Source organism: Bifidobacterium thermacidophilum subsp. thermacidophilum DSM 15837 (assembly GCF_000426425.1).
GTDB classification, from domain to species: domain Bacteria; phylum Actinomycetota; class Actinomycetes; order Actinomycetales; family Bifidobacteriaceae; genus Bifidobacterium; species Bifidobacterium thermacidophilum.
Genome location: NZ_AUFI01000013.1, coordinates 57672 through 110559, shown reverse-complemented (window position 1 = coordinate 110559; position 52888 = coordinate 57672). Strand labels below are relative to the sequence as shown.

General features: G+C 60.9%; 43 protein-coding genes and 4 tRNA genes. 8 read left to right on the top strand and 39 right to left on the bottom strand.

Translation table 11 applies throughout. The features are described 5' to 3' along the window. Positions 1 to 661: 661 nt before the first annotated feature. Positions 662 to 1672, top strand: a complete 1011-nt coding sequence (locus K315_RS0108680; protein ID WP_029577097.1) for a hypothetical protein — start codon at positions 662 to 664, stop codon at positions 1670 to 1672. A gap of 355 nt (positions 1673 to 2027) precedes the next feature. Here the strand turns inward: K315_RS0108680 and K315_RS0108675 are convergent, their stop codons facing one another. The 18 genes from K315_RS0108675 to K315_RS0108580 form a co-directional block, all read right to left on the bottom strand. Then, entirely contained in the window at positions 2028 to 2225 is a 198-nt protein-coding gene (locus tag K315_RS0108675) for a hypothetical protein (RefSeq protein ID WP_029577096.1), read from the bottom strand. Further along, complete coding sequence (locus K315_RS0108670; RefSeq protein ID WP_029577095.1) at positions 2215 to 2415, bottom strand: hypothetical protein; 201 nt, start codon at positions 2413 to 2415, stop codon at positions 2215 to 2217. The genes K315_RS0108675 and K315_RS0108670 overlap by 11 nt, the downstream gene beginning before the upstream one ends. Positions 2416 to 2634: 219 nt before the next feature. Continuing rightward, positions 2635 to 3717 (bottom strand): hypothetical protein, encoded by a 1083-nt coding sequence (locus tag K315_RS0108665; protein WP_162142823.1) that lies wholly within the window; start codon positions 3715 to 3717, stop codon positions 2635 to 2637. Further along, on the bottom strand, positions 3704 to 4270 hold the full coding sequence (locus tag K315_RS0108660; RefSeq protein WP_029577093.1) for a hypothetical protein: 567 nt from the start codon (positions 4268 to 4270) through the stop codon (positions 3704 to 3706). Before K315_RS0108660 ends, K315_RS0108665 begins: the two co-directional genes overlap by 14 nt. A gap of 64 nt (positions 4271 to 4334) precedes the next feature. Continuing rightward, positions 4335 to 4955, bottom strand: coding sequence for an SWIM zinc finger family protein (locus tag K315_RS0108655; RefSeq protein WP_152571463.1), 621 nt, complete (start codon positions 4953 to 4955; stop codon positions 4335 to 4337). 1084 nt (positions 4956 to 6039) lie between these two features. Then, positions 6040 to 6112, bottom strand: a tRNA-Asn gene (locus K315_RS0108640). A gap of 521 nt (positions 6113 to 6633) precedes the next feature. Next, positions 6634 to 7677 (bottom strand): tRNA (adenosine(37)-N6)-threonylcarbamoyltransferase complex transferase subunit TsaD, encoded by a 1044-nt coding sequence (gene tsaD, locus K315_RS0108635; protein ID WP_029577090.1) that lies wholly within the window; start codon positions 7675 to 7677, stop codon positions 6634 to 6636. A gap of 94 nt (positions 7678 to 7771) precedes the next feature. Then, positions 7772 to 8326, bottom strand: coding sequence for a ribosomal protein S18-alanine N-acetyltransferase (gene rimI / locus K315_RS0108630; RefSeq protein WP_029577089.1), 555 nt, complete (start codon positions 8324 to 8326; stop codon positions 7772 to 7774). A 43-nt stretch (positions 8327 to 8369) separates the two neighbouring features. Further along, positions 8370 to 9251, bottom strand: a complete 882-nt coding sequence (tsaB, locus tag K315_RS0108625) for a tRNA (adenosine(37)-N6)-threonylcarbamoyltransferase complex dimerization subunit type 1 TsaB (protein ID WP_029577088.1) — start codon at positions 9249 to 9251, stop codon at positions 8370 to 8372. A 105-nt stretch (positions 9252 to 9356) separates the two neighbouring features. Beyond that, on the bottom strand, positions 9357 to 9908 hold the full coding sequence (gene tsaE, locus K315_RS0108620) for a tRNA (adenosine(37)-N6)-threonylcarbamoyltransferase complex ATPase subunit type 1 TsaE (RefSeq protein ID WP_044085668.1): 552 nt from the start codon (positions 9906 to 9908) through the stop codon (positions 9357 to 9359). Positions 9909 to 10078: 170 nt separating this feature from the next. Further along, positions 10079 to 11062 carry a DNA polymerase III subunit delta gene (gene holA, locus K315_RS0108615; RefSeq protein ID WP_029577086.1) on the bottom strand — a complete coding sequence of 328 codons (984 nt, stop codon included), beginning with the start codon at positions 11060 to 11062 and terminating at the stop codon, positions 10079 to 10081. Positions 11063 to 11124: 62 nt separating this feature from the next. Further along, entirely contained in the window at positions 11125 to 13011 is a 1887-nt protein-coding gene (locus K315_RS09795; protein ID WP_029577085.1) for a ComEC/Rec2 family competence protein, read from the bottom strand. Further along, positions 13008 to 13661, bottom strand: coding sequence for a ComEA family DNA-binding protein (locus K315_RS0108605; protein WP_029577084.1), 654 nt, complete (start codon positions 13659 to 13661; stop codon positions 13008 to 13010). Before K315_RS0108605 ends, K315_RS09795 begins: the two co-directional genes overlap by 4 nt. A gap of 224 nt (positions 13662 to 13885) precedes the next feature. Continuing rightward, positions 13886 to 16840 (bottom strand): leucine--tRNA ligase, encoded by a 2955-nt coding sequence (gene leuS, locus K315_RS0108600; protein ID WP_029577083.1) that lies wholly within the window; start codon positions 16838 to 16840, stop codon positions 13886 to 13888. Positions 16841 to 16882: 42 nt separating this feature from the next. Beyond that, complete coding sequence (locus tag K315_RS0108595) at positions 16883 to 17731, bottom strand: transporter substrate-binding domain-containing protein (RefSeq protein ID WP_029577082.1); 849 nt, start codon at positions 17729 to 17731, stop codon at positions 16883 to 16885. 205 nt (positions 17732 to 17936) lie between these two features. Then, positions 17937 to 18887, bottom strand: coding sequence for a magnesium transporter CorA family protein (locus tag K315_RS0108590; protein WP_029577081.1), 951 nt, complete (start codon positions 18885 to 18887; stop codon positions 17937 to 17939). A gap of 731 nt (positions 18888 to 19618) precedes the next feature. Next, a tRNA-Arg gene (locus tag K315_RS0108585) sits at positions 19619 to 19692 on the bottom strand. A gap of 718 nt (positions 19693 to 20410) precedes the next feature. Beyond that, positions 20411 to 20483: transfer RNA gene (locus tag K315_RS0108580), tRNA-Ala, on the bottom strand. 362 nt (positions 20484 to 20845) lie between these two features. Between K315_RS0108580 and K315_RS0108575 the strand changes: the two genes are divergently transcribed. Next, a complete protein-coding gene (locus K315_RS0108575; RefSeq protein ID WP_029577080.1) occupies positions 20846 to 21433 on the top strand; it encodes a cadmium resistance transporter in 588 nt (195 codons plus the stop codon). 177 nt (positions 21434 to 21610) lie between these two features. On the opposite strand, the gene K315_RS0108570 is transcribed toward K315_RS0108575, so the two are convergent. Further along, positions 21611 to 22729, bottom strand: a complete 1119-nt coding sequence (locus K315_RS0108570) for a hypothetical protein (RefSeq protein WP_029577079.1) — start codon at positions 22727 to 22729, stop codon at positions 21611 to 21613. Between the two features lie 230 nt (positions 22730 to 22959). Here K315_RS0108570 and K315_RS0108565 point away from each other — a divergent pair, with 230 nt between their 5' ends. After that, complete coding sequence (locus K315_RS0108565; RefSeq protein WP_211219736.1) at positions 22960 to 23676, top strand: HAD family hydrolase; 717 nt, start codon at positions 22960 to 22962, stop codon at positions 23674 to 23676. A gap of 327 nt (positions 23677 to 24003) precedes the next feature. Here the strand turns inward: K315_RS0108565 and K315_RS09790 are convergent, their stop codons facing one another. Continuing rightward, entirely contained in the window at positions 24004 to 24924 is a 921-nt protein-coding gene (locus K315_RS09790; RefSeq protein ID WP_081666471.1) for a DMT family transporter, read from the bottom strand. Between the two features lie 445 nt (positions 24925 to 25369). Between K315_RS09790 and K315_RS0108555 the strand changes: the two genes are divergently transcribed. After that, a complete protein-coding gene (locus K315_RS0108555) occupies positions 25370 to 25774 on the top strand; it encodes a pyridoxamine 5'-phosphate oxidase family protein (RefSeq protein ID WP_029577077.1) in 405 nt (134 codons plus the stop codon). Positions 25775 to 25867: 93 nt separating this feature from the next. On the opposite strand, the gene amrS is transcribed toward K315_RS0108555, so the two are convergent. The 10 genes from amrS to K315_RS0108505 form a co-directional block, all read right to left on the bottom strand. Further along, the gene (gene amrS, locus K315_RS0108550) at positions 25868 to 27142 is read right to left on the bottom strand and encodes an AmmeMemoRadiSam system radical SAM enzyme (protein WP_029577076.1); all 1275 of its coding nucleotides are present in this window, start codon (positions 27140 to 27142) and stop codon (positions 25868 to 25870) included. Further along, positions 27135 to 28943: an AmmeMemoRadiSam system protein B gene (gene amrB / locus K315_RS10550; RefSeq protein ID WP_052316577.1), complete on the bottom strand. Its 1809-nt coding sequence runs from the start codon at positions 28941 to 28943 to the stop codon at positions 27135 to 27137. Before amrB ends, amrS begins: the two co-directional genes overlap by 8 nt. 429 nt (positions 28944 to 29372) lie before the next feature. Then, positions 29373 to 30119, bottom strand: a complete 747-nt coding sequence (locus tag K315_RS0108540) for a histidine phosphatase family protein (RefSeq protein ID WP_029577074.1) — start codon at positions 30117 to 30119, stop codon at positions 29373 to 29375. Between the two features lie 23 nt (positions 30120 to 30142). Then, positions 30143 to 30565 (bottom strand): ribosome silencing factor, encoded by a 423-nt coding sequence (gene rsfS / locus K315_RS0108535; protein WP_015451250.1) that lies wholly within the window; start codon positions 30563 to 30565, stop codon positions 30143 to 30145. A gap of 1 nt (position 30566) precedes the next feature. Beyond that, positions 30567 to 31949, bottom strand: coding sequence for a bifunctional UDP-N-acetylglucosamine diphosphorylase/glucosamine-1-phosphate N-acetyltransferase GlmU (gene glmU / locus K315_RS0108530; protein ID WP_029577073.1), 1383 nt, complete (start codon positions 31947 to 31949; stop codon positions 30567 to 30569). A 422-nt stretch (positions 31950 to 32371) separates the two neighbouring features. Further along, positions 32372 to 32442: transfer RNA gene (locus tag K315_RS0108525), tRNA-Gln, on the bottom strand. 101 nt (positions 32443 to 32543) lie between these two features. Continuing rightward, on the bottom strand, positions 32544 to 33563 hold the full coding sequence (locus tag K315_RS0108520; RefSeq protein WP_015451252.1) for a ribose-phosphate diphosphokinase: 1020 nt from the start codon (positions 33561 to 33563) through the stop codon (positions 32544 to 32546). Between the two features lie 63 nt (positions 33564 to 33626). Beyond that, positions 33627 to 34394 (bottom strand): nicotinate-nucleotide adenylyltransferase, encoded by a 768-nt coding sequence (gene nadD, locus K315_RS0108515; protein ID WP_029577072.1) that lies wholly within the window; start codon positions 34392 to 34394, stop codon positions 33627 to 33629. Then, a complete protein-coding gene (locus K315_RS0108510; protein ID WP_029577071.1) occupies positions 34391 to 35035 on the bottom strand; it encodes a hypothetical protein in 645 nt (214 codons plus the stop codon). The genes nadD and K315_RS0108510 overlap by 4 nt, the downstream gene beginning before the upstream one ends. Before the next feature lie 98 nt (positions 35036 to 35133). Next, on the bottom strand, positions 35134 to 36453 hold the full coding sequence (locus tag K315_RS0108505; RefSeq protein WP_029577070.1) for a glutamate-5-semialdehyde dehydrogenase: 1320 nt from the start codon (positions 36451 to 36453) through the stop codon (positions 35134 to 35136). A gap of 210 nt (positions 36454 to 36663) precedes the next feature. Here K315_RS0108505 and thrC point away from each other — a divergent pair, with 210 nt between their 5' ends. Beyond that, positions 36664 to 38148 carry a threonine synthase gene (gene thrC, locus K315_RS0108495; RefSeq protein ID WP_029577069.1) on the top strand — a complete coding sequence of 495 codons (1485 nt, stop codon included), beginning with the start codon at positions 36664 to 36666 and terminating at the stop codon, positions 38146 to 38148. Between the two features lie 190 nt (positions 38149 to 38338). Here thrC and K315_RS0108490 read toward each other — a convergent pair whose 3' ends face one another. The 4 genes from K315_RS0108490 to K315_RS0108475 form a co-directional block, all read right to left on the bottom strand. Beyond that, positions 38339 to 38731, bottom strand: coding sequence for a GntR family transcriptional regulator (locus tag K315_RS0108490; RefSeq protein ID WP_029577068.1), 393 nt, complete (start codon positions 38729 to 38731; stop codon positions 38339 to 38341). A gap of 165 nt (positions 38732 to 38896) precedes the next feature. Further along, on the bottom strand, positions 38897 to 39556 hold the full coding sequence (locus K315_RS0108485; RefSeq protein ID WP_029577067.1) for an HAD family hydrolase: 660 nt from the start codon (positions 39554 to 39556) through the stop codon (positions 38897 to 38899). A 56-nt stretch (positions 39557 to 39612) separates the two neighbouring features. Next, positions 39613 to 41397: a DNA repair protein RecN gene (recN, locus tag K315_RS0108480; RefSeq protein WP_029577066.1), complete on the bottom strand. Its 1785-nt coding sequence runs from the start codon at positions 41395 to 41397 to the stop codon at positions 39613 to 39615. Then, positions 41397 to 42332 (bottom strand): NAD kinase, encoded by a 936-nt coding sequence (locus K315_RS0108475; protein ID WP_029577065.1) that lies wholly within the window; start codon positions 42330 to 42332, stop codon positions 41397 to 41399. The genes recN and K315_RS0108475 overlap by 1 nt, the downstream gene beginning before the upstream one ends. Before the next feature lie 131 nt (positions 42333 to 42463). Between K315_RS0108475 and K315_RS0108470 the strand changes: the two genes are divergently transcribed. The 3 genes from K315_RS0108470 (at position 42464) to K315_RS0108460 (ending at position 45688) form a co-directional block, all read left to right on the top strand. Continuing rightward, the gene (locus K315_RS0108470; protein ID WP_029577064.1) at positions 42464 to 43927 is read left to right on the top strand and encodes a TrkH family potassium uptake protein; all 1464 of its coding nucleotides are present in this window, start codon (positions 42464 to 42466) and stop codon (positions 43925 to 43927) included. A gap of 133 nt (positions 43928 to 44060) precedes the next feature. Beyond that, positions 44061 to 44714 carry a potassium channel family protein gene (locus tag K315_RS0108465; RefSeq protein ID WP_029577063.1) on the top strand — a complete coding sequence of 218 codons (654 nt, stop codon included), beginning with the start codon at positions 44061 to 44063 and terminating at the stop codon, positions 44712 to 44714. Positions 44715 to 44884: 170 nt separating this feature from the next. Beyond that, positions 44885 to 45688, top strand: coding sequence for a hypothetical protein (locus K315_RS0108460; protein ID WP_029577062.1), 804 nt, complete (start codon positions 44885 to 44887; stop codon positions 45686 to 45688). Here K315_RS0108460 and K315_RS0108455 read toward each other — a convergent pair. The 5 genes from K315_RS0108455 to K315_RS0108430 form a co-directional block, all read right to left on the bottom strand. Then, positions 45652 to 46425, bottom strand: coding sequence for a TlyA family RNA methyltransferase (locus K315_RS0108455; RefSeq protein ID WP_029577061.1), 774 nt, complete (start codon positions 46423 to 46425; stop codon positions 45652 to 45654). The genes K315_RS0108460 and K315_RS0108455 overlap by 37 nt on opposite strands. Positions 46426 to 46702: 277 nt before the next feature. Continuing rightward, on the bottom strand, positions 46703 to 47737 hold the full coding sequence (locus K315_RS0108445) for an HAD-IIA family hydrolase (RefSeq protein WP_029577059.1): 1035 nt from the start codon (positions 47735 to 47737) through the stop codon (positions 46703 to 46705). Continuing rightward, on the bottom strand, positions 47734 to 49833 hold the full coding sequence (locus K315_RS0108440) for a tetratricopeptide repeat protein (RefSeq protein ID WP_029577058.1): 2100 nt from the start codon (positions 49831 to 49833) through the stop codon (positions 47734 to 47736). The genes K315_RS0108445 and K315_RS0108440 overlap by 4 nt, the downstream gene beginning before the upstream one ends. Positions 49834 to 49985: 152 nt before the next feature. Next, positions 49986 to 51311, bottom strand: a complete 1326-nt coding sequence (tyrS, locus tag K315_RS0108435) for a tyrosine--tRNA ligase (protein ID WP_029577057.1) — start codon at positions 51309 to 51311, stop codon at positions 49986 to 49988. Positions 51312 to 51452: 141 nt separating this feature from the next. Continuing rightward, a complete protein-coding gene (locus K315_RS0108430) occupies positions 51453 to 52820 on the bottom strand; it encodes an atrophin-1 family protein (protein ID WP_029577056.1) in 1368 nt (455 codons plus the stop codon). Positions 52821 to 52888 lie beyond the last annotated feature (68 nt).

Sequence of the window (52888 nt, the reverse complement as noted above, 5' to 3'; positions counted from 1 at the left end):
ACCGCCCTCGCGGACTCCCACGCAGGACAATCAAACACCCCGCACGGAAGCGGGGACCGGACTGGCAATCATTGACTATAAAAAAGTAGTACAGACACGCTCTTGAGTTCTCAAACCACCACCACACACCCGACAAAACCAACCCCCCAAAGGAAGCCGGCCCGCGAGCGGCAGCAAGAGAACAACCTACACCACCAACCCCACCCACGCAAACCAACCACCCAACCACCACCCCACAAACCCTACAAAACACACCCAAACACCGGCGTGTCGAAAACACCACACACAACCAACCAAAACAACAACCAAAACCTCTCATCCTCCCGACACGCCGATATCTTCGAGTATTCTATTCGCATTTATCGCACTGTGCCAGATCTGTTCCTCCCATGGGTCCCTGATTTTGGATAAGCTGTTCTTCATCGTCGGACGGATATCCGCCCGCGACCATATGGAATGATCCATACATGATAATGGCCAGGGGGAATATATGCTTTGCAACACATGTAAGTTCTCAATTGATCATCCAACATCGTCCTGCCCGCGATGCGGTTCGCCGACAACCATCGGTGATGTTGGGCAGCAGCAATCCATACCCGGACGTTTATCAGCACTACTCACCACGACTCGGTCACGGTTGCACCAACTGTTCAGGAACAAGATGGTGATTATCATGGTTGTTCTCGCAGTAGTAGCTGCTGCTGGTTACGGATGCTACACAGTATTGTCTCGCACGATTTTCAGCCCAAACACCCTTGTCAATGAATACCTGGCAGCGATTGCCTCTGGTAACTATCAGCGTGCTACACAACTCGCAGAGCCCAGGCTTCAAGCGAACAAGCGAGCGATGCTCGCCGACAAGGTTGGGCGGGCTGAATCCTCGAGAATCTCCGAGCCTCGCGTCGTTTCGATTCGTCCACGTTCCGACGAGACATTGGCTGTAGATATCTCATATGAATTGAACGGGGAAACCTGCAGTGACGAAATTATACTTGCCCCGGATGGTTCACGATATGTGGTCTTCGACAATTGGAAAATCATCAGGCCGCTACTCAAGCAGGTCTCTTTTAGTGCGCCCAAAGGACAGGACGACTATCTTGTCAACGACGTGAAGCTTAACGCGGAACAAGCTGAAACCACAGGGCATGTCGTTGATGACAGGACGCTGACTTTTACCGCCTATCCGGGAACGTATGTCGTCAAAGCCGATGTCGGGCGGTATTTCAATACGAGTACGGTGACCATTCGTACGAACGAGAACACCCTGTTGTTTGACAGGGAGATTGACGTGGAACCCAATGCGGATTTGGAAGTCGCAATCTCAAAGGAGATGCGAAGCGCATTGAATGAATGCGCGACCATGAAGACGCTGAGGAGCGAAGCATGTCCTTTCGGTTTCACACCGATCTATTGGTCAGGTGAAGATCCCGCCATCAGCAACATCAGCTGGTCGATGGATTTCTATCCGACAATCGACAATGTCGGCATAGATGGGACTTACAGCACCAGATACGACGGAAGGGTGAAACGCACGTTCGAGGCACCGGATGACTTCAACAAGGAAATACGCAGAATGTGGACAGGGTACGAGACTTTCTCGGTCGAGGGGAAATACGCAGTTGATGGGGACAGAGTAGTGGTCGAGATGAACACCTATGGATCATACTTCTGAAAAACCGTAACATGGCATAATACATTTCGGTGTTGAAGCAGGGGGCAATGCAATACAGTCCGTATGAAGTTCAGCGGTTTGACCGGCTTGAAAGCCATCATGGTGTTCGTAAGGTGTTCGTATATTCGGACAGCCCGAAAGCCGGTCACGACCGAACCTGCTTGCCGTGGCAATATAGGTTCGCTGGTTTCACCCAAGCGGGGCTCATGATCATGGCGTCCATCATTGACAAGCGACAACAACCGCAGAGGAGTTTGCCACAAGGTTTGTCGACATCGCACAGTTCCACTAGCACAAACATGCGAAGAGCAAGAGTCACTGATGTGCTTCAACCCACACACCGGTGATTGTAAACTCAGTCGCCGTGCCGTTGCCCCCTGCCGGCGACAACGATAATCACCAGTGCAGAGACACCAAGCGGGATGCCAGGGGTCATACCCTTGACGAACGCACCGAAGTTGCCGCCAATCAGAAGGCCGATATAACAGACGACCCCGAAGACGATGCCGATGACACCGATGATGAGCAGTGCCCTGCGCAGGTTAGTATTCATGATGAATATCCTTCCCCGTGCAGGCATCATCGGACTCTCTTTCAGCGAGCACAATGGCTTTGGCGCTGCCCGTCACAGAAAACGGCACAACACGATGGCCTTGCGCGGCAAGTTCATTCGCAGCGTGCTCGATCGCTGCAGCCATATCGCCGGCTTTCGGATGATACCCAATTTCAACAGTCTGATACATGAGATGCAGTCCTCCTGCTGGCAGGCTAAGGCATGAAAACCTACCCGTCGCGAACAGGAGATGGCAACAAGTTGAACGTCGAGGAATCACTACGAGAGAGGGGAAGCTGGCTAACTGTGCGGGCGGAATACCAGTTGAGGCAACAAGCAGGACTGCCTGTCAGCAAGCAGCATACTGTATTATTGTATTACATTACAGCAATACAGCAATGCGGGCTTGTCACTTGCTGTCCCGCTCCCATGAAACGTCGTCATCATGCTCCTCGAGCACATCATCCAGCATCATTTGCAGTTGCGGGCGGCGTGGGTACATCATCCGCAACCGCTCTCGCTCCCGTACCGCGCGGTCACGAGCACCAAAACATATGCACTGCCTGAAGATACGCTGAATCTTCGCCCGATTCTTCTCGGTATCTTCATGGAGCAGATTGCCATCGGCGTCCTGCAACGGATGCATCAGCATCGAGATCACTGCATCGCGCTGAGATAGCGACACAACCGGCGCAAGCGTATTGAACAGAGAATCCCAGTTCTTGGCACTATCACTCATGAAAATCGGCTCGCATCCACCGACGGGAGGCTTCCGCCGACGAAGATAATTCCACGCGGCATCACCCAGCTGCTCCTGCACAAGCAGCTGTTCGTATGCGACATTGCGATCGTCATACCCGATGAATACCTTGTTGTCGAATTCTTCGAACAGTTCGACAATGCGATCGCGAATTTGCGGCCATTCATCGCCGGCGAGGTCCTTCGCCATGGCAAGGTAGCGGTGCGCAGGAACGATATCGGACACAATCGCGTACACTGCGATTCTCAGCAAGCCCTGGTTGTCGTCGAAATGCTCATACGCAGCCTCCAAGACGTCAAACACTCCTCCGGGCAGGCCGCGCCTGGCAATCTCATCCGGACTTGGAGGGACAGTATTTTCCGCGGTATTGCCATCCTTGTCATTCCCGGCAACGCCGCCACCGGTACCCTCGCGATGATCATTCCCGCCAGCGCGAAGCATCGAGTCCAGATCCTGCCGAGAACTCGCACTCACATGAACGCCTGGATTTCGCTGCAGCCCATCATGTGCGCGCTCAGCTGCGTAGCGCAACGCGGTGGTGACATCCTTCATCCCGAAGTAGCGTTCAAGAATATCTCTGACCGTTTCCCACTGGGGATCGGTTAGCGGATCCTGCTGGAGAAAACGGTACCCGAACCGATAGCTCATCGTCGCAGCAAGCAACGATTCCATAGTTCTGTGTGGCCGCTCCTCGATGAAGTTCTCATCATGGAAGTCATTATTCCTGCTCATTGCTTTCCTCATTCTCGCCGTCAGCGTCATCGGCATCTTCAACTGTTGTTTCCGGCTCTTGCCTGCTCTCCGTGATGCCGCAGTACGGCAGCAACCGCGTATGCAACCATTCGCGCTGCGGAAACATACAAACAATCTGAGTAGCCAATTCATGGGCCATCTCCTCGCCGAACACCGTTTCAATCCTGCTGACCCACGCCACCACATAACGCACCGAGGCATCGTCATTCACTCGGTAGAACTCCGAATCAGGTTGCAGCAGCATCGTGCGCACCCGGTCCTTCCACCGTTCCGGATCGGTTGGCGCCACCAGATCAAACAGATTCAGCAACACTCGGGGATTCGCATTGTGCCGGCAATACGTTGCGGCAGCCTGCGCCAAGTGCTCTTCCCGCAGCAATCGTTCATACGCCGGGTTCCTGCCACCATAGGAAATCTCCAGCGAATGCCGGGACGCGAAGTCGACGATGGCGTCTCGGTCCTCCTGCCAATGCTCCCCCGAGACCTGGCGCAGCCGTTGCACATACACCGCCTCAGGCAGGGTGCGGGCCATGAGGATGTACCTGCGGTACACGTGCCGCAGTCCCTCACGATCGCCAAGACGCTCATATGCGGCTTCAAGGAAAGTGAACCAACCGTGAGGCAGCTGTGCAACGTCTGTGGGGGTGGAACAGCGGAACCAGCAACCGCATGTTGGCATTCGTCTGATTGCCCCGCTGGGCAGAAGTCGATGACCGCTTGGTGTATGAATCGTTCGCGCGAATCAACGACACCAAGTGCAACTGTGAATCAGGCAATCCCAAAGCGTTTTCCAGCACGCGGCGAACCGCTTTCCAATCTTGCTCGTCCAGCACGTCCACGGCTTTCCAACCATTCGCGCCCGGAAACTGATCATTCCAATACCAACGAACGGCCTCTGAAGCATCGTTCGGAAGAGCGGCATCGGTCTGCCGCTCATCTTGCCGGTCCGCAATCGTCAAAAGCACCGCACCCACATGCTTGCAATACGAGTGTTTCTGGCCATAGGGGCAGGTGCACGCGGCCGACATGACCGCACTACCGTGAATGCGGATATCGACATCATAGAATCCGAGCGAGCCTGCCACCTGTGCATGCCACAAATCGGTGTCATCCGTGGATTGTCTGATATCGGTGACCATACCGGCATCACGGTACCCATACGCACGGTCGAGAATCCGCTGGTCAAACAGCGACGAAAAATCCTGAAGTTTGCACATATGCTGGCAGTTCCCCATCTCCGCCTCCATCGATGACGCTGACGTTGCGGATAGTGGTGCAACTGCTGGATACCGTCGTCGTCCATGGTCCCCTCCGATAAGAAAAATGCCACCCTAGTGTGCTTCAGTGAGAGGCATTGGTGGCTTTTAACGTAAATAAGATTAACAGGTCAAACACCATTGCGTCAAAGAAACAAACTCCGTACATGTAGTAGTCTCGACGCCATTTCACCACTAGATACATGCGTCGCCATCAGGGTCACCCATGGTACAGGCGGTGGCCATGCGCAGCCCTGCCCGCGCGGATCGACTGCATGTTCGGTTGAGGCGCACCATGCCGGATGATATGACGGGTTCTACAGGAGCCTGTCGGACGAACGGCTCGCGAGCATTAGGATGGCGGCCGGGGACGGGGTCCGCTAGATCACGGATTGCGTCGACGGATCCACGCAGGGGTGTGAGCGTTGCGTCTGCCCGTTCCATGTCATCGAATGGGTGATGGACGCGCTCGACGAGGCGCGCAGGGACCGTTTGCGCGCCGCTCGCGAACAGGCCGGGAGGATCGCCGGGGCGCGCGGTTGAAACGCAGAAGACCCGAAACCGTACCGGGAGTACCGGTTGAAGGGATTTCTGCGTTCAAGGAACCGTACGTCAAAATCAAACGCCACAAGGAGCACATCCCGGACACGATCCGCCGGGACGTGGACAACGCGAGGGTCGAGGCGAGAAACAACAAGATCAAACTGATCATCTGCGGGGTATAAGGCTACCGGAACATCGGAAACATGATGGACGTAATCCACCCGGTATGCTCCGACATCCGCATCCAGCTTCCCAACCGAATACCACGGCACCCCCGACTGACCCGCCACCAGACACACATTTTGGCCTATAATCCCATTTTGGCCTATAACTCGGGGCCCACCGAGCACGATGCGTCGATGACGCCACCCCGACACGCCGGACCAAAACATACATTTTGTCATTAACTAGGCCCTGCTGGATGACACGCTGATGGAGCAGTCGCGCAAGGTTCATGGGGGTGAAACAGAAACAGCCCCCGGTGACCCGGGGGCTGATGGAGCTCCTGCGGCTGGGCTTGAACCAGCGACCGTCCGATTAACAGTCGGATGCTCTGCCAACTGAGCTACGCAGGAATATCTGCTTTCGCTTTGTCCGTGGGATTAACTCCCGCGCACAATTGATATATTTTACACGTGGCGAGCAGATACGCAAATCGAGCGAGCATTCGGCGTGTCGCCTGTGGTTTCAACGAAAATCGTCCTCAGTACGCCGATTACAAAGGCGCAACATCATGAAATAAACCCGCCTGCGGTGTGACATCCAATCGCACCGCAGGCGGGTTTATCTGCAAACCAATCGGACGAATTCAATGCCTGTCCTTGTGAGGCCCCACTCACACAACGGCCCATCCGACGGCCGTAATCACCCATTTGGCCAATCCATGCACCACCATGTGAGGACTCGCTCACACAACAGCGGATATTTCAATCAGAATCAGCCTCATGACCGGTCAAGGCACAATCCATGCGAGGATGGCTCACACAGAGCCCAGCGGCACAAGCAGAACAAGCCGAACAAGCCGAACGAGTCAGTCTCCCAAGCCAATCCCCTGAGCCAAGCCACACACACAATTGTGAGAGTTGCGAGAATCCGTTCACACACTAATCGTCGTCAGCGGCATGGCCGAGTCGATCGGGAAATCCGGGTCGGACGGCTTGACTCCAGCCTCGACCAGATTTACACCAAGCATCGCGACCATCGCCCCGTTGTCTGTGCACAGCTTGATCTGCGGGATACGAACCTCCACCCCGCAACGCTCTCCTTCTTCAAGCAGCTTGGCTCGCAGCTGGGAGTTTGCTGAAAAACCACCTCCGACAATCAGTGTCTTCGACCCGTATTGTTCGCACCCGTGCATCGCCTTGCGGGCCAACACGCTCGCCACGGAATCCGCCAACGACGCGCACACGTCATCCACCGGGATGGCACGTCCTTCGGCCTGCTGCTCCTCGATCCACCGGGCGACAGCGGTTTTCACGCCGGAGAAGCTGAAATCGTACGAATGCTCCCGCCCGGCCTTACCCTGCGTCAACCCTTGAGGCACGCGGATGGCATGTGGATTGCCCTGCTGCGCGTGCCGGTCGATATGCGGGCCACCCGGATACGGGAATCCCAGCAGGCGCGCAACCTTGTCGAAGCACTCCCCCGCCGCATCATCGAGCGTGGTGCCAACGACATCAATATGCCGCGCGACATCCTCGACATGCAGCAGTGACGTATGCCCGCCGGAAACAATCAGCGCGAGCGTGTCCGGCGGAAATGCGCCGAATTGCAGCTGCGTGACCGCAATATGCCCAATAACATGATTGATACCGTAAATTGGCTTGTGCGCAGCCCATGCAAGCGCTTTGGCTCCGGAAACCCCGACGGCGAGGCATCCGGCGAGGCCTGGGCCTGCGGACACGGCGATCGCATCGACGTCAGAAAGTTCAAGCCCGGCATCCGCGAGCGCCTGCTGGACGCACGGGACGAAGGCTTCGGCATGAGCGCGTGAGGCGATTTCGGGGATGACTCCGCCGTAGCGTGCATGCTCGTTCATGGATGAGGAGACGACGTTGGAAAGCAGAGCGTTGCCTCGAACGATGGCTGCGGCGGTTTCGTCGCAGGTGGATTCAATGCCGAGAATGGTTGGCTGGTTCATGGTTGATTCCTTTGGATGCTGATCATATGCGTTGCACTGCATGCCGTTCACGCTTGCTGTTTTTTCGTGCTGTTCGTACGTTTCTCAAGGCGTCTCACGGGTCATGTCGCATGCCGCCCGTCGCGTCATCACTGGGAAGCGCAAATCCGGCGATATGCGGCGTCAAATCGAGCGCCATGGTGTAGGCGTCGACGTTGTCCGGCTGATAGTAGTGTTTGCGCCTGCCGAGCGTGGTAAACCCTTGATGCCGGTACAGCGCCAGTGCGGGTTCATTGTCGACGCGCACTTCGAGCAGGATGCGACGGGCGCCCTGCGTTCGCGCGCGGCCGATCAGCCCGCCCAGCAGCCGTGTGGCGATGCCCTGGCCTTGGTATGGGCGGGCGACGCCTATGGTCATGATCTCAGCGTCGTCACCGTCGTACCAGTAGCCGGCATATCCGCGGATAGGCAGGGTTCCGGGCTGTGCCGCCATCGAATGGTCGATGTCGGGATCAGAAACGATATCAATCAGATACGTGCGCGCGGGTGCGTCGAGTTCTTGGCGAATCATGGTGCTTGTCCACGATCCACGCCCGAACAGGTCGCGTTCGAGCCCGGCGAGGGTAGCGATCAGCGGTTCGCGTTCGAGTGTGGTGTAGTCGACGATCATGGCTGTCGGTCCGTATGTCTTGTGTCCCGGTTCAGCTACGTGGTCAACGGCTGTCGGCTGCGGTTGCGGCGCCGTGATTGAGCACGTGTTTGAGCGGATTGGGGATGGACACATCGGGCCGGCGCAGATACAGGGGTTCTGCGCTTGCCGGGGTCGCTCCCGCGTTGAGCTGGGTCAGGGCCAGTTCAGCGAGGGCCCGCAACCCTGGTTCGCCTTGTTCCGGCAGGGATGCATCGAGGACGGTGCCTAGGTGTTCGAGCTGGTTCCAAGCTTGGCTGTAGCGTTGGGCACCATGTCCGATGACGTCGACGATGATGTCAATCTGTCTGCCGGGCCCGTCGGTCTCCCGCAGCTGTTGGACGACGGCGTTCACCCGTTGCACGATATTGTCCGGGTAGTCAATATCCATGCCGATCAACGTGGCGATACGGCCGCGTTCTTCCACAGGTTGCGAGGTGCGCAACGCGTTAAGGTAGGCTTCCGAGTCGACGAGCTGGAAGTACAGTTGGCGGCGCCTGGCATCGTTGACGGCAAGAATGAGCCTGTGCGGCCCGTCCGAATCGGGGTCGCTGTCTTGCGTCTGTTCGCCGGTGATGGATGCGAGGCTGCCGTCTTCCTTGCGCAGGAGGCCGAGTAGCGCCTGCGCGTCGAGAATGTTCTGCCCGATCAGCTGGGCACCGGTCGCAAAAGCGAGCGCTTTGGCGGTGACGATTCCCGCCCTGAGCCCGGTAAACGGCCCCGGACCGGTGCCTACAATGATGCGGCTAATGTCCTGCGGCTGGATGTTCGCCTGCTCGCAGGCGCGACTGATATTGACTTGGAGGCGTTCGACATGGGTTCGTGAGTCGGTTTCGATGATGGGCTCGTACCCGACGAGCCCCACCGTCGAACCATATGATGTGTCGATGACCAGCGTATGCGTCATGGTGCCTCCTGCGTGTTTGCGGATCCTCAGTTACTTTACTCTTGTCGCGCGGGTGATGCTCGGGCGTTGAAACTTGCAGCGCCCGAGCAAGGACGTGAACGGCGCTTACCGGAGGTCGGCGATGACGTCAATCCGTCGCCGCCATGGTTGACCGACGGGGATGAGTTCGACGGTTCTGATGCCGTCGCTGGTCAGTTCCGGCGTGGCGCTTTCCGCTCCCCTGTCATGGTGCGAGGCGGCTGGCAAGGGCCTGCCGATGTGGATGTCGAGCCGTTCGTCGGCGAGCGCGGCAGCCATTTGTTCCCCCCATTCCATGAGGATCACGGTGTTGTCGCTCGGGTTGTCGAGTTCTTCGTCAAGGCCGATGGATTCGAGCTCGTCAAGCAGCCGGTCCGTGCTGTCTTGTCCCGGCGCGTACGCGTTTCCACCCAGCCGGTAGGCGTCGACATGGATGAGGGTTGCCGGCGTACCGTCGGAGAATCGGCCGTGCAGTTCGCGTGCGATGGTGAATGTGGGCGACACGACGGGCTCGTCGGCGTGCAGTCCGGCGCCGATGCCTTGGGCAAGCGTGGTTTTCCCGGCTCCCAGCGGCCCGGACAGGAGCAGGACGTCACCGCCGTGCAGCATGCTGCCGATGCGGATGCCGAGCGCGCGCATCGCGTCGGCGGTGGGGACTTCGACGCTCAGCGTCGTGCCAGTCTCGCTGTGGGCTGTGTCGGCGCCGCCCACGTTGGTATGGGTTGTACCGGTATAACTTGCGTTTGGATTGATGGTGTGTGTCATGGTGTGTTCTCGATGTCTGGTTGTTCGGTGTGTCCGGTTCTTGTTCAGGCCACTGGCCTGCCTTTGCGGGCGATGAGCTGGATGGCTTGTTCGAGCGCGTACACGGGGTCGCCGCCGTTGGTTTTGCTTTGTTCGTCGGCCCAGGCGAGCTGTTGGATGCATGCGGACAGCCCTGCGGAGGTCCAACCGGTCAGCTGGCGCATGGTGTTGCGCATGACCCATGGGTTGGTTTTCGCTTCAGCCACGGAAATGGTGCCCGCTCGCACGGCTGACGCCTTGGCGATGGTGCGCAGTTTCAAGGCGAGTGCGCCGATAAGCGCAATCGGATCGGTGCCCTGTTGGACAGCCGACCGCATGGCGATGATGGCTTGTGTGGTGTTGCCCGCCATGGCGGTGTCGGCGACGGTGAAGCCGGTGACCTGCGGGTTGGCGGTCAGATACTGGTTCACACGATCAAGCCCGATGGGGTCATCGTCGAAATCGAAGCACAATTGTTCGCACATGGCGGCGAGCTCGCCAGTACGCTCTCCAAGGACCGCGACAAGTTGCTGCGCGGCCGCAGGCTCAATCCGCCGGTGCCGTTGTTCGAATTGCGAGGTGACGAACTGGACTTTAGCCTTCGCATTTTTCAGGTCGGCTGGCTTGTCGACACGCGCTCCGGCGCGAGTGAGCTCGTCGAGCAGCCGTTTGCCTTTGGGGCCGCCTTCATGCTGAGCGATGACAATGCTTGCCTGCCCGGGATCGGCGATTGCCTGCTTACAGTAGGCGACCATGCTGTCGCCGAGCTGTTCGTCGGCGTTCTGCATATTGGTGACGGTCACGATGGATACCGGTGACAGCAGCGAGGGACTGACGGCTTCGTCGAAGGCATAACGGTCTGCCGTTGAGGCATCGAGCTCCACGGTTTCGGCGTCGGGCCGCGCGGCTGAGGCCTGTCGGCGCATATCGCGTACGGCTTCCTCGTTGAGGTAGGAATCCCCGCCGCAGACGATGCAGAACGGCGGGAAAGTGTGTTTCGTGGCTGCCATGGTTCCAATCTCGCTGCATCGGTGGACATCTTCGGGTGTGTGAGGTATCGGGATACGACAAGTCATCGATTGTGCCGGTGCCATTGGTCGTCGATCATACCGCGTGTTTCGGTAAGCCATGCCCCAATCTTCCCGCATGCCCGCCATGGGCGTCCCACCGGAGTGCAACCCGCACGGCTGTTGTCCGCGATCGGCGGGCGCGGCCGTCGTGCGTGTCCGGGATTCATGAAGGTGCGGTATGTATCCTGCCCGGATTGTTCCCGGCCCGCTCGCGGGCGACCATAGCGTATTGCACAGTCGCCGATGGCCTGCGCCCCCGAACGGATGATGCCGGGCAGCACCATGATGACCGCTTGCACGGTGAGTGCCAGTAGCGCCCCCGGGATGCCGGACGGCCATGCCAACGCCGTCCATGTCGGGGCCGCGCACACATGGGCGGTCCACGCCATGATGGCGGTGCCGCAACTAGCCAGCCATGCGGCAGCGAACGCCAAAGCCGGCACGAAAGGCGCGAGTATCAGCGCAATCAGCCCGGTGATGGTGGCCCAGCTGACAAACGGCGCCACCATGATGTTGGCGAGGACGGACAGCAGCGGAATCTGCGGTTCCATAAGAATTTGTATGGGCAAGGTGAATATCTGCGCGGACAGGGTCGTTGCGACCGCTTGACTTGCCGTGTGCGGCAGTCGGCGATCCAATCGCCGTTGCAACGGCGGGGTACACAGGGTGATGCCGAGCACCGCCGCACTGGAGAGCGCATACCCGTAGCTTGCGGATTTTCCCGGAGCGAGCGCCAACACCATAATCGTGGTCCATGCGAGCGCGCTGGCAGTCTGCGGGGGACGGCCGAGAAGCATACCGATGGCGCTGAACGTTCCCATGATCTGGGCGCGCAGCACGGAATCCGACGGGTACACGAGGATGGCGAGCCCCTGATAGGCTGCGATAACACCAATTGCGGCAACAGGGCGTGGCAGGCGGATGGCGGCGCCCAGCCATTGGGCCAGTTGGGCGACGAGGATGAAATGCCCGCCGGACACGGCCATCAGGTGCATGATGCCACTCGTGCGGAATTCCTGTTCGACCCGTGCCGCATACGTGGTGTCCGGCTGTTCCAAGGCGCCCGGACCGATGTAATCCTGACCAAGCAAGCCGCAAGTCAATCCCGGCACGAGAATCCGGCCTTGATCCGACAGTCCCGCGGTCACGGCGGCGAAGCTGTGGCGCATCCGATTGGCAAGAGAGCGGGCAGGTTGCGGCGCGCGCGTAATCCCGGTGTGGGTAAGGTCATCCACCCACAACGGTCGACTGCCGAATGCGGCTGGGCTCACGCTTGCCTGTGTGCGAATCTGCATGCCGTGGTCGAGGCTGATACAGGTGTCGCCATTGGCAAACAGCCGTGCGCTCGCATGCGAGGGTGTCACGCGCGCAGCTTCATGCACACCGATGATGGTGACATCCGCCTGGCAATCAGCCCCGCGTCTCGATGATGCGGTCATCGGCGTGTCGATACGCATATCAAGCATGGATAGTCGCGGCGCTGGGGCCTGTTGGGCCACACGCATGGCCGGATCACGTTGTTGCGTCCGCTGGTGGGCACTTGAGACCAGTATTCCTGCCCCGCTCGCCGTAAGGACCATGACCAGCAGCACGATGCCTGCGCCTGTGGGAACCGTGCCCCGCCATGCGGTGCGGATAATGCGGCCAAGACTACGGCGGGCGTATATCATCGCTGCGAGCAATGCGAGGCTGACAGGAAAAACCACAAGAAGAACGGGCATCATGGACGCCGTCCATACCGTGGCGCCCGGGGAGGCGCCAGCAACGGGGTTGGCACGGTTGCAGACTGCCGAGGCGGCGAGCTCCCCCGCCCACATGGCAATGGCGACAGGTAGCAGTCTCAGATCGCGGCGGCCATCGAGCCGCATTCCGGTTGACGTCCGGCTCATCGGACGACCGCCTGGGCTCGCAGTTTTTCGAGGGTTTTCGCCCCGATGCCGCTGACGTTGAGCAGATCGTCGACGCTGGAGAACCGGCCATGCTCATTCCTGTAGTCGATGATGCGTTGCGCGGTGACCGGACCGACGCCGTTCAAGGTTTGCAGCTGTGCAACATCCGCAGTGTTGATGTCGATACGCCCGTCATCCGTTGCAGTCGGTGTCGGCGCAGGCGCGTCGGACTGTTGTACGGCACCGGATCGTCCGCTCTGCCCGTCTTCCCCTGCCTGCGACTGCCCGCCGGCCACCGTGCCGGCATCTGGCGTCGCGTCGTTCGGGGACGCGAAAGCCGATCCCGTGGTAGGGGCGGCGGGTATATGGGTTGCGGCATCGTGCGCGTCAAGCCGTGCAAGATTGACGGATTGCCGAATCAGGAGCCCCAAACTGGCGCATAACGCACCAATGAGTATGAGCATGATGATGGCGGCCTGACCGGGGGTGCAGGTCAGTCGCGGGCGACGTTCCCCCGGCGTGTCTTGGCATGCCGCGTCCGCGTCTGTGCTTCTCACCCCAGCGAGCGCGGCGAGACTGGTATGCCCCGTGCCGGTTGCTGGTCCGGCTGATTCGCCGGCAGGCGCCAGACCTGTCTCAGATGCGGTCACTGAGGCAGTGTTCGTTTTGGTCCCGCCGGCGGACTCAGCCGCCGCCCCTGCTCTACAAGGCGGCGGAGGCGGCGAAAGCAGACTGCCCGGGGACGCGTCATCATACTCGGAAAATACAACACCCATGTCTCCAGCATGCCGGGGACATGGGTGCTTTGCACGCCGTCAAGGCAAATGTGGTCAAAGGATGATTCCCTGATGCGGGAACGCCTTTGGCCGGCGAATTACTCCGCCGGGACGATCGACACGATCTTCGGGGCCTTGACAATCACCTTGCGTGGTTCCTTGCCGCCGAGACGGTCGGCGACCGCTTCGAGTGCGCGCTTGCGCAACTCTTCGGGCTCGATATCGGGGCTGACCTCCAGCTTGGCTCGGATCTTGCCCTTGATCTGTACGACCGCGGTGACCGTATCCTGGCCGACGTAGCGTTCATCAGCCTTCGGCCACGGCTCGTGGGCGAGCGACTCGTCGTGTCCCAGACGGTTCCACAGTTCCTCGCAAATATGCGGGGCGATCGGCGAGAGCATGAGGATCAGCGGCTCCACGGCGGCGCGCGGGACGGCCTTCAAACCAGTCAAGTGGTTGTTGAGCACGATGAGCTTGGCGATTGCCGTGTTCGGGCGCATGTTCTCCATTTCCACGGTCACGTCGGCAATCGTGTTGTTCAGGAGCTTCAGGGTCTTCTCGTCCATCGGATCGTCGGAGACCTTGACTTCGCCGGTGTTCTCGTCGACCACGTTACGCCACAGGCGCTGCAGGAAACGCATGCCGCCGATCACGTTGCGCGTGTTCCACGGGCGGGACTCGTCCAGCGGGCCCATGCTCATCTCATACAGGCGGAAGGTGTCGGCACCGTAGTTCTCGTACATGTAGTCCGGGGTGACGATGTTCTTCAGGCTCTTGCCCATCTTGCCGAACTCGCGGTTCGCATGCTGGCCATGCCAGGTGAAGGTCGGCTCGCCGTCCGGGCCGGCCGGGCCTTCCTCGACCTCGTCGGCGGGCACGTACTGTCCGCGGTCGTCCGTGTAGGCGTAAGCCTGAATCATGCCCTGGTTGAACAGCTTGTGGAACGGTTCCGGCGAGCTGACATATCCCAGATCGTACAGGACCTTGTGCCAGAAGCGCGAATACAGCAGGTGCAGCACCGCATGCTCCACACCGCCGATGTACAGGTCGACACCGCCGGATTCGCCTGCGGTCTTGTTGTGATGCGGGCCCATCCAGTAGTTGAACTCGTCGGTCTCCACCATATGCTCGGCGTCTTTGGGGTCGATGTAGCGCATGTAGTACCAGCAGGAGCCTGCCCAGTTCGGCATGGTATTCGTGTCGCGATGGTACTGCTTGGGACCGTCGCCCAGGTCGAGGGTGATGTTCACCCAGTCGTCGTTGCGGCTGAGCGGTGCCTCCGGGTTGGATTCGGCGTCCTCGGGGTCGAAGGTCTTCGGGCTGTAGTCCGGCACGTCAGGCAGGTTGATCGGCAGCATGCTGTCGGGCAGCAAGTGCGGCACCTCGTCCTCGTCGTAGACGATCGGGAACGGCTCGCCCCAGTAGCGCTGGCGGCTGAACAGCCAGTCGCGCAGACGGTAGCTGACCGTACCCTTGCCAACACCGGCGGCTTCCAGCCAACCGATGACCTTGTCGATCGCCTCGTCAACACGCAAACCGTCGAGCGACAGGTTGTCGCCCTTCGCATAAGTGGAGTCGGTCGAAGAGTTGATGACGATGCCGTCGTGGGAGACGAACGGGGCCTTACCTTCATAGTTGTCGAGGTCGTCGTTTGAGCCGGGCAACGGCTTGACGGTGTAGATGACCGGCAGACCGAACTTGGCGGCGAAATCGTAATCGCGCTGGTCGCCGCCAGGCACCGCCATAATTGCGCCGGTGCCGTAATCCATGAGCACGTAGTCGGCGGTGAAGATTGGCAGCCGCTTACCGGTAATCGGGTTGGTCGCGTATAGGCCGGTGAACAGGCCGGTCTTCTCGCCGCCCTCGTCGACACGGTCCTTGGCGGTTTTCGCCTCAGCAGCAAGCCGGTACGCGTGCACAGCCTCCTTCGGGGTCGCGTACCCGCCCTTCCATGCTTCAGGCACATCTTGCGGCCAAGCGGCGGGAACATGCTCAAGCAGTTCATGCTCCGGGGAGACCACCGCGAAGGTGGTGCCGAACAGGGTATCGGGACGTGTCGTATAGACTTCCATATCCTGTTCGCCGTCTTCCGAGGCGACCGGGAAGTGTACAGCGGCGCCGCGGGATTCGCCGATCCAGTTGCGCTGCATGAGCTTGACCTTCTCAGGCCAGTCGATGGTGTCGAGATCTTGGATCAGGCGGTGGCCGTACGCGGTGATGCGCATCGACCACTGGCGCAGCTCGCGCTGGAAGACCGGATAGTTGCCGCGTTCGGAGCGACCTTCCGCAGTGACTTCCTCGTTCGCAAGAACCGTGCCAAGGCCCGGGCACCAGTTGACCGGGGACTTGGAGATGTAGGCGAGACGGAAATCGTTGAGCACGTCGGCCTGCTGGCGGGCGTTGAGGTCACTCCACGCCTTACCTTCGAAGCCGGGAATCGGCTTGGCACCGGACTTGAACTTCTCGACCAGTTCGCTGATTGGGCGGGCAGAACCCTTGCCGCCGTCGCGGCGAACGAAATCAGGGTCGTACCAAGCATCGTAGATGCGGGAGAAAATCCATTGCGTCCAGCGCATGTAATCAGGGTCGATGGTCGCGAAGCTGCGGCGGTTGTCGAAGCTCAGCCCCATGCGATGCAGCTGGCGGCTCATATTCGCGATATTCTGCTCCGTGGTGACGCGTGGATGCTGGCCGGTCTGGACCGCATACTGCTCGGCCGGCAGACCGAAAGCGTCATAACCCATGGCATGCAGGACATTCTCGCCCTTCATGCGGTGGTAGCGGCTGACCACGTCGGTGGCCAGATATCCGAGCGGGTGGCCGACGTGCAGGCCCTTGCCGGACGGGTAGGGGAACATGTCCATGGCGAAGTAGGGGGTGCGGCCGTCGGCGTTCTTGCCGTTGCCGTCCGTCAGGTCACCCTTGACATTCGCTGCCCAGAACGTGCCCTGCTCGTCCCAGGTCTTCTGCCACTTTTCCTCGATGGTCTGTGCGAGCTTCGCGTTATAGCGGTACGCTGGCTCGCTTTCGTGTGCTTGCGTGTTGTCGGTCATAAACAAGGATTATTGCCGCACAACGGGACACGACGCGAGTGCCTATCCATTATCCGAACGTATTGTCGGCGGGTTGAGCTTCGCGGACGGGTGGTAACCGAGCTGATTGGTCATTTCATCGGCGAAAGAGCGCCAAGTGCCGGAGGTGACCATCTGCTTGAGGATCGCGTCGATTTTCGAGGCGAGTGCGCTCTCCCCCGCCTTGACGCTTACGGCGTGCAAGGACGTGCCGAATCGGCCGGATACAACGTGCAGATACTGCGACCCTTCGTTCGCGGCGAGACCGGCGAGCGCCGCGTCATCGCCGCTGACTGCGTCAGCCCCCCCGACGAGCAGCGCGGTGACGCATTGCAGGTAGGTCGCACGCTCCTGGATGCGCGCCTTGGGCTGGAGGCTGCGAATGCCGTCGGAAGCTCCCGACCCGGTGACGGTGCACACGGTATGGCCTGCCAGGTCATCGGTGCCGGCAATCGTGTCGGCGTCGTCGGCGCGGACGAGCAGTCCTTGCGCGGCGCTCAAATACGGGCCGGCGAAGGTTGTGGCGTCGTCGCTGGAGGTGATTCCAATCGGCAGGGGCGCCGCGACGATGTCGACGAAGCGGTCGTTGAGTCGTTTGCTGTAATCGGAGACGGTGACCGACCTGAACATGATCTGCTTTTTCGCATAACCGAGCTCGTTGGCCACGTAGGTGGCGACATTCACGTCGAATCCGGAGTAGGAGCCGTCGTGCAAGCGGCTCAATCCCGGCATGTCTGCGGCGACGCCGATGGTGATGGTCGGGCCTTCCGGCAGATTGGCGGACGCGTCTGAGGCATCTTCGCAACCTGTCAGGGATGCGGCCGCGAGGGCGCAGCAAAGCACGGTGGCAAGTATTCGTCGTGGTGTGCGCATCTGATCACCTCCGTTGTGCGTATCGCGGCTACGCGTGTCGCAGTGGTATGCGTCGCCGTTGCGAGTGTCGCCGCCATATGCCGCTGCCGTGTGTCACCGGCCTGCGAATCACCGCCGGCGATGGCGAGCTCTGGTGTCTGACCTTACCTTCTGGTGTCTACCTAGGCGGTATGCCGATCGGCAGGCACCCGGGCTCAGGCTCACATCACTTGAACAGACGGGAACGGGCGAGGAACCACGCAGTCAGGCCGCCCGCGGCAATGGCGAGGACGATGACGATAAGGAAGCCCCATTTGCTGGCCGTCAGCGGCATACCGAGCATGCCGGTCTGGAAGTTCATGCCGTACATGGAGAACACGAGCGTCGGAATGGACAACGCGATGGAGATGATGGTGAAGATGCGCATCACATTGTTCAGGTTGTTGGACACGATCGAAGCGAAGGCGTCGGTCATGTTCGCGAGGACCCCGCTGTAAATGTTCGCCATCTCGATTGCCTGCTTGTTTTCGGTGATGACATCGTCGAGCAGATCCTCGTCCTCTGGGTATTGCTTAATCCGTGAGAGCGTGGTGAGTTTTTCCATCACGATTTCGTTGGATTTCAAGCTTGTGGTGAAGTAGACCAAGGTCTTGCTCAATTCGAGCAACATGAGGATTTCACGGTTCTGCATCGAGTGACGCAAACGCAGTTCGAGTTTGTCGGTTTCGCGGTCGATGATGCGCAGGTATCGCAGGTACATCGTGGCGTTGCGGTACAGGATCTGCAGGATGAATCGCGACTTCATATATGTGTTGAAGCCGCGGATGGTGCCCTCCATGAAGGGGTGGAGGACGGGCGTGTCCCGCATGCACACGGTGATGATGAGGTTCTGGGTGACGATAATCGACAACGGGATGGTCTCGTACCAGTCACGGCCGCTGCGTTCCTCGACGGTCGGGATGTCGACGATGATCATCGTGTAATCGTCTTCGGCGTCCACGCGGGAACGTTCCTCGTCATCGAGCGGGGCGCGCAGGTCGGCCAGATCGATGCCGGTTTCCTGGGAGACCGTGGCGAGCTCCACGTCGGTCGGCTCCGAAAGACATAGCCATGCGCCATTTTCCGGTTTCTCGATCTGCTCCACTTGACCGTTGATGGTGCTGAACATTCTCAGCATGCGCTCACCTGCCTTTCATCTATGCTCTCGCCGTACGCGAATCGTGCGCCTGAGCCACCATCCTTCTGTGGATGTTCCGCGGCCTGACTCCAAACGAGTCGCGGCGACCGCCGAAGAATCCCAAATAAGCATAATCCCTCACGGCTGGGACGAAACCGTCTTCCCGCGGTTTCACCCCATGACGTAACGCGATGTTCAGCGCGCGTTTGTTTCACAGCCACCCGGGGGTTGGGTCGCGGGTTGTCGGGTGCGCTGCGCGAAGCGCGTTTTGGAGAAAACACACAAGACCACGCCGCAGGGAACCGCGGGTTACCGGTTACGCTACGCGGTGCACGGGCTTGCGAGCATACCGACCACAGCGATATCCGCCATATGACCGTCGGATGGAATCTCAACATCTCGCCGATACGACCGATTTCATCGAGAAATTGAGAAGAAAGTCTCAATATCTCTCCACGAAGGAGCCCTCCTGCGTTTTTTAAGAACCAGTCACTCTCATCTCAAACAACCGACAGCCTGAAATCCTTGATATTCCAAGCTTCTGAAGGACTCGCCCCTGTCCTCGCCACGTCGAGAAATCTCAATATCTCGCCAAAACGACCGACGGACACGAGTTGTTCGGACTTCAGACAACCGAAAGCCGTCCGCCTGAAACAATGACAACCGGCAGCCCCCGAGATCAGAATCGGCAGGAAAGAGAAAACCCCGGGACTATTCCCAGGGTTTGAACGTGCGCCAGACAGGATTCGAACCTGCAACCTGCTGATCCGTAGTCAGCTGCTCTAATCCATTGGGCTACTGGCGCAGTCGCTGCTCACGGGAGATTCATACATCTCCATCGCGGCAACGTTCGCATCATACCCACATTTCGCGATAATCGCAACAGGCGTGTCTAAATGGGACAGCCGGGAGCCCGGGCGCGCGCAACACTGCGGAACACCGTGTACGGCCGCGACAGCGGGCGGGATTCGTCAAGCCGCGCGTGCCGCAGCATACGTAACCGCCGAATGTCTCCACCGCTTTGCCATGGTCGATGGTGGTTCGTCAGGCTGCGTATGCCGTGGGATACACAATCGGGCAAAACCTGACAAGGGATGGCGACAGCCGATAACATCCGCTGAGCTGGGCATGTCCCGGCATGCGTAATACGACGGTCGTCACGGAGCACCGCCGTTCTTCAGTGCATTCCGCGGGGTTGCGTATGTTTGGGCATACGCAACCCGTCGGTCTGCTGCAAGCTATTGGCATCATCTCCGTGGATCTGCGGCGTTGCGTATGCCGCCGCACACGCAACCAGATGGAACGTCTCGGGCAACACCGTTGGCTCTCATACGCCTTGGTTCGCTTTGGTTCCCATGCGGCCTGTTTCCTATGCGCGCGTTTCGCACACGGACGACATGGCACGACACGTGCGGGATGGCGTGATGACGAGATGACCAGATGACGGGACGACGACATCCGCGACTCCGGGAATGTCACCTGAAATGAAAAACCCGCATCGCTCTTGCGATGCGGGTTATCCGTGGAGCTAGGGGGATTCGAACCCCCGACCCCCTCCATGCCATGGAGATGCGCTACCAGCTGCGCCATAGCCCCGGTCGGTCTTCAGTTATCTCGTCCGTTCTTCGCGAACCTCGTATACATTACAACACCATTGGCCGATATCAAAATCGACCACCCATCTCGGCGTGTCGCACTTGATTCCACGACGGCACATCCTCGTCAGGAATACCGCTTGAAGAGTTGCTGTTGGTTGAAATATCGTGCTTCCGGGGCCGCGGTTCAGGGGAGGCAATAGAGTCCGACAGAAATTCTGAAGTCCACTAGAGTTAAAATGTCAATCAATCGAAACCAAAAGCGACGCAGGGGCCAGTAACCGGCAGCCAACAGCGACGACCGCACACCGAACACCACACACCAAGAATCAGCTACACACCAACCAAACAGGAAGGTCCACCGTGATCGCATCCATTATCCAAGCCGTGGCGCTATTCGCCGTGACCAACACCGACGACATCATCGTGCTTGCCTTGTTCTTCGCCCGCGGAGCAAAACAACGCAACACCACGCGAACTATTCTGCTCGGCCAGTATCTCGGATTCTTCGGCATCCTCGTCATCGCCGCGGTCGCCTCATACGGTGCCGTGACCTTGCTTCCTGCCGAAGCAGTCCCCTATTTCGGCCTGATTCCGCTGGCACTGGGCATCAAAGCCGCATGGGACAGCATCCGTGGCGAAGACGATGACGACACCGGCGAAGGCAAAAGCATCACCCTGCCGACAGTCGCAGCGGTCACCTTCGCCAACGGTGGAGACAATATCGGCGTGTACGTGCCGGTATTCGTATCCAACAGCCTCCCGGTGGTCATCGTGTATTGCGTGGTATTCCTTGTTCTGGTCACCGTCCTGGTGCTGCTCGCGCGCTTCATCGCGACCCGACCGGGAATCGGCGAATGGCTCGAGCGTTCGGACCGGTACCTGTTCCCACTTGTGCTCATCGCGCTCGGTGTGGTGATTCTCGTCAAGGGGCACGCGTTCGGCATATGACCGAGCTGATACTCGAACCGGGGCGAATCGTTGCGTCCGACGATAGATAATGCAAGCCACCCAGTCGGCTACTGGCCATCCATCGATTACAAACCGCACAACCACACAACAACAACGGGCGGCACGCAAACGCGTAACCGCCCGCCGGAGATTGCTGTCATCGATATGATCGATTGATTATTTCGTCGCAGTACCAGACCCATCAGTCGAACCGGATGACGACGAACCGGTTCCAGAAGTATCCGAGTCCGTGCCAGTAGTACCCGAATCAGATCCGTCGGTCGTGCCGGAATCAGAAGTCCCACCACCGTTTGAACCCGCCGACGAACCAGAATCTGAGCCCGAGGTTGAGCTCGAGCTGCTCGACGCGCTGGCCGAAGGGGACGCACTCGCGGTCGCGGACGGGGACGGGCTTGCAGTCGACGAGGCTGAGGCGCTGGAGCTTGCGGACGGGGATGGGCTCGCGGTCGCGGACGGCTTGTCGCTTGGCTTCTCGAGCTGATGATCGTCATCACGCCGCGTCTGCGAATCGCTGGGGGTCGGAGTCACCCGCGCATTGCCGACCATGTCACGCACCACGCTATCCGTGCCCTCGCCGCGGGTGACCAGCATGATGACGCCTGCGGTGATACCCACCGCCACCAGCGCACTGACCACGGAGATGATAATCGCCACGCGTTTGGTCTTGCGAGCGCGTTCAGTGTTCGCCGAACCTGACAGGTGCCGGGCGGCCGTCGTCCCGGTCTCGTTGCCGGAAACAATAACGCGCCCCTGATGGTCGTCCGCACCGGTATGAGCATGAGCACCCACGGGCGCACCGGAAATCACACGAGTGGCGTCATCCGCAGGCTGCATCACCGTGGTCGTGTCCGCAGCACCAACCGTGGGCATGGCACGCGTTGCATCGGACTTGGTCTCCCCTTCACCCTGGATATTCCTTGCGTTCGCGGCACTCTGGTCGCCCTGCACGGGCAGCACGGTGGTCTCGTCACTGCTGATCCGACGAGGCTGCCTAGCGGTTTCCCCGCTCGCGCCGTCCGCATCAGCGCTCTGGCCGGTTTGCTCCCCCTCAATCTGCTCGTCATCGCCGCCTTTGACATCCTGGAGTTTTTCCGAAGACGCTTTGAGGATGTTCTGGTACAGCTGCGAGGACACCGCGGATACAATCGAGCCGACAGCCACGCCAATCACCGATCCTGCGATGCCGATTCTGGCCGACAGCAGGAACGAGGTGACCGCCGCGAGCGCACCGGCGAGAAGTTGCGGTACAGAGATTCCCTTGAAAAAGTTCTTCACATTGCTGACTGTATCGGAAAAAGCAGGAACACGCTGGGCGTGGGCTGAAAAATCGCGCCATGCTCACAATGCGGATGCGTGTCGCAAACGGCAGATGTATCGGTTAAGTCGTTGCGCTGTCGTCCCTTCCCGCCGTATACACGGTGCGACGTCGGCTCAGGTTCGTTCAACGGCCGGGCTGTTTGTTCGCGCGTATGGGAATAATAAGCCGGGTGACTTTCAACGACACCTTGACATTTTCTCAATCGTCCGCCGTACTCGATGCACCGGAAGGCCTTCCGGAAGCTGTGTTCTGGGACATGGACGGGACGCTGATCAATTCGGAAGTTTACTGGGCGGCGGCAGAACGGCATGTCATCGAGCTGTATGGCGGCACGTTCAGCGACGAGGTACCGCTGCGTGCGCGCGGCCAGTCCACCCCGCGTCTGCTCCAGATTGTGCAGGAGTACATTCCCGCGCATGTGGACCCCGATACACTGCGCTCCGAAATCATCGGCTATGTGATTGACCGCGAGCGCGAGAAGCCTTGCTGGGCGACCGGTGCGGTCGAGTTGCTTGATGTGCTGTCGCAGGCCGGAATCCCGAACGTGATTGTGTCTGCCTCCCCTCGCGCGATGGTCGACAACATGGCCCGCCAGGCGCCCCAGGGCGCGTTCGTCGGATACGTGTGCGGCGAGGACGGCCTGCCCGCGAAGCCGGATCCGGCACCGTACTTGCGCGCCGCAGAAATCGTGGGCACTGACCCTGCCAACTGCCTGGTGTTCGAGGACTCCCCTGTCGGTTTGCAGTCAGGCGGCGCGAGCGGCGCGACCGTCGTCGCAATCACCGGGTTCACGCCCGAAGGCGTGGTCTTCGACGGCCCTCAGGTGACCAATATCAAGGATTATGTGGGACTTGGCCTCGACGATCTGGCGAATTTCATGGAGCTCGGTTCACTCGTGAAGTGATTGCCGGGAATACCGGTCCCACGCATCAATATGACTTGGATACGACTTGGCTGCCTCGCGTTCCGGTAGGGTGCCGCCGCTGAGTACGCCACGGTATTGGATTCGCACAGCAACCGGGAAGGCTGCCGATCTTCTGTCGACACCGGGAGTTGCTTCAGCGTCGGCAGAAGGTTGGTGTTCTGCTTCTACCGACGCTGAAGCGTCCCTCAGTGTCGGTAGAAGGTCACACGCGCAACACACTGTAGGGTTTGTTTCCCGCACCGCTGATATGCGAGTCCCGTCTAACGTGGCCAGTTTCGGAAACAGCCGCAAAGACCGACGGCAGGATCATTCGCGTTTGGTGACCACGGACATAATGACCGCCGCGAAAATCAGTGAGAAACCCACGATTGAGGTCCAGCCGATTGCTTCGCCCCAGAACATCGCGGAGAATGCGACGGCGAACAGGCTTTCCGTGCACATGATGATGGCCGCGCTCGACGGCGGCACGTGCGCCAGACCGATATTCTGCATGATCTGCGCCATCGTGGTCGCTCCGATCAGCAGATACAGGAAACTCATGATGACATCGGGCGCAAGCCATGACGCGTTCGGAAGCGGTTCAGTCAGCAGCGCGCCAATCAGGAAGAACACGTCGGCGACGGCGAATTGCATGAAAGTGACGGCAATCGGATGGAAGTGCTGGGTGTAGCGCCCCAGGAAGGTGAGATTAAACGAGAAAATCACCGCGTTCGCGATGGTCATCCAGTCGCCTTGGCTGAGCGCAAGCGAGCCTGATCCGGGTTTAAGGGCGACGAAGCCCACGCCGGTCAGGCAGATGATTGCGGCGACAAGATTGATCAGTTTAGGGCGCTGTTTGGCGACCAGCCATGCGGCGAACGGGGTGAGCACGCAATACGAGGCGGTCAGGAAGGCGCTGCGGCCAGGATCAATGGTTTTCAGGCCTTCGGTCTGCATGACCATCGTGCCGTAGTAGGTGATGCCCACAACCAGCGCGGGAATGATGATCTCGCGGGTGAGCGCGGGAATGATTACCCGGTGGAACAGGACGAACATAATCAAGCAGGAGCCGGTCATACGCATAGCCATGAGCCATTGGGGCGTAATGGCACTCATCGCTACCTTCGCGACCAGATAGCTGCCACCCCACAGGGCGGCACAGCACAACAGCATGACACGCGCAAGGTTCGGTGGGAAGGTACGTGACATACGGCTGCGGAATTCCTGAAAGCGGCTGCGTGCACGCATATGTCTCTTCTCCTTAGCCTCGAGGGCTTCGATGCTCGGCATGATGATTCCGGCGTGGGTGTGCTGGCCATCGTCGGTTTCGCCGTACTCACGATAGCCACCGCGCGGAAAGAACACGCCCGGAAGTCATCCGATTTTTCACAAGGTTCACCTCGTTGAAATCTCACGCCGCCGTTTGAAGCGGGGCGTCTCGGCAATGTCGAACGGGTCCAGCCGACGACGACCTGTGTCGACTCGAAGGTCTCGAAGCCAGCGGCGAAACCCTCGTGAGATACCTCACAATCCGCGGTGTCATACCTGCAATGCCCCGGGAACTGCCGTAAGCTGGTATCATAGGTTCGTACAAGCGCCGACGACCCGGTCGGCAGCCGCTATGCGGCGGCGCACAAGGCGCCCGAACGGCACACGCAGACCAGTACCATGAACCACAAGCGAAAGGAACATCATGGCCACCATCACCCCGGAAATGAAGGAATTCATCGCCAACCACCTGCCTTGGGTGGCAACCATCAGCAAGGACGGACAGCTCAACATCGGCCCGAAGATGTCCACCTTCGTGCTTGATGACCATCACATCGCCTACCACGAGCGTACCGCCCGCCAGCATTACCAGAATCTGCTGGACGGCAGCGAGCTGGTCATCGGCGTCGCGGACCTGGAGACCAAGACCGGCTACCGGTTCCGCGGCAAGGTGACGCTGCACAGTGATGACGCGATCTATGAGGAGCAGGTCAAGGTCGCGGAGCGCAACGGCACCAAGAAGCCGGCGGTCGTGCCGGTGCTGGAGGTCACCGAAATCGACGACCTGACCATGGGCGCGAAGGCCGGCACGGTCATCGAAAAGGACTGAAAAGGACTGAACGCGGGCAAGAACGCGAGCGGCGGCATGACGGAAACCCGTCTGCCGCCGCTTTTTGTTGTTTTATCTTCTGCCGCAGCCCCGCTATCGGCCCGTATAGCGGCGGATGTCAACCGGCACGTGCATCCCGCCAAGGGTGCCTGGATGTTCATCCCATACGCCGGGAATAATCGCCCCGCAATCAGGGCATGTCCCGTCGGCGGTCAGCCGGTATCCGGTGATGTCGTACCAGTCGCGCTCAATCAACCTCGCCCCGCAAGACGGGCAGTATGTGGTGCCGCCGTCGCGGTCCGACACGTTGCCCGTATACACGTAGTGCAATCCCTCTTGTAGCGCAATCCGGCGTGCGTGCAAGAGCCGCTCCTTGGGTGTCGGGGGCACGTCACGCATGCGGTAGTCGGGATGGAATGCGCTGAAATGCAGGGGCACATCGCGTCCGCAATGTTCACGCAGCCATGCGCATTCGGCGTGCAAAGTCCCGTCGTCATCGTTATGACCGGGAATGAGCAATGTCGTCAATTCCACCCAGGTGTCCGTGCCGTTGACCGCGTAGTCGATTGTCGCCAGCACATCGGCCAGGTGCGTGCCGGTGTCATGCCAGTAGAAATCCTCGGTGAAGCCTTTCAAATCGATGTTCGCCGCATCCATGTACCGGTAGAATTCAGGCCGCGCGCAGGCGGACATGTACCCCGCCGTGACCGCGACTGTGCCGATGCCATGGTCACGGCAGGCGTGGGCGGTGTCGATGGCGTATTCGGCGAACACGATGGAATCGTTGTATGTGAACGCGACAGACGACGCGCCGCACCCCTTCGCCGCGTACACGATGTCATCGGGCTGAGCATCGACTGCGTAAGTGTCCCAGATACGGGACCGCGAAATATCCCAGTTCTGGCAGAACCGGCAGCCGCTGTTGCATCCGGCGGTGCCGAAGCTCAAGATTGCGGTGCCAGGATGCCAATGATTGAGCGGCTTTTTCTCCACCGGGTCCAACGCGAATCCCGAACTGCGTCCATACGTGTCCAGCATGATGACACCGTTATGGTTGGAACGCACGAAACAGAAGCCCCGCTGACCGTCGCGCAGCTTGCATCCGCGCGGGCACAAGTCGCATTGCACACGGCCGTCCTCCAGACGATGCTGCCATCTGCCGATCGCCGGATCGCCGGGAACTGGACCCGTCGTCACCTCGCGTCCGCCGTCCGGGCGCGGGGACGGCGCCTCATAGGTGTGCGGAAACGGGCTGGTCGGTTGGAATCCCCCACGCATCGATGCCGCGACCTCGTCCGGGTGGGGCTGATCGAGCGGCTGCCCGGCATCCGTGGATCCGTGTGATAGCTGTGATTCGCGCTCATGCATGGTGGTTCCTTTCCTTGCCGGTAGCATCGGTGTCGGCTGCGTTGGCTGCGTTGGGGGCGGCGGCACCGGCGGCATCTGTGTCAGTCTCCGACGTGCTGATTCGCGTGTCCTGTATTCCCTTCTCATCGTAGGCACTGACGGTGTACGTCCATGCCGCGAAACGCGCATCATTCCACGTGGTGTCCGCGCGCAAGCCCGCTTTGGCCAGCAGATGACCAACGAAATCATGCGGATGCGGCAATTGATCCCACACCTGCGGCAGGAACGTGGCCCGGTGCCCGCGCCCGTCATCGATGACCAATCCGTCACGCCGGGGCACAAGCGAGGCTTCCAGCTGCGCACGCGAGGTCACAGGCAACGCCCGCTTCGGGGACAGGACGGACACTTCGATGCTGATGGAGGGATATTCCCACGGTTCCACCGGGCGGAAGCGCGGGTCATGGCAGGCGGCGTCCACGGTATGACAGGCGACATCCTCGCCCAACGGACGGGTCGGCTCAAGCGATCCGATGCACCCACGCAAATCGCCTTGCTCGCGCAAGGTGACGAAACAGGCGCCGTCATGCTTCAGCCACGGGTGGATTTCGCTTGTTTCCGCTGCGGTCGGTTCGTCGGTATCGATGCCGCAATAGCTGGCGAGCACCGCCCGTGCGAGGCGAGGCAATACTTCCGCGGCTTCCTGCGGCAAGGATTCTTGCTGATTCTGCGGGTCTGTGCAGGCATTGACGGTATTGCGGGCACAGCTGTCCGCATTGCGGGCGGCATGACCGCTGTGCTCGCAATCACCATCGTTCTCGCGGTCTTCACCGTCGCCGTCATTGTCACCCTCCCACACGCCGAAAGAAGCGTAGCCGACAACCGCCTGATCGGGGTCGGCCATGTCCGGGCGGCGCATCGGCAATCCCGAATCCGCGAGCGCCAGCACTCCCCCGTCGCCTGATGTTGAGCAGCCGAGCGGCCTGATGGTAAGGCCGCGACGCCGGCACACGTCAATCAGCCCGTTAATCGGGTAGGCGCCGCAGGCGTAATCGGGCACAATCGGCAGAATTCCGCCGGCAATGCGCGCAATCGTGTCATCGTCAAGCTGGCGCGCCACGTGTTCTGGATGGTAGTGGGATAGGTCCGAGCTGATGATGACGACGGTCGCGGGGTCCGTCCAGAACCGGTCAATTAGTGCACCAAGCTCGCCGGGCGTGGTGTCCCCCGCGTTAAGCGGGATGATGCTGGTCTGCGGGCCGAGGACACGTTGAATCCAAGGGATATGTACTTCGACGGCATGTTCGCGCCGGTGGGTGTCATCGTTGACGATGAAGCCGGGGGTATCGGCGTCGAGCGCGGCGCATTCGGCTTCGGTGTCAAGGGGCACCGTGCCGAGCGGGGTACGCCATGAACCGGCGGTGCAGCATGCGGTGCCGTATACCGGCACGCGGTGAGTGGGGCCGATGATGACGGCACGGCGGATTTGTCCACGGCCGCGTGCAAGCAGACTGTAGGCGAGTGCCGCGGTGGTGCCGGAGTATACGTACCCGGCATGGGGTGCGATGACGGCTTTCGGGGCTCCTTCAGGCAAGCGGCTGAGCAGATTGTGATGGTGGCCGAGCAAGGTGCGCGCATAGTCAAGTTGGCGGTCGATGATACCGCGTAGCGCGTCCGAATCGGCCGGGTAGAACGTTCCGGCGACGGCGGGTTGGCGGATCGCCCCCTGCCAGATCGGGTTCGTGCACGTCGGTATGCGCGGCTTACGTCGTTCTGTTCCTGCCGCGACGTCGCTGCCGAGCATATGCTCATGTGGTGTGGTCATGGCGATCACCTCTCCCCTTCGATGATAATCGAGTGACGGGCAAGAGATGAACAAGCGGCGAACACAATGCATGGTATGCCCCGCAACCTGGTCGGCACGCGACATGGCTGGGACCGGCGCACGGCAAGCACTGATGCACCGCCGACATCACCACACGGCCTGCAAAGCGACACGGCCGGCACCACCGAACCGTTGCCATGCAAGACGCGCGGATGTTCGGATCCGGTGCGCGCCCATTCACAAACCGTCTACGCTCACGGCGGTCCTGGCGCAACCAGTTTGAGTAACTATTCAAACTATCTACGCTCACGGCCTCCGTTGCGTCACCAGTTTGGGTACGCATACCAACCGGCTACGCCTAACTGCTTCTTGGCGTAGCCAGTTGGTGAGGGAGAGGGGGCTGCGGCGGCAGGATAGATTGCCCAGCAATCAGTGCAGCGTCGGGGCTTCCCACTGGTCCGTGTCCGCAATCGCGGGGCCGTGGTTATACTCGGTCATCCGCCAGCGCACGGTGCCGTCGGGCTGATCAGCCCCGGTCAGACGCGCCCAATGAGCGTTGAACATGGAGGTCATCGCCCCGAAGTCATGATTGCCTTGCGCCATGCCGAGCAAAGTCTGCAAGGTCTGGGAAATCCATGCCCCATGCGAGAAGACGAACAGCGTGGTGTCCGGGCCGGCGCGATGCGACCAGTCGTCAATCGCCTCGACGCCACGCTCCCCGACCGCGCCTTTCGGCTCAGCGCCATGCTTGAGCTCTCCGCCCGCGAAATGCCGCCATGACTGGTAGTCCTCGGTGAAATCGCGTTCAAGCTCTTCAAGCCGTAGGCCTTCCCACGCACCGAAACCGCGTTCACGCACCCGTGCATCCGGGTGCACGTCAAGCCCGAGCGGATCAGCGAAGGCGTGCGCGGTTTGCACGGCCCGGCCAAGATCTGAGCAGACGACCAGCTGCTTGGGGATATCCGGACGACCATCGACATACAAATCGTGCAAGGTCTGTGCCGTCTGACGGACCTGCCATTCGCCGACTTCATCGAGCGGGATATCCACCTGACCTTGCAAGCGATGCTGCTCGTTGTAGGCGGTACGGCCATGCCGCACGATGATAATCGACCTGACATGCGGGCCGGTCGGCTGGACGCGACGATGCTCAGGACCTTGGTATTCCCCACCCATACCGGGTGTACGATTCACCATGCTCACTGCTCGTCGGCGTCCGCGGACGCGGGTTCGGACGCGCCAGAGGATTCGGGTGCTTCAGGCAGCTGCAGGTCGATGGCCGGGCAATCCTTCCACAGGCTTTCCAGCCGGTAGAAGCGCCGCTCCTCCTCGTGCATTACATGGATTACGAAATCGCCGAAATCAAGCAGCACCCAGCGGCCTTCCTGCAGGCCTTCGCGCGAGCGCGGCTGCAAATGGCCGCCCTTGGTGTACAGGTCCTTCTCGATTTCCTCAGCGACGGCGAGCACCTGACGTTCGTTGGACGCGGTGACGATCATCATCACGTCGGTGATGGCGATCGGCCCGGTCACATCGAAGGCGACGATATCTGTGCCCTTCATGCGGTCGGCCGCGGCTGCGGCGATGCGGACGGCGTCGATGGAACTTTGCAATGCGGTCATATCAGCGCTCCCAAGCGGGCTTCCAGCCCTCGATATTGTGTTGTGTGTTCTCGGAGTATACCATCGTATCGTCGGGCACGTCGTGACGGACGACAGACCCGGCGCCGGTGGTGACACCATCGCCGACCTCGACCGGCGCGACGAACATGTTGCCGGCACCCACATGGACGTTGGAGCCGATCTTTGTGCGGTTCTTGTGCACCCCGTCGTAGTTGGCGGTAATCGTGCCGCCGCCGATGTTGGTGTGCTCGCCCAGCTGGGCGTCGCCGATGTAGCTCAGATGCGGGACCTTGGTGCCGTTGCCGATATGGGCTTTCTTCATTTCGACGAATGCGCCGGCCTTGGTTTCCTCTCCCAGCTCATTGCCCGGACGCATGTAGGTCCACGGGCCGATATTCGCTGCCCGCCCGACATGCGATTCCTGGACACGGGAACGTTCCACATGCGCTTCGGCGTCGATTCGCGCGTCGATGAGCGTGGTGTACGGACCGACGACCGCGCCTTCGCCGATGGTGGTCGTTCCTTGCAGGAAGCTGCCTGGAAGAATCTGCGCGTCACGTTCGATGCGCACGTCATCATCAATCCAGGTGGTGGGCGGATCAAGGATGGTCACGCCCTGACGCATCCAGTATTCACAGACGCGACGGTTGTGAGCGGCGGCGAGCGCGGCCAGCTGCACGCGGTCGTTGACGCCTTCGACGCTCAAGGGGTCGGGAGCTGCCCACGCCCCCACCCGACCGGTGTGGCGAGCGGTTTCGAGGGCATCAGTCAGATAGAATTCGCCTTGCGCGTTCTGGGAATCAAGCCCGGCAATCGCGGCGGCGAGAACCTTCGCGTCGAACACGTACACGGAGGTGTTGACCTCACGCACGGCCAGTTCGCTGCTGTTGGCGTCCTTCTGTTCGACGATGCGCAGCACGCTGCCGTCGCTGTCGCGGATGATGCGGCCGTACCCGGTCGGGTCGTCGAGCACGGTGGTCAGTACGGTCGCGTCGTTGCCGCTTGTGCGATGGTAGTCAAGCAATCCGGACAAGGTCTTGGTGTCGAGCAGCGGCATGTCGGATGCCGCGATGAGCACGGTGCCGTCGGCCTTGCCTTCGGCGGCAAGCTGGTTCATCGCGCACTGGACTGCACGACCGGTGCCGGGCAGATCGTCTTGGTTGACGATTTCGACGGATTCATTGTAGGAGCGTGCCGCCTCGGCGACACGATCGGCCTGGTAATGGACGACAACGGCGAGGGTTTCCGGATCAAGACCTGCGACGGACGCCATGACCCGCTCAAGGAAGGTCTTGCCCGCGAACGTATGCAGCACCTTCGGCGTGGCGGAACGCATCCGGGTGCCTTCCCCTGCGGCAAGAATGATTGCGGCTGACAATGTCATACGATGAAATCTCCAATTCTTCGTAACGGCGCTGCGCCGGACGGCCATGCGTGAGGCGTCTGACGGCGGCACGCCATGCTTCGAGGATTGTAACCGTCGGGGGCGGACATGGGGGCGTCAGCACAAGCTGTCATCCATGCCTGACTGATGCAGTGCCAAATGCGGAAGCGGCTTTGGTTCCGCTTCTGCCGATGCCTAAGGACAAGTCAGCGTCGGATGCCCACGTTGGCAGATACCCCGAAACTGTCTACGCTGGCAGTCCTCTCAGCGTAGACAGTTTGTAGGGAGTGTGGGAAGGGTGGTGGTGAAAGCAAAACACATGAGACCGCTGGGCCTCGTGCGTTTGTGATGCCGTTGCCGGACCCGGACTCGCGGGCCCAGCCGGCGTGGGTTCCGTGTTTCGTGCGCGGAACCGTTTCGGGTTCCCCCACCTGGACTCGAACCAAGACAAAGGGTTCCAAAGACCCGTGTGCTGCCATTACACCATGGGGGATCGGCGGTTTTCACCGCCAAGTTGCTATTATGCCATACTCTGGCGTTTCGTCAATCCGTCCGCGCGTCTTTCAGCGCCGCCGGACCGACAAACCGCAGAATTCAAGCGAACAGGAAGCCCTGCCCGTGATGCACCGGATAGGTGTCAAAGAGCTCTGCGACCGAGCCGTCCTCGAACACCGCCTTGATAGCGCTGGCGAGCAGCGGTGCGATGGACAGGACCGTCAGGCCGTCCCAGCGCTTCTCCTCCGGAATCGGCACGGTATCGGTGAGCACGACCTCGCGCGCACCGCAGTTCTTGAGCCGTTCGACCGCAGGACCGGACAGCACGCCGTGGGTGGCGACAACGGTCACGGACTTGGCGCCTGCGTCACGCAGCACATGGCATGCACCGGCGATGGTGCCCGCGGTGTCGATCAGATCGTCGACGAGCACGCAATCCTTGCCTTCGACTTCACCGACCACACGGTTGGAGACGACCTGATTCGGCCGGGTGATGTCGCGGGTCTTGTGGATGAAGGCGAGCGGGCCGCCGCCAAGGCGCTGCGCCCACTGCTCCGCCACACGGATACGGCCTGCGTCCGGGGAGACCACGGCGACGTTGTCAAGCTGGTTGGCGAACCGGTCGCGAATGTAATCGACCAAGACCGGCATGGCGATAAGATGATCCACCGGGCCGTCGAAGAAGCCCTGGGACTGGGCCGCATGCAGGTCGACACTCATGATGCGGTCGGCGCCGGCAGTCTTGAGCAGATCGAACATGAGACGGCAGGAGATGGGCTCGCGGCCGCGATGCTTTTTGTCCTGACGCGAGTAGCCCAGCAGCGGGCACACCGCGGTGATGGAGCGGGCGGATGCGCGCTTGAGCGCATCAATCATGATGAGCTGCTCCATGATGGACTTGTTCACGGGGTTGCAGTGGCTCTGCAGCACAAACACGTCGGCGCCACGAACCGATTCGGTGTAGCGCACATACATCTCGCCGTTCGCGAAATCGTATGCCGTGGTTTCCAGCACGTCGATGCCAAGTTGCTTGGCAACATCCTGCGCCAGCCTGGGGTGCGCCCGGCCGGTGACGAGAATGAGGTTTTTATCAGGCTTTCCTTCGAGGATTGCGCTCACCGTGTCTCCAAACGTTGTTCGCTGAAGTGGACGTATTCATAGTAGCCATCCGCATTGACCGGCTCAGGCGGACACGTGCGTGTCCTTGGCGCCGCCGCCGGCAATCCCACGATACAGGCCGTGCTTGCCGATATACTGCACGACGCCGTCAGGCACCAAGTACCACACCGGCTCGCCGTGAGCCGCACGCCGCCGCACGTCGGTTGACGAAATCGCCAATGCCGGAATCTCCAAGGTGTCCACATGACCTTCGCTAAGCAGCTGCGAGGACGGGCTCGTATACCCCGGCCGCGTGACCGCGACGAATTGCGCGAGATCCCACATCTTGTCGGCGTCCTTCCAACGCATAATCTCCGCGACCGCGTCCGCTCCGGTGATGAAGAACAATTCGGCGTCGGGATGCTGTGCGTGGATGTCGCGCAGCGTGTCGATGGTGTAGGTGACCCCGGGACGGTCGATATCGACGCGGGAAACCGTGAACTTTGGGTTCGAGGCGGTGGCTATGACAGTCATGAGGTACCGGTCCTCGGCGTTGGTGACATGCCTGTCCAGTTTGAACACCGGACGTCCGGTCGGCACGAAAATCACCTCGTCGAGGTCGTATACCCATGCGACTTCGGAGGCGGCAACCAAATGCCCGTTGTGGATCGGGTCGAAGGTGCCGCCCATGATGCCGATACGCGGCCGGCTATGCCAATTGCCACGCGCGGACCTGCGTGAGGATGATCCTGGCACGTCAATCTGCGGGCGTTGCAGCAGGTCGGACATACGCCGGCCCGCATCGGACTGGCCGGGCGCCGGCATGCTCGTCCCGGATGCGCTGCCGGTCATGCCTTGTCTCCGTGGTGTTCGCCGTGATGGCCCGCATGTTGCTGACCGGCCTGTTCAGGTTGCCCGGAACGATTGGCATGCTCGGCATGCTCGGCGATCTGGCGCTGCTGCTTGTCGGCGTCCTCGGTCTGTTCCTCGATTTGTTCGGCGGTCGGATCGGGCTCCTTGGGATCGATCTTGCCCATATCCTCGTCCCATTCCTGCTGGACGACCCGCCGGATCTCCGCGAAGGTGGGCAACAGGAAATCAGGCTGATACAGGCGCCGGATCTCCGCCACCCGTTCGGTGATGCGGATCAGCGTATCCGTCATCCCGTCGATATCCCCGTCGCGCTCCATGGCGGCGTACTTGCGGATGTGGTCTTCCATGACGCGCATATGCTCGGCGACCTGCGCCTGCTGTTGCTCGTCGAGGTCGACCACGTCAGGCGCATCATTCTCCGGCCACCCGATGAGCACCGCATCCGCGTATTCCAACGACGCCCGCTGGGCGGCGGTGGCGATACCGTCCTCAATCTGCACGAGGAACACATACCTCACGGTACTCAGCCGTTCCGCCGCAACCCGCAGGGCGAGCTTAGGGTCGTCCAGATCGATGCCGCGGTCTCGCGCCAATGCTTCATTCACTGCCACTTGTGTCACCTTCGTTTCCTTCACGGTTCCTGCGAACCGCCCCTGATGCCGTCATACCGGGATGCCGGGATGTATCGCCAACGCCCCTTTCAGTGCGGTGCCGCGAATTACCGGCGTACCTGCCCGGTGCCGTAGCCAATCCACTTGGTGGTGGTCATCTCCTGCAAGCCCATCGGGCCGCGCGCGTGCATCTTCTGCGTAGAAATGCCAAGTTCGGCGCCGAAACCGAAGACGCCACCGTCGGTGAACCTCGTGGAGGCGTTGACCATGACCACGGCGGAATCCACGAGCCGGGTGAACCGCTCGATTGCGGAATAGTCCTCGGCAATAATCGATTCGGTGTGCCCTGTCGAATGCATGTTGATATGCCCGATCGCCTCGTCCAGCGAATCGACGACCTTGACACCCATTTTCAGCGCGAGATATTCGGTGTCCCAATCCTGTTCGTCCGCCTGTTCGAGGTCGATGCCCTCGATGCCGGCGGCGTCGATGATGCCATAGGCTCGCTCGTCGGCGCGCAGCACCACATTCGCCTCGGCGAGCGCCTGCGCGGCAAGGGGCAGGAATGTTTCGGCGACATCGCGGTGCACGAGCAGCTTCTCCGCCGCATTGCAGACCCCGACACGCTGGGTTTTCGCGTTAAGGATGATAGGAATGGCCTTGTTGAGATCTCCGGAACGGTCGACGTAGATGTGGACGTTGCCGGCGCCAGTTTCAATGACCGGGACTTTGGAGTTGCGTACCACGGCCTGGATGAGGCCGGCCCCGCCACGCGGGATGAGCACATCGATATGGCCGCGCGCCTCCATCATCGCGGTAGCGCCCTGGCGGCCGTAGGCGTCGACCGTGGCAACAAGCGCCTGGTCGAACCTGTGTTCGGCGATGGTCTCGCGGATGACACGCAATGTGGCCGCATTGGTGCGTTCGGCTGCATGGCCACCGCGCAGGATGGCGGCGTTGCCCGATTTGAGGCACAGCGAGGCGACATCGACCGTCACATTGGGCCGGGCCTCGTAAATCATGCCGATGACGCCGATGGGCACGCGTACCTGGTTGAGGCGCAGCCCGTTGGGCAGGTTGTACCCGCGCACGACTTGCCCGACCGGATCGGGCAGCGTGGCGACATGCCGGACGCCTTGCGCGCTGGCGGCGATGCGGTCCACGTCGAAACGCAGGCGGTCGAGTTTTCCTTCATCCATGCCGGATTCGAAGGCTTCCTGCATGTCCTGCGCGTTGGCGGCGGCGATGTCGTCGGCATGCGCGTCGAGGGCGTCGGCGATGGCGAGCAGCAGCTCGTTCTTCGCTTCCGTGTCGGCTTGTTCGAGCGTACGCTGGGCCCGGGCGGCGGCGTCGGCCATCATGCATACGGCGCTGAAGACCTGCGCGTCGACGCGCCCGGCCTGCCCGCTGTCTTCTTGGTTCGTCATAGCCAAAACAGTAGCGCACACCGCGGGCATCGTGCTGATTTCGCTCACACGGCGGGTCAATTATTCCAAAGGATGACGGCGGCGGGCCGACACGGCGTCCTTAACGGTGCCGACGACGGTGTCCATATCGGGGAACGGCGACGCCGACATGCCCATGGTTCCCGGTAGAATACCGCCCATAAGATCCACTTAACTTTGCAAGGATGATTCGTGATCACGTTCCATAGCACCCGCAGCACCACCGATTCACTCACTTCCAAGCAGGCCATCCGCAAGGGCATCGCCGACGACGGCGGCCTGTTCGTCACCGACGCGCTCGGCGACACGCAGATCGACGTCGCGTCCCTTGCCGGCAAGTCCTACCAGCAGATCGCCCAGGAGGTGCTGGGCGCGCTGCTGCCGGATTTCACCGATGACGAGCTGGCGCAATGTGTGCGCGACGCCTACGGCGAACAATGGTCGGATCCGGCGATCACACCGCTCAAGCCCTTGGGCGACGATTACATCCTCGAACTGTTCAACGGCCCGACGTCCGCGTTCAAGGACGTCGCTCTGCAGATTCTTCCCCGTTTTATGGCGCATACCGCCCCGACCGGCGATCCGAACGAGAAAATCATGATCCTCACGGCCACCTCGGGCGACACGGGCAAGGCCGCGCTGGCCGGGTTCGCCGACGTGCCGGGCACGGGCATCACCGTGTTCTACCCGGAAGGCAAGGTCAGCCAGGTCCAGCAGCTGCAGATGACCACGCAGGCGGGCGCGAACGTGAACGTGTGCGCGGTGCGCGGCAATTTCGATGACGCACAGAGTGCCGTCAAGCGTATCTTCGGCGACCATGAGCTCGCCAAGCGCATCGACGACCAGGCGAATGTGGTGCTTTCCTCGGCCAACTCCATCAACGTGGGCCGTCTGGTGCCGCAGGTCGTCTACTATTTCTCCGCGTACGCGCAGTTGCTCGAACGTCAGGTCATCAACGCGGGCGACGAAGTCGAGTTCTGCGTGCCGACCGGCAACTTCGGTGACATCCTCGCCGGCTATTACGCGAAGATGCTCGGTCTGCCGGTCAAGCACCTGGTGGTCGCCAGCGACAAGAACAACGTGCTGTTCGATTTCCTGACCTCCGGCACTTACAACCGCAAGCGCCCGTTCTTCCAGACGATCAGCCCCTCGATGGACATCCTGATTTCCTCGAACCTCGAACGCATGCTGTATTACATGTCAGACAAGGACACGCGCCTCATCCAGATGCTCATGAACGACCTGAACCAGTGGGGTGCCTACGAAGTGCCGGCCGAGCTGCTGACGAAGATCCGGCAGTTGTTCGGTTGCGGCTGGGCCGACGAGGACCAGGTGCGCGCGATGATCGCCGACTGCTGGCAGAAGAACCATTACGTAATCGACCCGCATACGGCCTGCGGCTATTACGTGATGCAGCAGATGCCGCGCGATCCGCTCACCCCGCGCGTGTTGCTGAGCACGGCGAGCCCGTACAAGTTCCCGCGCGTGGTCAACGAGGCGCTGGGCTGGGATGCGTCCGGCTCCGATTTCGATTGCATGGATGTGCTCGCCGAACACAGCGGGACCACCGCCCCGAAGGCGTTGCGCGGTCTGGAGCATGCGGATGTCCGATTCACGGACGTCGTGGACATCGACGGCATGCCCGCCTACGTGGAGCAGGCGGCGGATCGGCTGTAACACGGTCACGATAACAACGGCCAGGGCGTTTTTCGTCCCGGGCCGTTGTTTTTCTTGGCGAGAATGGGATATGGGCGCATCGTCGCGCCGCCGCCGCGACCTCACCGGCTGGGGCATGTGAGCCGATTTGTCCGGTCTCCCCGCACTCTCCTACGGATGAAGCAGCGGAAGACCGCGAGAATCCACGTGACTAGCTGAGGCGCTGCTGTTCGATGTCGGCGTAGATTTCGGCGAGCATCTGTTCGAGTTCCTGCATGGAGATATCCGCACGCTGGGCGGCGGCGCATGCTTCCTCCAAGTTTTCCCGTGTTTTGGTCAGCAGGCGACGGCGCAGCACTTCACCGCTGCGCAACGCCACGAACGTGCCTCTGCCCTGCTCGTTGCGCACGATGCCCTCGCTGGCGAGTTCATCATAGGCGCGAGCGACGGTGAGGACGGACACCCCGAGTTCGGCGGCTAACCTGCGCAGCGACGGCAGGGCCTGTCCTTCGGTGAGCTCGCCTGAATACACCGCCGACCTGATCTGGGTTTTCAGCTGCTCGTATTTCGGCTTGTCTGAATCATCGGATACCGAGAATTTCATGCCGTTCCCTATCATGCGTGTCGTCGGCTTGCGGTGGTGTGCGTATGCGCACACGCAATCGGTGATGTACACACCGCCACAAACTGTTCTACTGTTCTGATAATCAGTATATCACTCAGCAGATGATTCTGAACCCCGGAAGTCGGGTATGCACGGGCTTCACGCCTACAGACGCACCGGGGCATCATTGAAATCGAACATGATGCCGTCAGCTTCATCGCAGATGGTCGGCCAGTCCGCATCGGATGAGTCATCATGCATCGCCCATGCCCGCATGCCGGCAGCCTTCGCGGAGCGGATACCGATCAGAATATCCTCGAACACCGTGCAGTCCTGCGGAGCGACGCCCAAAAGCTGCGCCGCCTTAAGATACACATCCGGCTCCTCCTTGCCGGTGTCACCGACCTCATCGACGCTGCACACAACATCGAAATACTCGTCCAGCCCGGTGTGTCTCATTGCGGCGACGCGCATGCTTGGCAACAGCGTCGTGGCAACCGCGAGTTTGGCCCCGCTTTGCCGCAGATACGCGAGATATTGCAAGGCGTGGGGTTTGGCCTCGACGATGGTCGCATACGCGTGCGTAGCCATTTCGGTCCACTCGTTCATCAGATCTTCCGGCGTGTCGTCCAAGTCGAACCGTTTGATCGTATATTCGGCGATCTGCCGAAACTGCATCGAGGACACGGTCGTCATGTAGTCGTCTGGCACCTCAATGCCGCGTTTGCCGAGGAAATCAATATCAACCTGATCCCACACACCCATGGAATCAAGCAACGTCCCGTCGAGGTCGAAAATTGCCGCCTTGCCGCTGTTGGCACCCATTTGAGGCTCCTTTCGTCAATCCCGCCGCAGCATTACGGCGGGACATACCGCTATTGCTACTCTACACTCGCCGCGAGCAATTCCCGGGCATGGTCGAGTGAAGTTCCCGATTCGCTGCCGGAAAGCATGCGTGCAATCTCCCGTACGCGGTCTTCCCCGTCCACGCGGGTCACAGTGGTGGTGACCCCGGCAGTGCCCGGCTCGTCAGGGGTGTCCGGGGCTGTCGGGCCTTTGCTCACCACGTACTGCTCCTGCGCCCACGAGGCGACCTGCGCCAGATGCGTGACAACGAGGACCTGCGAGGATCGTGCGAGTTTGGCAAGCCTACGCCCGAGTTCCGCCGCGGCCTTGCCGCCGACGCCAGCGTCTACCTCGTCGAAGATGAAGGTCATATCGGCCGCTTCGCCACGCCGCTCCGCGATTGTGAGCTCGAGGGCGAGCATCAGACGGCTCAGTTCGCCGCCTGATGCGCTCGAACCCATCGGCAGCGGTTCGGAACCGGGGAACGGGGTGAACGCGAACATGATGTCGTCCATACCGTGAGCGTCGAGCACCCGGGTAACATCGGCACTGGCACCGGCACCAGCATCCGGACCAGATTCTGTGGCACGCGGAACGACCCGGACCTCAAGCCGGGACCCGCCCATCGCCAGTTCAGCGAGCTCGGCGGTAACGCGCTCACCCAGCTCGCCTGCGGCTTTCACCCTGGCGGCGCTTAGCTCGCGCGCAGCGTCCAAGGCCTTGGCGGCCAGATGATCCCGGTCGGCACGCAGTTGTTCAAGTTTTTCCGGGCTGGCATCGAGATCCTCCACCTCGAACGCGGCCTTGTCTCGCCATGCGATCACGTCGGCGAGCCCAGGCCCCCAGCGCCGTGTCAACTCCCCCAAATCATGGATACGCGTGTTGATGGCGTCAAGATCGCCTTCATCATCATCATCATCGTCATCGGTCTGGCGTGACAACGTGAACACCACGTCCGACAGATCGGCTTCAATCGAATCAAGCCGCTGAGCGAGCTTCTCGTAGGTATCGTCGCCGTCGACGCGGATGGCACGCAGGCTCTGCGCAGCATGCCTAACCAGATCGGTTGCCCCATTCGAATCGCCGTCCGAGTCCAGTTGCGAAGCATCCAATGCGGCGACCGCCCCGTTGATACCCTGTTGAATGGATGCGGCATTCTCGATGCGCGAACGCTTGGCCTTAAGGTCCTCGTCCTCCCCCGGTTGGGGGTCCACCTGGTTAATCCGTTCGATGGATTCGCGCAGATAATCGGCACGCTGCCGGACATCCGCCTGCTGGTGCTCGAGCGCATCCAACCGGTCGTCCATCGCCTTGAGCTCGTTCCACGCCTTGCCGTAAGCCTCCAACAGCGCAGCATCACCAGCGTAGGCGTCAAGCACCTCACGCTGACGGGAGGCAGAAGCGATACGCAGTTGGTCCGCCTGCCCGTGGATGGTCACCAGATGCTCCGACACATGCTGCAGCACAGAACGCGGCACGGTATGCCCCGAAAGCACCGAACGCGACCTGCCAGCCACCGGCACCGTGCGCGACAGGTACAATTCGCCTTCATCCGCGGCGGCATCGACGCCCGCGTTTTTGGCCTGAATGACGGCCGGATTGTCCTCAGCGACCACGAATACGCCTTGTGCCCACGCTTCCTGGGCTCCCGGGCCGACACGCCTCGACTGGGCGGGACCACCGGAAATCAGGCGGATCGCGCTCAGCAGCATGGATTTGCCGGCACCCGTCTCACCGGTGATGGCGGTCATACCCCTCGCAGGTGCGATGCGCGCGTGGTGAATCGGCCCCAGATCGCGTATCTCAAGTTCCTCAAGCATCAGCGGGCATCCTCCCCTGCCGTGTCTTCTCCGGTCGTATGGTGCGTCTGCCGGGTGCGGCTATGCTCACGCCAGCCAACCACTGGAAGGTCAAATTTCGTGACCAACCGTTGGGTGAATGGCACGCCGGACAACCGTGCGAGCCTCAAACGGCTCTTCGATTCGCGCACCTCGACGCGCGTGCCTTTGGGCAATGCCCGCTGACGACGCCCATCACAGCAAATCCAGCCATCCGACGTCGAATTGTCAAGAATGGTCATGGTGAACGACGAGCCGGCCCCGATGATCAAAGGCCTTGCAAACAAGGCGTGCGCGGCGAGCGGAACCAGCTGCAAGGCCTCGACGTTCGGCCAGATGATCGGCCCGCCGGCGGAGAATGCGTAGGCCGTGGAACCGGTCGGCGTGGAGACGATGACGCCATCGCAGCCGAACGAGCTCATCTCCACGTCATCGACGCGGATGGACAGCTCAACCATTTTGCCCCGGTCGGAACGTTCAAGCGTGATATCGTTAAGCGCCCAATCGCTCAGCGGCCTGTCCGCCCCCGGAAGCCACACATCGACATGCGCGATCATGCGTTCGTCGATGGAATAGTCATGGGCGGCGACACGCTGAATCGCGTCGCTCATCTGGAAGCTTTCGAATTCCGCGAGGAAGCCGACATGTCCGAGGTTCACGCCGAGAATCGGCACTTTCGTGCAATGTACGAGTTCCGCGGCGCGCAGGATGGTCCCGTCTCCGCCGAGGACGACGACGATTTCGGTATCGTCGTCGATCTGAGTGGTCGGTTCCGCGAATCCCGGGGCTTCGACATTGTCGATGATCAAAACCTCGAACCCAGCGCCACGCAATTGGTCCACCGCCTCGGAAACCACAGTGCCGCTTTGACGCAACCTGGTATGCGTCACGACAACAGCACGCCGCTGCAAAGCCATACGCCGCCCTTTCAACCTCGAACACGGGTCCGCCACCGGTGGGCGCGCCCGTCCTACTGCTCCATCCTAGCTGAACTTCATCTAGAATAGCGGCTGAGCCCATGTATCGGCACGCGTAAGGAGCGCAGAAAATGTCGAACCTCGTCCTCGACGAGTCTTCCATGAACCGCGAAGCCTCGCGCGGTTACAGCTGGTGGTTCTCCGGCGACGCGTTCGAACGTCAGGCTGCGCAGGACCGCCGTCCGCCGCGCCGCAACCTCTCGGCGAAACTGTGGTCGCACCCCGGTCGGCTGACCATCCTGTACTTCTTTGCGCTGATCGCGCTGGCCACGGTCCTGCTGGAACTGCCCATCAGCGCCCATAACCGCATGGTGACTGATCCTGTGGTCGCGTTTTTCACCGCGGTTTCAGCCGCTTCGACATGCGGCATCCAAGCGGTCAACACCACCACCCACTGGTCGCTGTTCGGGCAGGCGGTCATTCTGCTGGTGGTCCAGTTCGGAGGCCTCGGTGTCATGACCTTCGCGTCCCTGATTGCTTTGGCGGTCAACAAGCATATCAAGGCATCGCAGCGCATGCTCACCGCCACGGAACTCGGCGCGACCAAGCTGAGCGAGACAAAAGGCGTACTCAACGCGGTCCTCGTGACCACCCTGCTCATCGAGGTCATCACCTTCCTTGCCTTGTTCCCCGGACTGTTGCACGTCAATCACGGCAATGTGCGGCACGCCTTGTGGGAAGCGCTGTTCTTCGCGGTGATCTCATACAACAACGCAGGCTTCACGCCCGATGGCGCGGGTTTGCATGTCAACAGCTGGGGTGTCGGCCTTCCGGTGCTGCTCAGCGCGTTCTGCGGCACGCTCGGCTTCCCGGTGCTGCTCAACCTCATGCGCGCCGCGCGCAAGCACACGCCGCCGAAACGCTGGACTCTGCACACCAAAATCACGCTGATCGGTACCTTCTGCATGGTGGCGGTCTCGCTGCTATGGTTCCGGTGCGTCGAGTGGAACAACCACATCCTGTTCTCACACGCCGACCTGCAAACGCGGCTGCGATACGCGCTCACTGCGGCGGTCATGCCCCGCACCTCCGGGTTCGACCCCTCGTGGGTGCCGGATGTGAGCGATCCGACGAAAGTGTTCATGAGCGCGGTCATGTTCATCGGTGGCGGCAGCACCTCCACCGCCGGCGGCATCCGTGTGACGACCTTCGCCGTGGTGTTGCTCGTATGCCGGGCGGCGTTCCGCGGCAAGCGCGATGTCACAGTTTTCCACAAGCGCATCAACGAGCGCACAACGATGACCGCGGTGAGTATCATGACCACATGTCTAATACTGGTGTTCACGGTGTCGCTGGCATTGATGGCGGTGTCCGGCTGCTCGTTGAGCAACGCTCTGTTCGACACCTGCTCGGCCTTCGGACTGGGCGGATACACGGTCGGCGTCGCCGACCAGAGCGACCCGGCGGCGTTACTGTTGCTCACCATGACGATGATCATCGGGAGGATCGGGCCGATGACCATCGCGTATGCGATCAACCGGCCGTCCGAGGCTCAGGCGGTGCGCTTCCCCGAAGAGCCGCTTATCGTGGGCTGAATACCCGTGCGGGTATACTGTCGGGCAGTGTGGCGCAGCCGTGGAAGGCGACGGCTGGCGAGTGAAAACGTCGGATATGTCGGCGCATCAGGAAGTGCCGTATGCGCCGGATGTGTCGGAAAGGGATGGATTGATGGCAGACAATAATCGAAGCGTTCTGGTGGTTGGGCTCGGCCGATTCGGCAGTTCGGTGGCTTCCACGCTTGACGAGCTTGGTCAGGACGTGCTGGCGGTGGACAAGGATCCCGTGCTGGTCAACCGTTGGTCGTCAACCATTCCGACGGTCCAGGCGGATATGACAGATGTGCTTGCGTTCGAACAGATTGATGCGGGTACATTCGGCACCGCGGTTGTCGCCATCGGCGACAGCGTCGAGGCTTCCGTCATCGCCACCGGCAATCTACTGGACGCCGGAATAACGGATCTGTGGGCGAAATCCGTATCCAAGGAGCATGCGCGTATCCCGCAACGCATCGGCGCACGCCATGTCATCAACGCGGAAATGGACGCGGGCAAACGCGTCGGACATCTGGTGTCCGGGGATTATCTGGATTACATCGAGCTTGAAGGACCTCATACGGTGGTGAAGATCCACACGCCTGCGCAGGTCGTCGGATATTCGGTCGACGACGCCCGCATCCATTCGCGCTACGGGGTTACGGTCGTCGCTGTCCAGTCCCCCGGCCAGGAACTCCAGTACGGTTCGAAAGATATCGTCATGCACCGCAATGACGAGCTGGTTATCACGGGCAAGCAGGACCAGATTGACCATTTCATGCGCGGTTGAGCGCGGACGTCACCGTCGTTCGCGGCAACTGCGGATTTGCCACCGTTCCCTGTGATTCGCTATACTCGTAGCTCATCATGTGACGTTCGGCCAGGGACGGCCTAAGTCACTGGGCACTGCCAGCGCCGGTGGGGATACCGGGACGCCGGCGACCTCACAGAAGGGCGAAGATGACCACAGAGAGACGGCAACACATACAACGGCCCGCGATTGGGGACGACACCACAGAACATTCCGCACACGGGCAGCACGGGCAGGGTCCAGAACACGAATATGACCCGCTGTACACGACGATTATCCATACGGTCAGGCGCGACGAGCCGCTCGTCATCCGGCAGGCAAGGGTACTTGGACGGCTGCATGCGCCGCAAATCGACGGCGGCACTCTGATTTGCGAGAACGCGCGCATTGTATGCGATGGCAATCTGCATGTCTCGAAAATCAGCGGATACGGCACCATTGTCGTACAAGGCGAGGCAGCCTGCTGCGAACTCAACTTCGTCGGCGACATCCGGTGCGCGGGACAAGTCACATGCTGCGGCGAAGCGAAAATGGCCGGCATGCTACAAGCAGGAGGCGGGCTGCTCGCATCCGCCTTGGCCATGACCGGGGTGATGAACGCCCCGCATCTTGTGGCGAACAACTCAGTTCTGATTGACACACTGGGCGACGGGCTGTGGGCGCATCGGACGCTGCGCTGTCGTGACCCGCACAGCACGATTCGTAGAATCGAAGCGCACCAAGTCGAAGCCCGCAGATTGCACTGCGACCAGATCAGTGCCGAGTGCATCATGCTCGAAGATACCAGCGATGTACGTACGGTACCACTTGAAGCCCATCTGTCAGTCGATGAAGGTTCTCGCATCCGCTTCTTCGAACGCCGCGACGGGCAGCTGCTTCCCGCAGGGCGGGCGATGTCCAGCGGCGCGACACCGGTTCACTGCGCGGCGCGAACTTGCCCGGTGCGCAGATAAAGCAGATATTCCACGTTGCCGAAGGTCCCTTCAATCGGTGAGACCGCCGTGCCACACACGGTCATCGCGTGGTTCTGGGCGCACTCGCTGACACGCAGCAGGGCTTGTTCTCGCAGCTGCGGATCGTCGACGATGCCGTTTTTGCCGAGATTGCCGCGCCCCACTTCGAATTGTGGTTTGACCAGGAGCACGACATGCGTGCCCGGCCGGGAAATCCTTGCGATCACGGGAATCACATAGGTCAGGGAGATGAACGACACGTCGGAGACGATCATGTCAGGGCTCCAAGGCAGGTCGTCGCCCGTCACATCACGGATATTGACGCCGCTCATGTCCGTGACGCGCGGGTCGGCCTCGATCCGCTGATCGAGCTGCCCGTGTCCGACATCGAGAGCGATGACCCGGGCGGCACCGCGTCGCAGCAGCACTTGGGTGAATCCCCCGGTCGAAGCGCCGATATCCAGGCAGGACATGCCGACCGGCTCGGGAAGGCCGTGATCTTTGAAAACTTCGAATGCGCCGACCAGTTTGTAGGCGCCGCGTGACACGTAGTCGTCTCCGAGGTCAACGTCGATGGCGTCGTTCGGCCTGACCGCGAACGACGGTTTAGTCTGAACCTTGCCGTTAACCGTGACGTGCCCAGCTTTGATCAGTCGGCTGGATTTCGTGCGTGTGGGTGCCAAACCTCGATCGACGATGGCGATATCAAGCCGGACGGGCGCTGCTGATGCGCTCATCGACGTGCCGTCCCCTCATCCAAGGCATGCTGCAAGCCAGTGAGTATACCGCCAAGCGCTTCGATACGTTGCGCGTCATCCATTTGCGGCCACCCACGCAACTGTGGGTACCGTGATTCGAGTGCCGGGGGTATGGTGTCGTCGGCGGTGTCAGAAACGCCGACGACAGAAACACCTGTATTGACAGCGTCAGTCTCGGAAGACTTAGTGTGCGCGACCGGTGCCCCGACGTTGGCCGATGTCAGCCCTTCACCGGGGATTCGTAGGGTGTCCGCGTTCATGCCAGCTCGAACCTCAAGTCTGAGGTGTCAACAGGCAGCGAGGCATCCATGCAGGACCATGCGGCGCACAGGGCGGCACGCAACGCGTTGATATCGTGCGGGCCGTCGATGCGCAATACGCCGCCATCGACGCGTGCGAGGACGCCGGCGCACCGCCATGAGCCATCCGTCTGCTGCACCGGCTGGGGCATCGGCTCGACCAGTCCTCGCAAATCCGCCGCCACATACGTCGGGCGCAGATGTTCGGGTGCGTGCAGCAGCTGTTGCGGGTCAGTCACCCCTGTCAAAACGGCGAGCGAATCATAGCCGCCCCGGTTGCCGGCCTCGATATCGGTGTCAAGGCGGTCACCGATGGCGAGGCATTGCTCCCGTTCGACGGGTGTGGTGCCGTCATGGGCGGCGAGCAGTCTGGCTTCATCGTACATTGCCGATTCCGGTTTGCCTGCCGATGCGATCGGTTCGACACCGGTGGCGTTGATTACCGCTTGAATCATCGAGCCGCAGCCGGGGGCGACACCAAGTTCACGCGGAATGGTCAGATCGCGATTCGTCACGAAATATTGTGCACCCCGTTCAACGGCGTACGCGACCTGCGCCATCTCCTCCCAGTTCATCTGCGGGTACCAGCCTTGGATGACCGCGACTGGATGGTCTTCGGCGCGCCGGACGACTTGCAATCCTTGGGTCGCAACCTCCTCAGCTAGATGATCCGCGCCGAGCACCAGCACGGGCGAGCCTGCGGGGACATGGCGTGCGACCATACGCGAAGCGACCACCGACGAGGTGATCACCTGCCATGGTTCGACATCAAGCCCGAAACCGCGCAACTGGTCGGTCACAACGCGCTGGAAACGCGAGGAGTTGTTGGTCGTGTATTCGACGGTCATACCGGCGTCCTGTGCGCGGCGGATGCTGTCCGCCGCGTGTTCCACAGGCAGTTTGCCGCGATATACGACCCCGTCAAGGTCGAGCAGCGCGAGCCGGTATGCTTCGGCGAGCGGCTTGTCGCTGCCGCCAAGCAGCTTGCTCATGCCTCTTCGCCATCCGGGTTTTCAGTGGATTCGTCAGTGGATTCAGGCGCTTCGCCAGCCGCTTCGACGTCGGAATCATCCGCGTCCGATGTGTCCGACGCAGCCTGTGCATCCGGTGTATCGGCGGCATCAGTCACATCCGCGGAATCCGCAGCATCAGAGGACGCGCCCGTTTCGCCTGCATCTGCCTCATCGGATTCATCGGCAGATTCGGCATCGGATGCCTCAGCTTCGGACTGCCCATCATCAGCGGACTGCTCCGCGTCGTGCCCATCGGCGGCATCGGCCTGCGCGGCGTTCGCGTCGGCTTCGTCCTGCGTCTGCTGGGGTTCCTCGTCGGCTTGTACGCCGTCCTCGGTCTCCTCGGCAGGCAACTCAGTCTCGTCATCGTCGTTTTCGGGATCTTCGGGCGCATACTGGGCATCGTCCTCGCTAATACCCAGCTCCTCCATCAGATCTTCCGGCAGATGCTCCAGATCGTAGTCGATGACGATGTCATCGGCGGACTGCTCGTCCTCGTCCTCTTCAGCATACTGGGCTTCAAGGCGGTCAAGCACATCGTCAAGCTTCGCAGCCTCGTCGTCACGTCCGGCCTGTTCGAGGAAATACTGCTCAGCTTGGATGGCACGCATGCGGTAGGCGCCCGGCAGGCCCTGCGAACGCCCAAGCTTATGGGCGATGTCAATGGCCTTGTCCCAAAGCTCCAGATCGCCCAGCGCACCGGCGTACACGAGGAACATCTCGGCTTTCGCTTCGCCGCTCAGTGCACGCGCCTCGTCAGACAACGCGATTTCGATGGCTTTCTTCGGGTGGCCGACGCCGCGCTCGCAATCCGCGATTAGCGGCAGATAATCAAGATAGCCGTTCATACGATAGGCGGTGCGGAACTCGCGCAACGCCAGCTTGTACGTGCCTTGACGGTAGGCAACGAAGGCCAAGGCCTCGCGGGCGAAGTCCACGCGGGACGCCTGATGAGCTGCCCACTGGGCATGTTCCAAAGCGGCTTGCGGATCGTCCTGCTCAAGCGCGTATGCGGCGAGAATATGCAGGCCGACGTTCTCGGCGTGCTCCTTGGACAGGCCGCGCAGACGCTCACGCTCGTCGGAAGAGAGCATGGACCACGTTAGGCCCTTGGGCATCTTCGGTTCGCCCGGGCGACGGTCCGTATACGGATTCTGGGACGGGTAGGACACCGTGCTGTCCGAGTTGCGCCGCGGCTTGGACATATACTCCTCACGCTTGCGCTCACGCCACTGCTGGCGCTCTTCACGGTTGAACTCGCGACGCTCCTCACCCCCCTGCTTGGCGGCATCATCATGGCGCTGGTCCCTGCGGTCGTTGCGATCATTGCGGTCGTCGTTGCGCCATGGACGGCGTTCACCTTTGCCGCCGCGATGATCGTCGAACGGCCGGCGATGATCGTCATGACGATAGCGTGGATTGCCGCCTTCCCGACGATCCTCACCGTCACGACGTGGACGGTCGTATCCGCCCTTGCGGTCGCCTCGATGGAAGTTCTTGTTGCCGTAGCCGCCGCGCTTGCCGTAATCCTTGCCGTCGCCGCGATATCCGCGGTCGTCGCGACGCTGTCCGTCACGGTCGCGATACTCGCGCGGCTCACGGGAATCACCGTCACGACGGTCATCACGGCGGTCATCATGATGGAAGTCCTTGCGGTAGCCGTCTTTGTGGAAGCCGCCCTTATGGAAGCCTCCCTTGTGGAAGTCCTTGCGGAAGCCTCCGCGATGCTCACCGTCACGATGCTCCCCGTCGCGGTGGAAATCCTTACGATACCCGTCGCGGGAATATCCGCCACGACGCTCACCGTCGTTGCGACGTTCGCCATCGCGGTGTTCGCCGTCCTTGTGGAATCCGCCACGACGCTCGCCGTCACGGTGGAAATCCTTACGATACCCGTCGCGGCGCGGGCCCTTATGGTACCCTTCACCGTCACGCTCGCCACGCCCGTGGCCGTACGACCGTCCCTTTCCATTGCCGCGAGGCTTGAATCCCTTGCCGCCGCGGGATCCGGGACGACGAGATCCGAATGATTTTCCGTCCCCGCGCTTGCCGTTGCCGTGATGTTCTTCTGCCATACGTCTGCTTTCCGTGTTTCGTATGCACCGGTGTCATGAGGACGCCAATGCTCTGATACTGTGTGTTGTCTGCCGAAATTGTCGTTATCGGTTCTCCGCGGGTGATTGGACTCACCCGTCCCTGTGCGTACCCGGCAGATGCCGGGACGGTGTCATTGCGCGCGCCGGACCGCGCCCAGAGCCTTCTTTCCTCGTCTGATCAGCGCGTAGCCGCCCTGGAGGAAATCATCCTCGGCGAGCAGCTGATCCTGGTCTTCGACACGCTGGTTGTTGATGTATACGCCACCGGATTTGATGGTTTTACGGGCTTCGGACACCGACTTGAACAGTCCAGCCTTCACGCCCGCCTCAGCCACACGGTCGCCTGCCGCGACCTGTGCGAAGGTCCGGCCGCCTTCACCGTCGTCGACTTTCAGCCCCTCGATGGCGGCTTCCAGTGTGTCTTCGCCTATGGTCCGCAAATCGCCGCCACGGCCGAACAGCGCGGCCGCCGCGTCAATGGCCTGCCGAGTGGCTTCCTCACCGTGCACATAGCTGGTGACCTCCCATGCAAGCGTCTTCTGCGCTTCGCGGGCGCCAGGATTTGCTTCGACCTCGCCTGCAAGACGTTCGATCTCGTCCTTGGGCAGGAAGGTGAACACCTTGAGCAGTTTCACAACTTGGTCGTCGGGCTGGTTGAACCAGAACTGGTAGAACTTGTACGGGCTCAGCATGGTCGGGTCCAGCCACATGGCGTTGCCTTCGGACTTGCCGAACTTCTTGCCCTGGGAATCCGTGATGATCGGGCTGGTCATCACGTTCACGGAGGTTCCCCGCACCTTGCGGATCAGGTCGAGGCCGGACGTGAGGTTGCCCCACTGGTCGGCACCACCTGTCTCAAGCACCACACCGTATTCGTCGTGCAGGTACAGGAAGTCGTTGCCTTGCAACACCTGATAGCTGAATTCAGTGAAGGAGATGCCTTCTTCAGAGTTGAGACGACGGGCGACGGTCTCTTTGCTGAGCATGGTGCCGAGCCGGAAGTTCTTGCCGACATCGCGCAGGAAGTCGATAACCGACATGTTGGCGATCCAGTCGTAGTTGTTGACGAAACGCACACCGTTGTCGCCTTCGGTATCAAGGAAACGCGAAATCTGCGTACGTAAACGATCAACCCACCCAGAGACAATCTCCTTGGGGTTGAGCGTACGCTCGCCGCTTTGCCGCGGGTCGCCGATCAGACCGGTGGCGCCGCCCACCAGAGCATAGGGCTGATGCCCGTCAGCCTGGAGGTGACGCATCACGATGAGCTGCACGAGATTGCCGATGTGGAGCGATGGCGCCGTCGGATCGAAGCCGCAATAGTAAGAAATGGGATTCCCGTTGAGAACAGCCGCAAGCTGTTCCTTGTCGGTGGATTGGTTGATGAGTCCGCGCCACTCCAGCTCCTCCATAGGTGTGGAGAAGCCGGCATCCCTGTAATTCCTTACCTGGGCCATGATGCTCCCTCTGTTGTTGTCATGCAGTGCCGTGTGCTGTACCGGCACGTACCGCGACCCTGCCGCACAGACACACTCAATCTCATCTATTGTGCCAGCTCATGCCGACAGCCGGACACGGCCCGAGCCCAACCGACACGTCTACTGCCGCTCGGGATATCGCGGCTGGCCAGGATATCGCGGCTGGTCGTCATCCGGCTGGATACCAGATGGCTGAGCGGTGAACGACTGCGGCTCGAACGACCGCGACTGGAACATCTGCGGGGCATCAGGGGCAGATCCGGCATCCTGGGACGGGAGGCCAAACTGCAATGCGGACAACTGCTGGTCCGGGCTCGGCTGCGGGAAGAAGGCCTGCGGCTCGAACGTTTGGGGCTCGAACGCCTGCGGCTCCGGAGATTGCGGGGCGAATGACTGCGATGTAAAGAGTTGCGATTGTGACGATTGCGGGGCGAACGACTGCGGTTCGAGAGGTTGCGACCCGGACGATTGCGACCCAGCCGACTGCGGTTCAAACGGCAACGGCTCGAACGTCTGCGGCTGATAGACGTTCTGCGACTGCTCCCGCATCGGTTCATCGGCCTGCGGCTGAGGCAGGAACTGCTGTTGCCCCGTATACTGTGGCTGTACCGGATATTGCGGCTGGAACGGGCCGAACTGCGTCTGCGACAAATCCGGCGACATCGGCATGCCGACACCGGCACCAGGGACGCTAGTGGCGGGGACATTCACATCTGGAACGCCGGTGGCAGGGCCATTGGGGGCGAATATGGCGTTCGTCGGCATCACCGGCATCGCGACGGACCCCGTCGACATCGGCATGCTGGGCGCGGTCGCCTGCTGCTGCCACGCCAGTCTCGCCATCCGCGCTGCTTGTCTCTTCTGGCGGAACATCTTCCACACATAGGAAATCACTCCGATGACGAAGGCCAGCGCGTAGCAGGCAGGTCTGACCAAATCATGGGAATCTATCGATTTGACACCGTAGCCCATGCTCTGGGAGAACTCCTTTGCCAGGTCCTTGTTCGCGTTGTTGGCCATGGCGAAGAGGATGGAATACCGCTTGACATACACGCCGCCCCAATACCCTTGGTCGGAGAATTCAAGTCCGTTGGGCACACTCGTCAGCCCTGTCGCATCGGATTTCAGATCGTCGTTGAAACGGGACAGTGACTTTTTCGCGTCGATGGGGTCCAGCGCCTCGAGATAGATCACGGCGATTTCGTCATTATTCGGGACGGTGGCCAAACTGCACGAGTTGAAGGTGATTTCACCGGAGCGCAAACGCGATAAATCAGCACTGGAGAAGTCCGCAGCATTCGAGCACGAGTCACCCAAATCCTTGACCGTCATGCCGTGTTCCCGGGCCGCCTTCGAGAAGTCCTCCGGGCTTGTCCCGGTATCGACGCTGCAGCCGCCCAAGGGCAGAATCATGCCGCACAACAATGCGAAGACCAGAATGAACCGTCTGAACATGCAATCCGCGACGGCGCCACGTCTTGTACGCACGGCTGCGGCCCTTGGAACGAATCCTTCTGACGCGGCGGTTTCCTTGTCTCTCGCGGTTACAGAACCAC

Bases quoted from the DNA above. Each gene is read 5' to 3' on its own strand.
- K315_RS09795 (WP_029577085.1), bottom strand. From the start codon at position 13,011: ATGAGCCGGACGTCAACCGGAATGCGGCTCGATGGCCGCCGCGATCTG.
- amrS (WP_029577076.1), bottom strand. From the start codon at position 27,142: ATGCATGAGCGCGAATCACAGCTATCACACGGATCCACGGATGCCGGG.
- K315_RS0108670 (WP_029577095.1), bottom strand. From the start codon at position 2,415: ATGTATCAGACTGTTGAAATTGGGTATCATCCGAAAGCCGGCGATATG.
- K315_RS0108680 (WP_029577097.1), top strand. From the start codon at position 662: ATGGTGATTATCATGGTTGTTCTCGCAGTAGTAGCTGCTGCTGGTTAC.
- K315_RS0108590 (WP_029577081.1), bottom strand. From the start codon at position 18,887: ATGCTGAGAATGTTCAGCACCATCAACGGTCAAGTGGAGCAGATCGAG.
- K315_RS0108475 (WP_029577065.1), bottom strand. From the start codon at position 42,332: ATGGCTTTGCAGCGGCGTGCTGTTGTCGTGACGCATACCAGGTTGCGT.
- K315_RS0108445 (WP_029577059.1), bottom strand. From the start codon at position 47,737: ATGAGCAAGCTGCTTGGCGGCAGCGACAAGCCGCTCGCCGAAGCATAC.
- tsaE (WP_044085668.1), bottom strand. From the start codon at position 9,908: ATGCGCGCGCTCGGCATCCGCATCGGCAGCATGCTGCACGGCGGTGAC.
- K315_RS0108485 (WP_029577067.1), bottom strand. From the start codon at position 39,556: ATGGGTGCCAACAGCGGCAAGGCGGCAATTTTCGACCTCGACGGGACG.
- tsaD (WP_029577090.1), bottom strand. From the start codon at position 7,677: ATGAACCAGCCAACCATTCTCGGCATTGAATCCACCTGCGACGAAACC.
- tsaB (WP_029577088.1), bottom strand. From the start codon at position 9,251: ATGACGCATACGCTGGTCATCGACACATCATATGGTTCGACGGTGGGG.
- K315_RS0108505 (WP_029577070.1), bottom strand. From the start codon at position 36,453: ATGACGAACCAAGAAGACAGCGGGCAGGCCGGGCGCGTCGACGCGCAG.
- K315_RS0108490 (WP_029577068.1), bottom strand. From the start codon at position 38,731: ATGAAATTCTCGGTATCCGATGATTCAGACAAGCCGAAATACGAGCAG.
- K315_RS0108665 (WP_162142823.1), bottom strand. From the start codon at position 3,717: ATGAGCAGGAATAATGACTTCCATGATGAGAACTTCATCGAGGAGCGG.
- K315_RS0108655 (WP_152571463.1), bottom strand. From the start codon at position 4,955: ATGTGCAAACTTCAGGATTTTTCGTCGCTGTTTGACCAGCGGATTCTC.
- K315_RS0108470 (WP_029577064.1), top strand. From the start codon at position 42,464: ATGTCGAACCTCGTCCTCGACGAGTCTTCCATGAACCGCGAAGCCTCG.
- K315_RS0108440 (WP_029577058.1), bottom strand. From the start codon at position 49,833: ATGGCAGAAGAACATCACGGCAACGGCAAGCGCGGGGACGGAAAATCA.
- leuS (WP_029577083.1), bottom strand. From the start codon at position 16,840: ATGACCGACAACACGCAAGCACACGAAAGCGAGCCAGCGTACCGCTAT.
- K315_RS0108465 (WP_029577063.1), top strand. From the start codon at position 44,061: ATGGCAGACAATAATCGAAGCGTTCTGGTGGTTGGGCTCGGCCGATTC.
- rimI (WP_029577089.1), bottom strand. From the start codon at position 8,326: ATGATCGTCGACTACACCACACTCGAACGCGAACCGCTGATCGCTACC.
- rsfS (WP_015451250.1), bottom strand. From the start codon at position 30,565: ATGACCGCATTGCAAAGTTCCATCGACGCCGTCCGCATCGCCGCAGCC.
- K315_RS09790 (WP_081666471.1), bottom strand. From the start codon at position 24,924: ATGCGTGCACGCAGCCGCTTTCAGGAATTCCGCAGCCGTATGTCACGT.
- K315_RS0108540 (WP_029577074.1), bottom strand. From the start codon at position 30,119: ATGGGTGGGGAATACCAAGGTCCTGAGCATCGTCGCGTCCAGCCGACC.
- nadD (WP_029577072.1), bottom strand. From the start codon at position 34,394: ATGACCGGCAGCGCATCCGGGACGAGCATGCCGGCGCCCGGCCAGTCC.
- K315_RS0108555 (WP_029577077.1), top strand. From the start codon at position 25,370: ATGGCCACCATCACCCCGGAAATGAAGGAATTCATCGCCAACCACCTG.
- glmU (WP_029577073.1), bottom strand. From the start codon at position 31,949: ATGACATTGTCAGCCGCAATCATTCTTGCCGCAGGGGAAGGCACCCGG.
- K315_RS0108460 (WP_029577062.1), top strand. From the start codon at position 44,885: ATGACCACAGAGAGACGGCAACACATACAACGGCCCGCGATTGGGGAC.
- tyrS (WP_029577057.1), bottom strand. From the start codon at position 51,311: ATGGCCCAGGTAAGGAATTACAGGGATGCCGGCTTCTCCACACCTATG.
- holA (WP_029577086.1), bottom strand. From the start codon at position 11,062: ATGGCAGCCACGAAACACACTTTCCCGCCGTTCTGCATCGTCTGCGGC.
- recN (WP_029577066.1), bottom strand. From the start codon at position 41,397: ATGCTTGAGGAACTTGAGATACGCGATCTGGGGCCGATTCACCACGCG.
- K315_RS0108660 (WP_029577093.1), bottom strand. From the start codon at position 4,270: ATGGCCCGCACCCTGCCTGAGGCGGTGTATGTGCAACGGCTGCGCCAG.
- K315_RS0108595 (WP_029577082.1), bottom strand. From the start codon at position 17,731: ATGCGCACACCACGACGAATACTTGCCACCGTGCTTTGCTGCGCCCTC.
- K315_RS0108675 (WP_029577096.1), bottom strand. From the start codon at position 2,225: ATGAATACTAACCTGCGCAGGGCACTGCTCATCATCGGTGTCATCGGC.
- K315_RS0108455 (WP_029577061.1), bottom strand. From the start codon at position 46,425: ATGAGCGCATCAGCAGCGCCCGTCCGGCTTGATATCGCCATCGTCGAT.
- amrB (WP_052316577.1), bottom strand. From the start codon at position 28,943: ATGACCACACCACATGAGCATATGCTCGGCAGCGACGTCGCGGCAGGA.